49 protein-coding genes, 2 tRNA genes and 1 pseudogene (1 of these 52 only partly in view) are annotated in these 56570 nt (G+C 63.3%); 22 read left to right on the top strand and 30 right to left on the bottom strand.

All coding sequences use genetic code 11. The features are described from left to right. The 3 genes and pseudogenes from LU671_RS19740 to LU671_RS19730 all read left to right on the top strand — a co-directional run. Nucleotides 1-1013 (top strand): annotated as a pseudogene (locus tag LU671_RS19740) (hypothetical protein); the annotation flags it as partial. After that, nucleotides 1010-1828 carry a DUF6708 domain-containing protein gene (locus LU671_RS29530; protein ID WP_326491843.1) on the top strand — a complete coding sequence of 273 codons (819 nt, stop codon included), beginning with the start codon at nucleotides 1010-1012 and terminating at the stop codon, nucleotides 1826-1828. The pseudogene LU671_RS19740 and the gene LU671_RS29530, both read left to right, overlap by 4 nt. A 331-nt stretch (nucleotides 1829-2159) precedes the next feature. Beyond that, entirely contained in the window at nucleotides 2160-2438 is a 279-nt protein-coding gene (locus tag LU671_RS19730) for a TfoX/Sxy family protein (RefSeq protein ID WP_203648064.1), read from the top strand. 170 nt (nucleotides 2439-2608) lie between these two features. Here LU671_RS19730 and LU671_RS19725 read toward each other — a convergent pair whose 3' ends face one another. From LU671_RS19725 to LU671_RS19710, 4 genes are read right to left on the bottom strand one after another with little or no spacing between them, the layout of a single operon-like run. After that, entirely contained in the window at nucleotides 2609-3502 is an 894-nt protein-coding gene (locus LU671_RS19725) for a ChaN family lipoprotein (RefSeq protein ID WP_232856617.1), read from the bottom strand. A gap of 12 nt (nucleotides 3503-3514) precedes the next feature. Further along, the gene (locus LU671_RS19720) at nucleotides 3515-4282 is read right to left on the bottom strand and encodes a heme ABC transporter ATP-binding protein (RefSeq protein ID WP_232856616.1); all 768 of its coding nucleotides are present in this window, start codon (nucleotides 4280-4282) and stop codon (nucleotides 3515-3517) included. After that, on the bottom strand, nucleotides 4282-5265 hold the full coding sequence (locus LU671_RS19715) for a FecCD family ABC transporter permease (RefSeq protein ID WP_232856618.1): 984 nt from the start codon (nucleotides 5263-5265) through the stop codon (nucleotides 4282-4284). Before LU671_RS19715 ends, LU671_RS19720 begins: the two co-directional genes overlap by 1 nt. Nucleotides 5266-5315: 50 nt before the next feature. Then, the gene (locus LU671_RS19710) at nucleotides 5316-6200 is read right to left on the bottom strand and encodes a heme/hemin ABC transporter substrate-binding protein (protein ID WP_203648067.1); all 885 of its coding nucleotides are present in this window, start codon (nucleotides 6198-6200) and stop codon (nucleotides 5316-5318) included. A 161-nt stretch (nucleotides 6201-6361) separates the two neighbouring features. On the opposite strand from LU671_RS19710, the gene LU671_RS19705 reads away from it, so the two are divergent. Continuing rightward, nucleotides 6362-6679, top strand: a complete 318-nt coding sequence (locus tag LU671_RS19705; RefSeq protein ID WP_203648068.1) for a Rieske (2Fe-2S) protein — start codon at nucleotides 6362-6364, stop codon at nucleotides 6677-6679. Here the strand turns inward: LU671_RS19705 and sfsA are convergent. Together sfsA and LU671_RS19695 are read right to left on the bottom strand one after the other, a co-directional pair. Continuing rightward, nucleotides 6669-7382 carry a DNA/RNA nuclease SfsA gene (gene sfsA, locus LU671_RS19700; protein ID WP_232856615.1) on the bottom strand — a complete coding sequence of 238 codons (714 nt, stop codon included), beginning with the start codon at nucleotides 7380-7382 and terminating at the stop codon, nucleotides 6669-6671. The genes LU671_RS19705 and sfsA overlap by 11 nt on opposite strands. A 3-nt stretch (nucleotides 7383-7385) precedes the next feature. Further along, the gene (locus LU671_RS19695; protein ID WP_203648070.1) at nucleotides 7386-8558 is read right to left on the bottom strand and encodes a pyridoxal phosphate-dependent aminotransferase; all 1173 of its coding nucleotides are present in this window, start codon (nucleotides 8556-8558) and stop codon (nucleotides 7386-7388) included. Nucleotides 8559-8771: 213 nt separating this feature from the next. Between LU671_RS19695 and dksA the strand changes: the two genes are divergently transcribed. The 16 genes from dksA to LU671_RS19615 all read left to right on the top strand — a co-directional run bounded on the left by dksA (nucleotide 8772) and on the right by LU671_RS19615 (nucleotide 29551). Continuing rightward, a complete protein-coding gene (gene dksA, locus LU671_RS19690) occupies nucleotides 8772-9215 on the top strand; it encodes an RNA polymerase-binding protein DksA (RefSeq protein WP_203648071.1) in 444 nt (147 codons plus the stop codon). A 100-nt stretch (nucleotides 9216-9315) separates the two neighbouring features. Beyond that, nucleotides 9316-10203, top strand: a complete 888-nt coding sequence (gluQRS, locus tag LU671_RS19685; RefSeq protein WP_203648072.1) for a tRNA glutamyl-Q(34) synthetase GluQRS — start codon at nucleotides 9316-9318, stop codon at nucleotides 10201-10203. Between the two features lie 302 nt (nucleotides 10204-10505). Next, a complete protein-coding gene (locus LU671_RS19680) occupies nucleotides 10506-10682 on the top strand; it encodes a hypothetical protein (protein ID WP_003250005.1) in 177 nt (58 codons plus the stop codon). After that, nucleotides 10666-13641 (top strand): sensor histidine kinase, encoded by a 2976-nt coding sequence (locus LU671_RS19675; protein WP_232856614.1) that lies wholly within the window; start codon nucleotides 10666-10668, stop codon nucleotides 13639-13641. Before LU671_RS19680 ends, LU671_RS19675 begins: the two co-directional genes overlap by 17 nt. Before the next feature lie 4 nt (nucleotides 13642-13645). Further along, nucleotides 13646-15088: a sigma-54-dependent transcriptional regulator gene (locus LU671_RS19670; protein WP_203648074.1), complete on the top strand. Its 1443-nt coding sequence runs from the start codon at nucleotides 13646-13648 to the stop codon at nucleotides 15086-15088. A 762-nt stretch (nucleotides 15089-15850) separates the two neighbouring features. Then, nucleotides 15851-17239 carry a polynucleotide adenylyltransferase PcnB gene (locus tag LU671_RS19665; protein ID WP_203648075.1) on the top strand — a complete coding sequence of 463 codons (1389 nt, stop codon included), beginning with the start codon at nucleotides 15851-15853 and terminating at the stop codon, nucleotides 17237-17239. 2 nt (nucleotides 17240-17241) lie between these two features. Continuing rightward, nucleotides 17242-17721 (top strand): 2-amino-4-hydroxy-6-hydroxymethyldihydropteridine diphosphokinase, encoded by a 480-nt coding sequence (gene folK, locus LU671_RS19660; RefSeq protein WP_232856613.1) that lies wholly within the window; start codon nucleotides 17242-17244, stop codon nucleotides 17719-17721. A gap of 250 nt (nucleotides 17722-17971) precedes the next feature. Then, complete coding sequence (gene panB, locus LU671_RS19655; RefSeq protein ID WP_110735118.1) at nucleotides 17972-18772, top strand: 3-methyl-2-oxobutanoate hydroxymethyltransferase; 801 nt, start codon at nucleotides 17972-17974, stop codon at nucleotides 18770-18772. Next, on the top strand, nucleotides 18769-19632 hold the full coding sequence (gene panC, locus LU671_RS19650; RefSeq protein WP_232856612.1) for a pantoate--beta-alanine ligase: 864 nt from the start codon (nucleotides 18769-18771) through the stop codon (nucleotides 19630-19632). The genes panB and panC overlap by 4 nt, the downstream gene beginning before the upstream one ends. A 264-nt stretch (nucleotides 19633-19896) precedes the next feature. Further along, complete coding sequence (gene pgi, locus LU671_RS19645) at nucleotides 19897-21561, top strand: glucose-6-phosphate isomerase (protein WP_232856611.1); 1665 nt, start codon at nucleotides 19897-19899, stop codon at nucleotides 21559-21561. Between the two features lie 218 nt (nucleotides 21562-21779). Next, a complete protein-coding gene (gene acs, locus LU671_RS19640; protein ID WP_232856610.1) occupies nucleotides 21780-23714 on the top strand; it encodes an acetate--CoA ligase in 1935 nt (644 codons plus the stop codon). 76 nt (nucleotides 23715-23790) lie between these two features. Continuing rightward, nucleotides 23791-24093 carry an ArsR/SmtB family transcription factor gene (locus LU671_RS19635; protein ID WP_203648080.1) on the top strand — a complete coding sequence of 101 codons (303 nt, stop codon included), beginning with the start codon at nucleotides 23791-23793 and terminating at the stop codon, nucleotides 24091-24093. 169 nt (nucleotides 24094-24262) lie between these two features. Then, complete coding sequence (locus tag LU671_RS19630) at nucleotides 24263-25246, top strand: zinc-dependent alcohol dehydrogenase family protein (RefSeq protein WP_203648081.1); 984 nt, start codon at nucleotides 24263-24265, stop codon at nucleotides 25244-25246. Between the two features lie 34 nt (nucleotides 25247-25280). Next, on the top strand, nucleotides 25281-25634 hold the full coding sequence (locus LU671_RS19625) for an antibiotic biosynthesis monooxygenase family protein (protein ID WP_203648082.1): 354 nt from the start codon (nucleotides 25281-25283) through the stop codon (nucleotides 25632-25634). Between the two features lie 31 nt (nucleotides 25635-25665). Beyond that, entirely contained in the window at nucleotides 25666-26535 is an 870-nt protein-coding gene (locus LU671_RS19620; RefSeq protein WP_232856609.1) for an oxygenase MpaB family protein, read from the top strand. A gap of 79 nt (nucleotides 26536-26614) precedes the next feature. Further along, the gene (locus LU671_RS19615) at nucleotides 26615-29551 is read left to right on the top strand and encodes a DUF748 domain-containing protein (RefSeq protein ID WP_232856608.1); all 2937 of its coding nucleotides are present in this window, start codon (nucleotides 26615-26617) and stop codon (nucleotides 29549-29551) included. A 69-nt stretch (nucleotides 29552-29620) separates the two neighbouring features. Here LU671_RS19615 and LU671_RS19610 read toward each other — a convergent pair whose 3' ends face one another. Beyond that, nucleotides 29621-30034 carry a VOC family protein gene (locus tag LU671_RS19610; RefSeq protein WP_010955354.1) on the bottom strand — a complete coding sequence of 138 codons (414 nt, stop codon included), beginning with the start codon at nucleotides 30032-30034 and terminating at the stop codon, nucleotides 29621-29623. A 60-nt stretch (nucleotides 30035-30094) separates the two neighbouring features. On the opposite strand from LU671_RS19610, the gene LU671_RS19605 reads away from it, so the two are divergent. Further along, nucleotides 30095-30397 (top strand): putative quinol monooxygenase, encoded by a 303-nt coding sequence (locus LU671_RS19605; RefSeq protein WP_232856607.1) that lies wholly within the window; start codon nucleotides 30095-30097, stop codon nucleotides 30395-30397. 205 nt (nucleotides 30398-30602) lie between these two features. Here the strand turns inward: LU671_RS19605 and LU671_RS19600 are convergent, their stop codons facing one another. The 16 genes from LU671_RS19600 to rlmE all read right to left on the bottom strand — a co-directional run bounded on the left by LU671_RS19600 (nucleotide 30603) and on the right by rlmE (nucleotide 46572). Then, nucleotides 30603-30953, bottom strand: coding sequence for a BON domain-containing protein (locus LU671_RS19600; protein WP_050706982.1), 351 nt, complete (start codon nucleotides 30951-30953; stop codon nucleotides 30603-30605). Nucleotides 30954-31212: 259 nt separating this feature from the next. After that, on the bottom strand, nucleotides 31213-33318 hold the full coding sequence (gene pnp / locus LU671_RS19595) for a polyribonucleotide nucleotidyltransferase (protein ID WP_232856606.1): 2106 nt from the start codon (nucleotides 33316-33318) through the stop codon (nucleotides 31213-31215). A 248-nt stretch (nucleotides 33319-33566) separates the two neighbouring features. Beyond that, entirely contained in the window at nucleotides 33567-33836 is a 270-nt protein-coding gene (gene rpsO / locus LU671_RS19590) for a 30S ribosomal protein S15 (protein WP_203648087.1), read from the bottom strand. A gap of 149 nt (nucleotides 33837-33985) precedes the next feature. Further along, nucleotides 33986-34903: a tRNA pseudouridine(55) synthase TruB gene (truB, locus tag LU671_RS19585; RefSeq protein ID WP_203648088.1), complete on the bottom strand. Its 918-nt coding sequence runs from the start codon at nucleotides 34901-34903 to the stop codon at nucleotides 33986-33988. 3 nt (nucleotides 34904-34906) lie between these two features. Further along, nucleotides 34907-35305 carry a 30S ribosome-binding factor RbfA gene (rbfA, locus tag LU671_RS19580; RefSeq protein WP_028691251.1) on the bottom strand — a complete coding sequence of 133 codons (399 nt, stop codon included), beginning with the start codon at nucleotides 35303-35305 and terminating at the stop codon, nucleotides 34907-34909. A gap of 116 nt (nucleotides 35306-35421) precedes the next feature. Further along, nucleotides 35422-37962 carry a translation initiation factor IF-2 gene (infB, locus tag LU671_RS19575; protein WP_110735084.1) on the bottom strand — a complete coding sequence of 847 codons (2541 nt, stop codon included), beginning with the start codon at nucleotides 37960-37962 and terminating at the stop codon, nucleotides 35422-35424. A gap of 27 nt (nucleotides 37963-37989) precedes the next feature. Continuing rightward, on the bottom strand, nucleotides 37990-39471 hold the full coding sequence (gene nusA / locus LU671_RS19570; RefSeq protein WP_050706987.1) for a transcription termination factor NusA: 1482 nt from the start codon (nucleotides 39469-39471) through the stop codon (nucleotides 37990-37992). Between the two features lie 59 nt (nucleotides 39472-39530). Beyond that, complete coding sequence (gene rimP, locus LU671_RS19565) at nucleotides 39531-39989, bottom strand: ribosome maturation factor RimP (RefSeq protein ID WP_036986186.1); 459 nt, start codon at nucleotides 39987-39989, stop codon at nucleotides 39531-39533. A 130-nt stretch (nucleotides 39990-40119) separates the two neighbouring features. Then, nucleotides 40120-40196 (bottom strand) — tRNA-Met (locus tag LU671_RS19560). Between the two features lie 98 nt (nucleotides 40197-40294). After that, nucleotides 40295-40380, bottom strand: a tRNA-Leu gene (locus LU671_RS19555). An 18-nt stretch (nucleotides 40381-40398) separates the two neighbouring features. Then, nucleotides 40399-40791 carry a preprotein translocase subunit SecG gene (gene secG / locus LU671_RS19550; RefSeq protein ID WP_203648089.1) on the bottom strand — a complete coding sequence of 131 codons (393 nt, stop codon included), beginning with the start codon at nucleotides 40789-40791 and terminating at the stop codon, nucleotides 40399-40401. Nucleotides 40792-40795: 4 nt separating this feature from the next. Next, nucleotides 40796-41551, bottom strand: coding sequence for a triose-phosphate isomerase (gene tpiA, locus LU671_RS19545; RefSeq protein ID WP_203648090.1), 756 nt, complete (start codon nucleotides 41549-41551; stop codon nucleotides 40796-40798). 66 nt (nucleotides 41552-41617) lie between these two features. Beyond that, nucleotides 41618-42958 (bottom strand): phosphoglucosamine mutase, encoded by a 1341-nt coding sequence (glmM, locus tag LU671_RS19540; protein WP_203648091.1) that lies wholly within the window; start codon nucleotides 42956-42958, stop codon nucleotides 41618-41620. Nucleotides 42959-42974: 16 nt separating this feature from the next. Next, nucleotides 42975-43826, bottom strand: a complete 852-nt coding sequence (folP, locus tag LU671_RS19535) for a dihydropteroate synthase (protein WP_232856605.1) — start codon at nucleotides 43824-43826, stop codon at nucleotides 42975-42977. An 8-nt stretch (nucleotides 43827-43834) separates the two neighbouring features. After that, nucleotides 43835-45742, bottom strand: a complete 1908-nt coding sequence (gene ftsH / locus LU671_RS19530; protein WP_203648093.1) for an ATP-dependent zinc metalloprotease FtsH — start codon at nucleotides 45740-45742, stop codon at nucleotides 43835-43837. Between the two features lie 203 nt (nucleotides 45743-45945). Further along, nucleotides 45946-46572, bottom strand: a complete 627-nt coding sequence (rlmE, locus tag LU671_RS19525) for a 23S rRNA (uridine(2552)-2'-O)-methyltransferase RlmE (protein ID WP_011532133.1) — start codon at nucleotides 46570-46572, stop codon at nucleotides 45946-45948. A 102-nt stretch (nucleotides 46573-46674) separates the two neighbouring features. Here rlmE and yhbY point away from each other — a divergent pair, with 102 nt between their 5' ends. Beyond that, entirely contained in the window at nucleotides 46675-46983 is a 309-nt protein-coding gene (gene yhbY, locus LU671_RS19520) for a ribosome assembly RNA-binding protein YhbY (protein WP_050706991.1), read from the top strand. Between the two features lie 160 nt (nucleotides 46984-47143). Here yhbY and LU671_RS19515 read toward each other — a convergent pair whose 3' ends face one another. The 7 genes from LU671_RS19515 to dnaK all read right to left on the bottom strand — a co-directional run. Then, nucleotides 47144-47584, bottom strand: coding sequence for an MFS transporter (locus LU671_RS19515; RefSeq protein ID WP_232856604.1), 441 nt, complete (start codon nucleotides 47582-47584; stop codon nucleotides 47144-47146). Continuing rightward, on the bottom strand, nucleotides 47562-48044 hold the full coding sequence (greA, locus tag LU671_RS19510) for a transcription elongation factor GreA (RefSeq protein WP_082120346.1): 483 nt from the start codon (nucleotides 48042-48044) through the stop codon (nucleotides 47562-47564). The genes LU671_RS19515 and greA overlap by 23 nt, the downstream gene beginning before the upstream one ends. Beyond that, nucleotides 48041-51262 (bottom strand): carbamoyl-phosphate synthase large subunit, encoded by a 3222-nt coding sequence (gene carB, locus LU671_RS19505; protein WP_232856603.1) that lies wholly within the window; start codon nucleotides 51260-51262, stop codon nucleotides 48041-48043. Before carB ends, greA begins: the two co-directional genes overlap by 4 nt. A 105-nt stretch (nucleotides 51263-51367) precedes the next feature. Beyond that, nucleotides 51368-52504: a glutamine-hydrolyzing carbamoyl-phosphate synthase small subunit gene (gene carA, locus LU671_RS19500; protein WP_232856602.1), complete on the bottom strand. Its 1137-nt coding sequence runs from the start codon at nucleotides 52502-52504 to the stop codon at nucleotides 51368-51370. Nucleotides 52505-52850: 346 nt separating this feature from the next. After that, nucleotides 52851-53657 (bottom strand): 4-hydroxy-tetrahydrodipicolinate reductase, encoded by an 807-nt coding sequence (gene dapB, locus LU671_RS19495; protein WP_203648096.1) that lies wholly within the window; start codon nucleotides 53655-53657, stop codon nucleotides 52851-52853. A 13-nt stretch (nucleotides 53658-53670) separates the two neighbouring features. Then, nucleotides 53671-54795: a molecular chaperone DnaJ gene (gene dnaJ, locus LU671_RS19490; RefSeq protein WP_203648097.1), complete on the bottom strand. Its 1125-nt coding sequence runs from the start codon at nucleotides 54793-54795 to the stop codon at nucleotides 53671-53673. Nucleotides 54796-55006: 211 nt separating this feature from the next. Further along, nucleotides 55007-56570, bottom strand: partial view of a molecular chaperone DnaK gene (gene dnaK, locus LU671_RS19485; RefSeq protein ID WP_102683185.1) — the 3' portion only. Its footprint extends 362 nt past the window's final position; the window shows 1564 of its 1926 coding nt (coding positions 363-1926); the start codon falls outside the window, past its right edge — the gene reads right to left on this strand; its stop codon occupies nucleotides 55007-55009.

Below are 56570 nucleotides of genomic sequence, written 5' to 3'. Positions count from 1 at the left end.
CGCTGGGCTTGATCATCAGGACCGGCGCCACGCAGATCAACACCAGGATACCCATGACACCTGCGGGGACGGCACGGATGGCCACAGTCATAGAAATGGGGCGGGCAACGGTCAGGGTAGGTGCCGTCATGGGGGCCGTGGCCGGGATTTACGATACGGCACAGGCAGTGTTTGCCTTGAAGCGAACATGGAAAGGCGGGGATAAAACAGCCGCATCAGCTTACACCTTTGCAGCAGCCACATCAGGTGTAGGAGTAATTTATTCAACAATAGCAGTTTTCAATGCTTCATTAATGGGCCCTTTAGGGATAGCGATTATCCTCGCTGCAGCCTCCTATGGCATGATCAAACTGGCGGAAAGCAAGGAGTCGAGCTCTATAGAGCGTTGGGCAATACGTTGTCATTTCGGCAAAGCCAATGAAAGCCCTGCCATTCACTGGGAATATCCCGAACATGCGGATATCGCCTTTGCAGAGTTAAACGCCGCTACATTAGGTGTTGAAGCTGGCGTAAAATTCGAAACCCAAAGAGCCGACCCCACGCTCACGGCTAAAATCGGATGGATTGCCCAAGCGGCCACCGAGCAAAAGCTGACATTCAAGATCCTCCTCCCCAACATTGATGCCTCCAGCTACAGCTATCACTGGTCCCTGACCGCTCACCGACATGGCGATGGGGTTCCGTCCAACTACACAAGCGGCGAGATCATCGCGACAGGGTCCCATGAGGTTTTACATCCATTGCCAACCTCGCAGAAAAAACCCTCGTCGCGCCCCTCTCGCAAAGTGAAAGACTACAGAACAGATACCCTCAGCCAAAAAACCAGCAAAAAATCTGCCGTGTTGCACTCCGGTGGATCCACTACCACCGAGTTCATAACCGGCCACATAGAACTCACTCCAAGCCTTGGCAGGCACAGCATACAGGCTGTAACTTTAAACGTGACTTACTGGCCAGACCGAAACTCTCCTGAGGCCTATGCACACTTAGAAATCCAGGCGATCAACGAATGACTAAAACCAATGAATACCTACCTCGCCATCCTCTGGGCTGGAAATGCGACCTGCCTCTCCCCAATGAAAAGCCCATACAAAAGACTAACGCAGCCTTACTACCACCCACACCAAACAAAATAAATGACACCTACATAGAAATCCCTAGATCCACTCACAAAATAAGAGGAGTATTTATCATTGGAGGCACACTATGCTTCCTAATTACGCTATTACCAATCGCAGTTCTTGCAGCAACGATAATAGCCGGAAGCATAAAAGCCGCAGCAGACATAATCACAATAGCAATTGTCACACTAGCAGGCATATATTGGGCAACTATATTCTTTGTCCGCATGGATATCGAACTTCCACGCGACGAACCAATCCGCTTCAACCGACTCAGGCAAAAAGTCTATTTTTATGAATTTCGATTTGATCGCATCCACATATTCAGCAGAAAGAAATGGGGGGTGCGACCCGTAGCCTACGACTGGCAAGACCTCATCGCCGAAGCCTGTAGTGTCTACGCCCCCATGGGCAATGGTGGAGTCGTCGAGAAAGTCCTTATCGCAGTCCGCAAGCCAGGTACCGATGAAATCATCGACCGTCTTTTCTTCACCCATAACATCGAGGATGGAAAGCGATACTGGGAGATCATCAGACTGTTCATGCAACAGGGCCCCGACGCCCTTCCCACCTTTGTCCGCCCGCCCCGCGATTGGGACAATGACTTCGAACTCACCCCCATTCGCCGATTGGCCCCCAGGGTGCAATGGCCGGAAGCGATAGACCGTGAGTCCCGTACCGGTCCAACTCCTGAAGAACCAACATGAAGCCGGTCGCAGACCGCACAGTGCAGGATCGACAAGAAACTGAACGCACGCGATACCTGCCTGCTGGGGCATGGATGGCGCGACAACTTCTGCAAGCTAACTGTTAGGCTCTGAGCGGCTTACCATCAAATTCACTGCGATGCGTCCGCAAGTAGGCTCGCGCTTTACGCCCCATCAATACGCTCAGTAAGCCCAGGTTTGCAGATGCAAAAGGGCATCCCGTCGCCGACAGATGGCAAAAGGCCGCGCATTTTCCAACCCCCGCTACACTCCTCATTGACCTGCTCGCGATTTATCCCCACGACCCGTTCAGCCATCGCAAGGAGGCTCGATGAACGATGAATTGCAGCATCTGAAAAACCTTGGCAAGACCTCCGCGCAATGGCTGCACGCCGTCGGTATCCACAGTGCTTCGGACCTGCGCCGGCTCGGCGCGGTGGGTGCCTATCAAGCCGTGAGAACGCGAGGATTCCGGGCTTCGAAGGTGTTGTTGTACGCCATCGAGGGGGCCCTGCTGGACATGCACTGGAACGACCTGCCGGCCGAACGCAAGCAAGCGCTGAACCAACAGCTCGACGCGAAATGCCCGTCACAGAAAAACGAAAAATAATTGGAAAAGGCATTGACTCCGAAATGAGAATCGTTATGATTATCACAGCTGGTCGCGAGACCGGTTGGGTAACCTGAATGCTCCCTGGTTCGGACGCTCAGATTATCTCCTCATCAGGCTAATCACGGTTATTGACCCGGCACTTTGCCGGGTCTTTTTTTGCCCGCGATTCAGTGCGCCTTGCGCAGTTGGGCGCAGTAGTCCTGCTCCGGCGTCGCCGGGGTGTACCAGACGAAGTCGGCCATGCCCGGCTCGACCGTCTCCCCCACTTCCGTCAGCAACAGCACCTTGCCCTCGGCCTTGGCGTCGAGGTCGGCCAGATGCAGGGGCACGCCCAGGTCCTTGCGCGCATGGTAGCTGCCGGTGAACAGCAGCGCCGGTTGCGGCGCGGCCAGCAGCCGCTCGGCGATGCGTCGGTCGCGCTGCTGCTGCACCGCCAGCATCGCCGGCAGTTGGTTTTCCGGCAGCAGGTTGCAGTGGCCGGCGCGCACCTGTGCCAGCAGCGCCTGTACCACGGCCGGCGCATTGGAGCGTTCACCCGGTGGTGTCACGGGCTGACGATAGGCCTGGCGGACTTCCTCCGGCGACAGGTTCGCGGCCAGCAACGGGTAAGGTTGGCCCAGGGCCTCGCGGATGATCGGCCCGTACAGCGCCCAGTCCCAGCCAGGTTGCCAGTCGAGGGCCTTGGGCAGGTCGGCTGCCGGCAACACCTTGCCCTTCTGCGCATCGACCAGGGCCTGCTGCCATGGCTCGAGCATTTCCAGTAGCAGGCTGCCCTGGGGGCGGCGGCTCTCCAGGGCGCGCAGCAACCAGAGCTGCAGGCGATGGTGGTCGGGGTTGTCGTGCTTTTCACCCACCAGTACCCGTGGCGCATCGGCCAGGCGCTGGACCAGCTGCCCGGGGCTCAAGGCCTGGCCGCTGGACAACTCGATGATCTGCCCCAATTGGGCGCTGTCGCGGCCCTCGATACCCTGCCAGGCCGGCACGGGTGGCAGGCTCGCCTGGCAACCTCCCAGCGCCAGCGCCAGGCAGATGGACAGGCCGGACAGCACAGGATGGCGCATGGTGAAAGGCTCCTAGCGAGTGATGATCAGCGGGTGGCCGCGCTCCGGGTGAGGCTGGACCAGGACATCGATACCAAATACCGCCCGCAGCGCCGCCGGTGTCAGCACCTGCTGCGGGGTGTCCAGGGCGTGGCAGCGGCCCTGCTCCAGCAGCAGGATATGGTCACAGTAGCGCGCCGCCAGGTTCAGGTCATGCAGGATCACCAGCACCGCCGCGCCACGGTCGGCGAAGCTGCGCACCGCCTGCAGCGTGGTGTGCTGGTGCAGCGGGTCGAGCGCGGAGGTGGGCTCGTCGAGCAGCAGCGTGGTACCCGGCTCGCCGGGCCACAACTGGGCCAGCACCCGCGCCAGGTGCACGCGCTGGCGTTCGCCGCCGGACAGCGCCAGGTAGCTGCGCTCGACCAGGTGCCCCGCATCCGCCGCCGCCAGCGCCGCCTCGACGATCTCCTGGTCACGCTGGCGGCCGCTGGCGTGAGGCAGGCGACCGAGGCCGACCACCTCCTCGACACTGAACGCGAAGCCCAGGCTGGACACCTGCGGCAACACCGCCAGCCGGCGGGCCCGTTCCTGCCCCGACCAGCCCTCCAGACCGCGACCATCGAGGTGGACCTGCCCGGCGCTGGGCGCCAGTTCGCCACACAGGGCACCGAGCAGGCTGCTCTTGCCAGCGCCGTTGGGCCCGAGCACGCCGAGAACCTGCCCGGGCCGCAGCGTCAGGTTGATGTCGTGCAGCACCTGGCTACCACCGCGCTTGAGGGACAGCCCTTGGACGTCGAGCATCAGCTACGTACCTTCACCAGCAGGAACAGGAAGAATGGCGCCCCGATGAAGGCGGTGACGATGCCGATCGGCAATTCCGCCGGGGCCAGGGCCAGACGCGCAATCAGGTCGGCGAACAGCAGCAGGGTACCGCCCGCCAGCAGCGACGCCGGCAACAGCACCCGGTGATCCGGCCCCGCCACCAGGCGCACCAGGTGCGGCACCACCAGGCCGATAAAGCCGATCAGGCCGGCAGCGGCAACCGCCGCCCCCACGCCCAGCGCGGTGCAGAACACCAGTTCGCGCTTGAGCGCTTCGACCTCGATGCCCAGGTGTCGGGCTTCCGACTCGCCCAGCAGCAAGGCGTTGAGCGCCTGCGCCCGGCGCGGCAGCCACAGGGCCACGGCCGCCGCCACCAGCAGCAAGGGCCATAGCCGCTCGTAGCTGGCACCGTTTAGGCTGCCCAGGTTCCAGAACGTCAGGGTGCGCAGGGTGGCGTCGTCGGCCAGGTAGGTGAACAGCCCCACCGCCGAGCCGCCCAGCGCGGTCATGGCGATACCGGCCAGGAGCATGGTGGCCACGTTGGTCTGGCCGTCACGCCGCCCCAGGCGGTAGACCATCGCCGTCACGCCCAGGCCACCGACGAAGGCGCAGAGCGACAGCAGGTAAGGCGCGAACCAGTCGGGAATACCCCCCAGCCAACTACCGCCGACAATCGCCACCGCCGCGCCCAGAGCGGCGCCGCTGGCGACGCCGACCAGCCCCGGGTCGGCCAGCGGGTTGCGGAACAGCCCCTGCATCGCCACGCCGGACAGTGCCAGCACGGCACCGACCGCCAGCCCCAACAGAGTGCGCGGCAAGCGGATCTGGCCGAGGATCATCTCGGCCTGCTCCAGGCCCTCGCCGGATACCGGCAAGCCGATCAGGCGCAAACCGGCGCGCAGGGTGTCGAGCAGCGGCAGGCTGACCGGGCCCAGCGCCAGCGATAGCCAGACCGCGAGCAGGCACAGCAGCGCCAGGGTAATGAACAAGGTACGTGGTCGAATCCGCTGCCTCATGGGTTGAAACTGGCCTTGGCGGCAGGGTAGAAGCTGGCGGCCAGCTCATGCAGGGTGGCGGGCAGGCGCGGGCCCAGGCCGCCGACCAGCAGCGTCGGGTCGAGCGACAGCAGGCGTTTGTCGCGCACCGCGCGCGAAGTCGCCAGGGCCGGGTTTTCCTTGATCAGCGCCTGCAGGGCCTGCTCGCCGCTGAGGGCCCGGTCGGAGAACACCACCACGTCCGGATTCAGCGCGGCGAGGGCCTCCACCGAGAAGTTCTTGTAGCCCTGGTGATCGGCGAGGTTGCGCCCTCCCGCCTGGCGCAGCACCCAGTCCCCGGCGGTGCCCTGCCCGGCGATCATCGGCTTGGCGCCGGCATGGCCGACCAGCAGCAGGACACCGGGCGCCTTGTGCCCGGCCTGGGCCTGCTCGACCTGCTTGTGCAGCGCCTCCAGTTGCCGGCGATAGTCCGCCGCCAGCGCCTCGGCCTTCTGCTCGTCACCCAGCAACGCTCCCAAATGCTTGAGGTTCTCGTCCACCGCGCCGACCTCGGCCTTGCTGGAGAACAGCTCGACCCGCACCCCGGCCTTGCGGATCTGCGCCAGCACCGGCGGTGGTCCCATCTCCTCGGTACCCACCAGCACATCGGGGCGCAGGCTGAGGATGCCCTCGGCCGACAACTGGCGCTGGTAACCGATGCTGGGCAGCGCCTTGAGCGACTCGGGGTGCTGGCTGGTGGTGTCGACACCGACCAGCCGCTGCTCGCCGCCCAGGGCGCTGATCCACTCGCTCAGGGCGCCACCGGCGCTGACCCAGCGCTGCGGCAGCTCGGCGGCCATGGTTTGGGCGGACAGGGCAAGACCGGCGCACAGGGCAATCAAGGCAGCGGGACGGCGCATCATCGGATTCCTTTGCAGAGGGCGGGCAGCACACCTTGTGGCGGGCGGCACAAGTGCGCACCATAGACAGCCTGGCGCGACGAATGCGGGCAATTTGATAATTATTCGCATTGAAGCGTCAAGCCATCCCTTTGTCACACGGCTTAACCGGAAACTCCGCTGCAATGCATTTTCTCTGCGCCTCCAACGACCTCGCCGAGGGCCACAGCCGCGCCTTCAGCGTAGCCGGCGTGCCGCTGTTCGGCGTGCGCCGCCAGGGCAAGGTCCACCTCTACCGCAACCGCTGCCCGCACCGGGGCATCCCGCTGAACTGGGCAGCGGACAACTTTCTCGACGACAGCGCGAGCCTGATCCAGTGCGCCCATCACGGGGCCCAGTTCCTGATAGAAAGCGGCGAATGCATCACTGGCCCCTGCGCGGGCGAATGGCTGGAGGCCCTGGACTGCCGGGAAGACAGCCAGGGCATCTGGCTCACGGAGTGAGCAGCACCGGCAGCGGACGGTCGATGACCAGTTGCTGCGCATCCAGCCGGGTGCCGTAGGCCAGTACCTCGACCCCTTGCGCCACGGCGGCGCGCAGGGCCTGGGCATAGGCGGCGTCGATCTCCTCGGCAGGGCGAACGGCCTCGATATCGGTCAGGTTCACGCAATACAGCTGCACCGCGCGGATACCCTGGCACGCCAGAGTGGCCAGCTCGCGCAGGTGCTTGGCGCCGCGCTGGGTGACAGCGTCGGGGAAGGCCGCCACCGGCGTGTCGGGGTAACCCAGGGTTACGCTCTTGACCTCGACATAGGCGTGGGTGCCGTCGGCATACTCCAGATAAAAGTCGATCCGGCTGCGCTCCTCGCCATAGGCCACCTCACGCTTGAGCGTGGTGAAGCCAGTCAGTTCGCTGATCACCCCGGCGCGCAGCGCCTCTTCCACCAAGGCGTTGGCACGCCCGGTATTGACGCAGGCCAGGCGGCCCTGGGGCGTTTCGCTGATCTCCCAGGTACCGGGCAACTTGCGCTTGGGGTCGTTGGAGCGGCTGAACCACACTTGTCCGCCCTCGCGCATGCAGTTGAGCATTGAGCCGGTGTTGGGGCAATGAATGGTGATCTGCTCACCACTGGCCAGCTCGATGTCGGCCAGGAAGCGTTTATAGCGGCGCAGCAGGCGCGCCTGTTCCAGGGGCGGAAACTGCATCGGTCAGCCCTGCCAGCTCTGCAGGCCACGGGCGATGCGCTGTACCGCCTCTTCCAGGCGCGGCAGGCTCTGGGTATAGGCGAAACGCACATGGTGACTGGCCTGGTGCCGGCCGAAGTCCAGACCCGGGGTGAATGCCAGGTGCTCGGTTTCCAGGAAGTGCCGGCAGAACGCGAAGGCATCGCCGCCGAACGCGCTGATATCGGCATACAGATAGAAGGCCCCCTGCGGCTCCACGGCGATGCCGAAGCCCAGCCCGCGCAATGCCGGCAGCAGATAGTCGCGGCGACGGGCGAACTCGGCGCGGCGCTCTTCGAGGATGGCCAGGGTTTGCGGCTCGAAGCACGCCAGCGCGGCGTGCTGGGCCATGCTCGGGGCACTGATGTAGAGGTTCTGCGCCAGCTTTTCCAGGTCTGCCACCGCCGACGGCGGGGCCACCAGCCAGCCCAGGCGCCAGCCGGTCATGCCGAAATATTTGGAAAAACTGTTCAGGACGAATGCCTCATCGTCCACTTCCAGCACGCTCGGCGCATCCATGCCGTAGGTGAGGCCGTGGTAGATCTCGTCCACCACCAGATGCCCGTGACGCTCGCGGGTGGCCCTGGAAAGGCTGGCCAGCTCGTCGCGGTCGAGCACGGTGCCGGTCGGGTTGGCCGGTGAGGCGACCAGGGCGCCGACAGTGTCCTTGTCCCAATGACGCTCGACCAGATCAGCGGTCAGCTGATAATTGACGTCCGGGCCCACCGGCACCAGCTGCGCGCCACCTTCGACCAGGCGCAGGAAATGCCGGTTGCACGGATACCCCGGGTCGGCCAGCAGCCAATGCTTGCCCGGATCGACCAGCAGGCTGCTGGCCAGCAGCAGGGCGCCGGAGCCGCCAGGGGTGATGAGCACGCGCTCCGGATCGAGGTCCACACCGTAACGCTGGCCATAGAACCCGGCAATCGCCTCGCGCAGTTGCGGCAGGCCACGGGCCGCCGTGTAGCGGGTGTGCCCGGCGGCCAGGGCGGCCTGGCCTGCGGCGACGATCGGCGCGGCGGTGGTGAAGTCCGGCTCGCCGATCTCGAGGTGGATCACGTCGTGGCCCGCGGCCTGCAGCTCGTTGGCACGGGCCAGCAGGGCCATGACGTGGAAGGGTTCGATGGCGCGACTGCGCGCACTGTGTGGCTGAGCCATGGGCCTTCTCTCAATTGGGTCTAAACTGGTGATTCTACCTGTGCACGCCAACGAACGCGCCGGTCAAGCCGCTGTCAAAAGCAGGCATAGGGCGGGGTAGCGCACCCCGGATCTATCTGGTAAGTTCGGCGGCTCGCAGTCGCAGGGCCGGCGGGCGCCGGAGATGGAAGCAAGCCTGCGCATTGGATCAGATGAGTGAGAGGCGGTCTATTCATGTCCACCGTAGAAAAGCAAAAAGTCCAGACCATGTACGGTGTCGAGCCCTACGTAGAGGCCAAAGGTGAAGAGTACATGGGCGAGCCCATGAAGAAGCACTTCATCAAGCTGCTCAGCGCCTGGAAAGGCGAGCTGATGGTCAGCGTGGATCGCACCGTGGACCACATGAAGGACGAAGCAGCCAACTTCCCCGACCCGGCGGACCGTGCCAGCCAGGAAGAAGAATTCGCCCTGGAGCTGCGCAACCGCGATCGCGAGCGCAAGCTGATCAAGAAGATCGACAAGACCCTCGACAAGATCAAGGCCGACGAGTACGGCTGGTGCGACTCCTGCGGCATCGAGATCGGCCTGCGCCGCCTCGAGGCCCGTCCGACCGCCGACCTGTGCTTCGACTGCAAGGAAATTGCAGAGAAGAAGGAAAAGACTGTCGGTAAAGGCTGATCCCGGACCCTCGCAGACGGGGCGTATCGGTTGTGGAAGCGGGCTTGCCCGCTTTCTACGACGGGTACGCCCCGTCTTCATTTATATAGCTGTGCAATCCATGAACGACTCCCGCTACATCGGCCGCTTCGCCCCCACCCCCAGTGGCTTCCTGCACTTCGGCTCGCTGGTCGCCGCCCTCGCCTCCTGGCTTGACGCCCGCGCCGTGAACGGCCGCTGGCTGCTGCGCATGGAAGATACCGACCCGCCCCGGGAGATGCCCGGCGCCCGTGACGCGATCCTGCAGACGCTGGAGCGCTACGGGCTGGAGTGGGACGGCGAGGTGGTGTTCCAGAGCCAGCGCCACGATGCCTATGCCGCGGTGGTCGACCGCCTGTTCAACATGGGCCTGGCCTATGCCTGCAGCTGCTCGCGCAAGCAGCTGGAAGGGCACAACGGCATCTACCCAGGCTTTTGCCGCAACGCCGGGCACGCCCGCGAAGGCGCGGCGATCCGCCTGCGGGTGCCGGAGCTGATCTATCGATTCAGCGATCGGGTCCAGGGCACGTTCGAGCAGCACCTGGGCCGCGAGGTGGGCGACTTCGTCATCCAGCGTCGCGACGGGCTGTATGCCTACCAGCTGGCGGTGGTGCTGGACGATGCCTGGCAGGGGGTTACCGATATCGTGCGCGGCGCCGACCTGCTGGACAACACGCCGCGCCAGCTGTACCTGCAGGAGTTGCTGGGGTTCTCGCAGCCGCGTTACCTGCACATTCCATTGATCGTGCAGCCGGACGGGCACAAGCTGGGCAAGTCGTACCGCTCGCCACCGCTGGAGGCGGACCAGGCGACGCCGTTGCTGCTGCGTGCCCTGCGGGCATTGGGGCAGCAGGCCGATCCGGCACTGGCGGGGGCCAGCCCGGCCGAGGTGCTGGCGGTGGCGCGGCAGCAGTGGCGGCCGGAGAATATTGCCCGGCAAATGACAGTGCCCGAAGCTGAATTGCGCTGATGCCCTGGTTCGACCGGCCAACGCGATCCCTGTAGGAGCGGCCTTGTGCCGCGATGGGCTGCAAAGCAGCCCCGGCAATATCTGAGGCAACACTGAAAACCTGGGGCCGCTACGCGCCCCATCGCGGCACAAGGCCGCTCCTACAGGGACCGCGCAAGACAGCAAGCCCTGCGTTTCAGCAAAATCAAAAGCCCAACAAATTCAACCCCTTGGCGAACCGCACCGATTCCCGCTAGCATCGCCCCAGCCATTTGCGCCAATAATAAGTCCAAGCCCGCAGCGCCCAACCCATCGAGGCCAGCATGTACATCTATCGTTTGGTCCTGCTTCTGGTCGTGGGGATCTACCTGTTCTCCCCGGCCATCATGGACTGGTGGATCGAACCGACCGGAGCCTGGTACCGCCCCTACCTGCTCTGGCTGATCCTGATCGTCGTCACCTTCATCCTGCAGAGCCAACGAGATGCCGATGAGCTTTAGCCTGACCCAGATGATCCTGATCAGCGCCGCCTACCTGCTGGTGCTGTTCGGCGTGGCCTGGATCAGCGAACGCGGGCTGATCCCGCGCGCGGTCATCCGCCACCCCCTGACCTACACCCTGTCGCTGGGCGTCTACGCCAGTGCCTGGGCCTTCTATGGCTCGGTCGGCCTGGCCTACCAGTACGGCTACGGCTTCCTCGCCTGCTACCTGGGGGTGTCCGGGGCCTTCCTGCTGGCGCCGGTGCTGCTCTACCCGATCCTCAAGATCACCCGCACCTACCAGCTGTCGTCGCTGGCCGACCTGCTGGCGTTTCGCTTTCGCAGCACCTGGGCCGGCGCGCTGACCACCATCTTCATGCTGATTGGCGTGCTGCCGCTGCTGGCCCTGCAGATCCAGGCGGTGGCCGACTCGATCAGCATCCTCACCGGCGAACCGGTCAAGGCGCGGGTGGCGTTCGCCTTCTGCGTGCTGATCGTGCTGTTCACCATCTTCTTCGGCTCGCGCCATATCGCCACCCGCGAGAAGCATGAAGGCCTGGTGTTCGCCATCGCCTTCGAATCGGTGATCAAGCTACTGGCCCTCGGCGGCGTCGGCCTCTACGCGCTGTACGGCGTGTTCGGCGGCCCCCACAGCCTGGAAGTCTGGCTGCTGCAGAACCAGACCGCCCTCGCCGCCCTGCACACCCCACTGCAGGAGGGGCCGTGGCGCACCCTGCTGCTGGTGTTCTTCGCCTCGGCGATCGTCATGCCGCACATGTACCACATGGCCTTCACCGAGAACTTGAGCCCACGCTCGCTGGTCAGCGCCAGCTGGGGCCTGCCACTGTTCCTGCTGCTGATGAGCCTGGCCGTGCCACTGGTGCTGTGGGCCGGCCTGCGCCTGGGCGCCAGCACCAACCCCGAGTACTTCACCCTGGGCCTGGGCATTGCCGCCAACAACGAAGCGCTGGCGCTGCTGGCGTATGTCGGCGGGCTGTCGGCCGCCAGCGGGCTGATCATCGTCACCACCCTGGCGCTGTCGGGCATGGCCCTGAACCACCTGGTACTGCCGCTGTACCAGCCGCCGGCCGAAGGCAACATCTACCGCTGGCTGAAATGGACCCGCCGGGCGCTGATCGTCGCCATCATCACCGCCGGCTTCATTTTCTACCTGACCCAGAACACCCACCAGAGCCTGGCCAACCTGGGCATCGTCGCCTTCGTCGCCACCCTGCAGTTCCTGCCCGGCGTGCTTTCGGTGCTGTACTGGCCGACCGCCAACCGCCGCGGTTTCATCGCCGGGCTGCTGGCCGGCATGCTGGTGTGGATGGTGACCATGCTGCTGCCGCTGCTGGGCAACCTGCAGGGCTTCTATATCCCGCTACTGGACATGATCTACGTGCTGGACGACACCAGCTGGCACATGGCGGCCATCGCCTCGCTGGCAGCCAACGTCCTGCTGTTCACCCTGATCTCGCTGTTCACCAACGCCAGCAGCGAAGAGGTCAGCGCCGCCGAGGCCTGCGCAGTGGATAACGTGCGTCGCCCGCAGCGCCGCGAGCTGCATGCCGCCTCGCCCCAGGAGTTCGCCACCCAACTGGCCAAGCCGCTGGGCGCCAAGGCCGCACAGAAAGAGGTGGAACAGGCCCTGCGCGACCTCTACCTGCCCTTCGACGAGCGCCGTCCCTACGCCCTGCGCCGCCTGCGCGACCGCATCGAGGCCAACCTCTCCGGCCTGATGGGCCCGAGCGTGGCCCAGGACATGGTCGAGACCTTCCTGCCCTACAAGTCCGGCAACGAGAACTACGTCACCGAGGACATCCACTTCATCGAGAGCCGACTCGAGGATTACCACTCACGCCTGACCGGCCTTGCCGCCGAGCTCGACGCCCTGCGCCGCTACCACCGCCAGACCCTGCAGGAACTGCCCATGGGCGTGTGCTCGCTGGCCAAGGACCAGGAGATCCTGATGTGGAACAAGGCCATGGAGGAGCTCACCGGGATCGCCGCCAAGCACGTGGTCGGTTCGCGCCTGGTGACCATCGGCGAACCCTGGCGCGGCCTGCTGCAAGGTTTCATCAACGTGCCCGACGAGCACCTGCACAAGCAGCGCCTGGCCCTCGATGGCCAGCCACGCTGGCTCAACTTGCACAAGGCGGCCATCGACGAACCGCTGGCCCCGGGCAACAGCGGCCTGGTGCTGCTGGTCGAGGACCTCACCGAGACCCAGGCGCTGGAAGACAAGCTGGTGCACTCCGAACGCCTGGCCAGCATCGGTCGCCTGGCGGCGGGCGTGGCCCACGAGATCGGCAACCCGATCACCGGCATCGCTTGCCTGGCGCAGAACCTGCGCGAGGAACGCGAGGACGACGGCGAGATCATCGAGCTGTCCAGCCAGATCCTCGAGCAGACCAAGCGCGTGTCGCGCATCGTCCAGTCGCTGATGAGCTTCGCCCATGCCGGCGGTAGCCAGCAGAACAGCGAAGAGCCGGTGTGCCTGGCCGAAGTCGCGCAGGACGCCATTGGTCTGCTGGCATTGAACCGGCGCAATTTCGAAGTACAGTTCTTCAACCTCTGCGACCCGCAACACTGGGTCGAGGGCGACCCGCAGCGCCTGGCCCAGGTGCTGATCAACCTGCTTTCCAACGCCCGCGACGCCTCCCCGCCCGGCAGCGCCGTGCGCGTGCGCAGTGAAGTGAACGAACACACCGTCGACCTGATCGTCGAGGACGAAGGCAGCGGCATCCCGAAAAGCATCATGGACCGCCTCTTCGAACCCTTCTTCACCACCAAGGACCCGGGCGAAGGAACCGGACTGGGGCTCGCTCTGGTCTATTCCATCGTGGAAGAGCATTATGGGCAAATCACCATCGACAGCCCGGCCGACATCGAGCGCCAACGTGGTACCCGGATCCGCGTGACCCTGCCCCGGCATGTCGTAGCGACGTCCCCTGAAATTCGAGACCGTCGAGAGAATTGAATCAATGCCGCATATTCTGATCGTCGAAGACGAAACCATCATCCGTTCGGCCCTGCGTCGCCTGCTCGAACGGAACCAGTACCAGGTCAGCGAAGCCGGCTCGGTGCAGGAAGCCCAGGAACGCTTCAGCATTGCCACCTTCGACCTGATCGTCAGCGACCTACGCCTGCCGGGCGCCCCGGGCACCGAGCTGATCAAGCTCGGCCAGGGCACCCCGGTGCTGATCATGACCAGCTACGCCAGCCTGCGCTCGGCGGTGGACTCGATGAAGATGGGCGCGGTGGACTACATCGCCAAGCCCTTCGACCACGACGAGATGCTCCAGGCCGTGGCCCGCATCCTGCGCGACCGGCAGAACGCTCCAGCCGCCGCGCCTGCCGCCGAGCCACGCGCCGGTAACGGCAAGGCCGCCAGCGACAAGGCAGGTAGCGCGGCCGCCAACGGCGAGATTGGCATCATCGGCTCCTGCCCGCCCATGCAGGACATGTACGTCAAGATTCGCAAGGTCGCCCCGACCGACTCCAATGTGCTGATCCAGGGCGAGTCGGGCACCGGCAAGGAGCTGGTCGCCCGAGCCCTGCACAACCTCTCGCGCCGGGCCAAGGCACCGATGATCTCGGTGAACTGCGCGGCGATCCCCGAAACCCTGATCGAGTCGGAACTGTTCGGCCACGAGAAGGGCGCGTTCACCGGCGCCAGCGCCGGGCGCGCGGGCCTGGTCGAGGCCGCCGACGGCGGCACGCTGTTCCTCGACGAGATCGGCGAACTGCCCCTGGAAGCCCAGGCCCGCCTGCTGCGCGTACTGCAGGAAGGCGAGATCCGCCGGGTCGGTTCGGTGCAGTCGCAGAAGGTCGATGTGCGCCTGATCGCCGCGACCCACCGCGACCTGAAGAACCTGGCCAAGGCCGGGCAGTTCCGTGAAGACCTGTACTACCGCCTGCACGTGATCGCCCTGAAACTGCCAGCCCTGCGCGAGCGCGGCAGCGACGTCAACGAGATCGCCAATGCCTTCCTTGCCCGCCAGAGCGCACGCATCGGCCGCGACGACCTGCACTTCTCCCACGAGGCCGAGCAGGCCATCCGTCACTACAGCTGGCCGGGCAACGTGCGCGAACTGGAAAACGCCGTGGAGCGCGCAGTGATTCTCAGCGAGAGCGCGGAAATTTCCGCCGACCTGCTGGGCATCGATATCGAGCTGAGCGACCTGGAAGACGATGACGTGCTGGACAGCCTGCCAAGCCTGGCCAGCGCCAACAACGCCAGCCACGAGCCGACCGAGGACCTGTCGTTGGAGGACTACTTCCAGCATTTCGTCCTCGAGCACCAGGACCACATGACCGAGACCGAGCTGGCGCGCAAGCTGGGCGTCAGCCGCAAATGCCTGTGGGAACGCCGCCAGCGCCTGGGTATCCCGCGACGCAAGAGCAACGCCACCAGCGACAATTGATTCTATGTAATCCGATCGCGGGGCCAGCCCGCTCCCACGCCAGCCTTGCCTGGTCCGTGGGAGCGGGCTAGCTCCGCGATGCGTTTGTGCGGTAACACATCAGTTCCCGCAAAAATCTGTTACCCACCCTGTCAGCCGTAACATCCCCCGAGGCGTAAGGTAACGAAATTTCTACATTTGCCCCGCCCAAAAACCTGTCTGAACCGCTGAAACCCCCGATTTCATTGGGTTTTCAAAAGTTGGCACGGCACCTGCTATATGTCTGGTACAAGAACAATAACAAGCACTGCAACTCAGAATAAGAACAAGACGAAACGGCTCACGCACAATAAGAACAAGACGGCGGAGGCGCAGCTAACTGATTCTTTTGGAGAGGCGTTGTGTTTGGGGCTTGCCCCACGATCAGGCAGAGAACAACAAAAACTGCACTAAAAAGCAGCACCTGAACTGATTGGATCGACAGATCAGCATCAACTCGGCGACCAAAGCAATCCGTTTGCTCTTCACCCCCGGTTTGGGGGTCGTCCACAAGCTTCGAGATTTGTGGACAGGGCATTCAACAAAAACAAGAAGCCCGGCAAAAAAACAATAAGAGCACGCAACGACTTTGATGGGGAGCTTCGGCTCCCCATGTCGTTTCTCCCTTTCGCATCGCCCTTGCCACACCGCCTACACCATTCCCCCAGTAAATGCTAGAATCCCCGCCCATCATGCGGCCATTCTCCTATCCTTGGCCGATCATTCCTTCAAACAGTGCATCCCATGCTGAAGAAGCTGTTCCAGTCGTTCCGCCCGCCCGTCCGTGGCCAGCACCACAGGCGCACCACGCCTGAAGTGATCAACAAGAGCCAGCACTCGCTGCAGCGCAGCCAGTTCAGCCGCCATGCCGTGGGCATCGTCGAGCGTCTGCAGGCAGCCGGTTACCAGGCCTACCTGGTCGGTGGCTGCGTGCGCGACCTGCTGCTGGGCATCACGCCCAAGGACTTCGACGTCGCTACCAGCGCCACCCCCGAGCAGATCCGCGCGGAGTTCCGCAACGCCCGCATCATCGGCCGGCGTTTCAAGCTGGTGCACGTGCATTTCGGCCGTGACATCATCGAGGTCGCGACCTTCCGTGCCCCGCACTCGGATGAAGACCAGTCCGATAGCCACCGCTCGTCGCACAATGCCAGCGGCCGCATCCTGCGCGACAACGTGTACGGCACCCTGGAAGAAGACGCGCAACGCCGCGACTTCACCATTAACGCCCTGTACTACGACCCGGTCAGCGAGCGCATCCTCGACTACGCCAACGGTGTCCACGACATCCGTAACCGCCTGCTGCGCCTGATCGGCGACCCGACGCACCGCTACCAGGAAGACCCGGTACGCATGCTGCGCGCCGTGCGCTTCGCCGCCAAGCTGGACTTCGGCATCGAGAAGCACACTGTGCAACCGATCCGCGAACTGGCGCCCATGCTGCGTGACATTCCGCCGGCACGCCTGTTCGAGGAGTGCCTCAAGCTGTTCCTCAACGGCCAAGGCGCGATCACCTTCGAGATGCTGGTCGACCTGCAACTGTTCGAGCCGCTGTTCCCGGCCAGCAGCCAGGCCCTGGAAGAACGCCCGACCTACACCCACACCCTGATCAGCCAGGCCCTGAGCAACACCGACCTGCGCGTCAAGCAGGGCAAACCGGTGACCCCGGCATTCCTCTTCGCCGCCCTGCTCTGGCCGGCCCTGCCGGGCCGCGTGCTGTACCTGCAGAGCCAAGGCGTGCCGCCGATCCCTGCCATGAACGGCGCGGCCCACGACCTGATCGCCGAACAATGCGCACGCATTGCCATCCCCAAGCGATTCACCCTGCCGATCCGCGAGATCTGGGACATGCAGGAGCGCCTGCCACGACGCAGTGGCAAACGCGCCGACATGCTGCTGGACAACCCGCGCTTCCGCGCCGGCTACGACTTCCTCCTGCTGCGTGAAAGCGCCGGCGAGGAAACCGACGGCCTGGGCGAGTGGTGGACCGACTACCAGGACGCCAACGACAGCCAGCGCCGCGACATGATCCGCGAGCTCGGCAGCCGTGACGACGGCGGCACTGCCGGCCCACGCAAGCGCAAGCGCAGCGGCGGCAAACGCAAGCGTGATGACGAGCAGGCCTGGGACTGAGCATGAACACCCGTGCGTTCATCGGCCTGGGCAGCAACCTGGATGAACCCGCCGAGCAGCTGCGCAGCGCCCTGCAGGCGCTGGACCTGATCGCCGATACCCGCCTGGCGGCGGCCTCGGCGCTCTACACCAGCGACTCCCTGCTGCCCGGCCAGCCGCGCTACACCAACGCAGTGGCGGCCATCGACACGGCCTTGGCGCCGCTGGACCTGCTCGACGCGCTGCAAGCCATCGAGAACGACCAGGGCCGCGTGCGCCAGGAGCGCTGGGGCCCACGCACCCTCGACCTCGACGTGCTGTTGTTCGGTGACCGGGTCATTGACGTGCCGCGCCTGCAGGTGCCGCACTACCACATGCACGCACGCCCCTTCGTGCTCTACCCGCTCGCCGAGCTGGTGCCCGCCGAATTCCGCCTCGCCGACGGCCGCGCCCTGGCGCAGTTGCTCGAAGACTGTCCGTTCGTCGGCCTGGAACGCCTGTAATTCGGGCGTTTCCGACGGCGGTAACGCCAGTAACACCGGTACCGTAACAATGCGGTAACACGGCTGGTTGACTTCCCCCACCTCGCTCACGACTATAGGCGTCCCGCGGCGCCACTCTGCCGCAATCACCCATTTAGGCCCGGACGGACCTGTGCCCGAACATCACAGACGATGATGTGCCGCTCCGGAAGATGAATACACGCGTTGTACGCAGTTGTTGTTCACAGCGCCTGAACGAGGATTCCCCTACATGCCTGAAGTAACCCTGACCACCCTGCATGGCCTGAAGGCCAAGGGCGAAAAAATCACCATGCTGACCTGCTATGACGCGACCTTCGCCAAGGCCGCCAGCCAAGCCGGCGTGGAAGTCCTGCTGGTGGGCGACTCCCTGGGGATGGTCCTGCAGGGCCATGACAGCACCCTGCCGGTCACCAACCGCGACATGGCCTACCATACCGCCTGCGTCAAGCGCGGCAACGATGGCGCGCTGATCCTCGCCGACCTGCCGTTCATGGCCCACGCCACCCCCGAACAGGCCTTCGCCAACGCCGCCGAACTGATGCGCGCCGGCGCCCACATGCTCAAGATCGAGGGCGCCGCCTGGCTGGGCGAGACCATCCGCCTGCTGGCCGAGCGCGGTGTGCCGGTGTGTGCGCACATGGGACTGACCCCGCAGACGGTCAACGTGCTGGGTGGCTACAAGGTCCAGGGCCGCCAGGAAGCCCAGGCCCGCCAGATGCGCGCCGACGCCATCGCCCTGGAGCAGGCCGGCGCGGCCATGCTGCTGCTCGAGTGCGTGCCCAGCGAGCTGGCGGCGGAGATTACCCAGGCGGTGGGCATTCCGGTGATCGGCATCGGCGCCGGCAGCGCCACCGATGGCCAGGTGCTGGTCCTGCATGACATGCTCGGACTGTCGCTCAGCGGCCGCGTGCCGAAGTTCGTGAAGAACTTCATGGCCGGCCAGCCGGACATCCAGAGTGCCCTGGCCGCCTATGTCCGTGCGGTCAAGGACGTCAGCTTCCCTGGCAGCGAGCATGGGTTCAGCGCATGAATACCGTCAAGACCGTCCGTGAACTGCGTGCCGCCGTGGCCCGCGCCCGTGGCGAAGGCAAGCGCATCGCCTTCGTGCCGACCATGGGCAACCTGCACAGCGGCCACGCCGCCCTGGTGACCAAGGCCGCCCAGCGCGCCGACTTCGTGGTCGCCAGCATCTTCGTCAACCCGCTGCAGTTCGGCGCGGGCGAGGACCTGGACAAGTATCCCCGCACCCTCGCCGCCGACCAGGAAACACTGCTGCAGGCCGGCTGCCACCTGCTGTTCGCCCCCACCGTCGAGGAGATGTACCCCGACGGCATGGCGGTGCAGACCCGGGTGAGCGTGCCGCAACTGTCCGAAGGCCTGTGCGGCGCCAGCCGCCCCGGACACTTCGAAGGCGTGGCGACGGTGGTCAGCAAGCTGTTCAACATGGTCCAGCCAGACCTGGCCGTGTTCGGCGAAAAGGACTTCCAGCAACTGGCGGTGATCCGCGCCATGGTGCGCGACCTGAACATGCCGATCCAGATCATCGGCGAGCCGACCGTGCGCGCCGAGGACGGCCTGGCGCTGTCGTCGCGCAATGGCTACCTGACGCCGGAGCAGCGAGCCACCGCCCCGGTGCTGTATCGCACCCTGAGCGGCATCGCCGACGCCCTGCGCCGTGGCCAACGCGACTTCGCGGCGCTGATCGCCGAGGGCCAGGCGCAACTGGAAGCGGCAGGCCTGCGCAAGGACTACCTGGAAGTGCGCCACGCCCTGACGCTGCGTCCGGCGCTGATCGACGACCGTGACCTGGTGGTGATCGCCGCGGCGTACCTGGGTAACACCCGGCTGATCGACAACATCTACCTGCACCTGGAAGAGCAGAGCGCCTGATATGACCCGTGGGAGCGGGCTTGCCCCGCGATAGCGCCTGCCCAGGCAACCGCAATCGCGGGGCAAGCCCGCTCCCACGACGCTCAACCTCACGAAGTCTGCTGTCACAAAGCCAGCTCTCACGATCACCCTCGTGACAATTTTCATCCTCCTCGCTTGCCTCACCCATTCCCGGTTTCCTGCCAATGCCTATAATGTCCAGCTTGCAACCGGCAACGAATGCCGCTGTCCAAGCCTGACCATGCACCAAGGAAACCACCCGCAATGGCGTATTACCGTACCCCCCACGATGTGACGGCGCTGCCCGCCTGGCAGGCGCTTCAGCAACACCGCGACGCCATGCAGGGCTTCAGCATGCGCGAAGCCTTCGCCGCCGACGGCAAGCGCTTCGAGCAGTTCTCCTTGAGCAGCTGCGGCCTGTTCCTCGACTACTCGAAGAACCTGATCACCGAGCAGACCCGTGACCTGCTGGTGAACCTGGCCAAGGACGTCGACCTGGAAGCGGCCATCAAGTCGATGTTCAGCGGCGAGATCATCAACGCCTCCGAAGGCCGTCCGGTGCTGCACACCGCCCTGCGCCGCCCGGTCGGCGACAAGCTCAGCGTGAACGGCGTCAACGTGATGCCGGAAGTGCACAAGGTGCTGAACCAGATCACCGAACTGGTCGGCCGCATCCACGACGGCCTGTGGCGCGGCTACAGCGAAAAACCGATCACCGACGTGGTCAACATCGGCATCGGCGGCTCGTTCCTCGGCCCCGAGCTGGTCTCCGAGGCGCTGCTGCCCTACGCCCAGCGCGGCGTGCGCTGCCACTACCTGGCGAACATCGACGGCAGCGAGTTCCATGAGCTGTCGGCCAACCTGCGCGCCGAGACCACCCTGTTCATCGTCTCGTCGAAGTCGTTCAACACCCTGGAAACCCTGAAGAACGCCCAGGCCGCGCGCACCTGGTACCTGGCCCAGGGCGGTTCGGAAGCCGAGCTGTACCGCCACTTCATCGCCGTCTCGAGCAACAAGGCTGCGGCCGTGGCCTTCGGCATCCGCGAAGAGAACATCTTCCCGATGTGGGACTGGGTCGGCGGGCGCTACTCGCTATGGTCGGCCATCGGCCTGCCGATCGCCCTGGCCATCGGCACCGCCAACTTCAAGGAACTGCTGTCCGGCGCCTACACCATGGACCAGCACTTCCAGACCGCGCCGTTCGAGAAGAACATGCCGGTGCTGCTGGCCCTGCTCGGCGTGTGGTACGGCAACTTCTGGGGCGCCCAGGCCCATGCGATCCTGCCGTACGACCACTACCTGCGCAACATCACCAAGCACCTGCAGCAACTGGACATGGAATCCAACGGCAAGAGCGTGCTGCAGGATGGCACCCCGGTGAAGACCGAAACCGGCCCGGTGATCTGGGGCGGCGTCGGCTGCAACGGCCAGCACGCCTACCACCAGTTGCTGCACCAGGGCACCCAGCTGATCCCGGCCGACTTCATCGTCCCGGTGGTGAGCTTCAACCCGGTGGCGGACCACCATCAGTGGCTGTACGCCAACTGCCTGTCGCAGAGCCAGGCGCTGATGCTCGGCAAGACCCGCGAGGAAGCCGAGGCAGAACTGCGCGCCAAGGGCCTGAACGAGGCCGATATCGCCAAGCTGGCGCCGCACAAGGTGATCCCGGGCAACCGCCCGAGCAACACCCTGGTGGTCGAGCGCATCAGCCCGCGCCGCCTCGGTGCGCTGGTGGCGATGTACGAGCACAAGGTGTTCGTGCAGAGCGTGGTCTGGGGCATCAACGCCTTCGACCAGTGGGGCGTGGAGCTGGGCAAGGAACTGGGCAAGGGCGTGTACCAGCGCCTGGTGGGCGCCCAGGAGGACAACGCCGAGGACGGCTCCACCCAGGGCCTGATCAACTACTTCCGCGGCCGTCACCGCGGCTGACGCTACACAGCCGCTCTTTGTGTAGGAGCGGCCTTGTGCCGCGAAAGGGCCGCACAGCGGCCCCGGCAATCATCATGGGGCCGCTTCGCGGCCCTTTCGCGGCGCAAGGCCGCTCCTACACGGACACCATGATCCTCAAGGAACATCACCTCTAGCTACACTGTCCATCGAATAGCCGTTGCAGTCCCTCGCCCCTAACAAGAGCAGGACCACCCGCCATGTTCGATATCCGCGACTATCCCCAGGCCCTGGCCGTGAGCCAGTCCGCCACCCTCAGCGACGACGAATACCGCCGCCTCTACCGCCAGTCGGTGGATGATCCCGACGCCTTCTGGGCCGAACAGGCCAAGCGCCTGGACTGGATCAAGCCCTGGTCAAGCGTGCAGCAATGCGACCTGAACACCGGCAGCGCCCGCTGGTTCGACGGCGCCCAGCTCAACGTCAGCCATAACTGCATCGATCGCCACCTGGCCCAGCGCGGCGAGCAAACCGCCCTGCTCTGGGAAGGCGACGATCCCGCGGACAGCAAGGCCATCAGCTACCGCGAACTGCACCGCCAGGTCTGCCGCCTGGCCAACGCCCTGAAAGCCCGTGGTGTGAACAAAGGCGACCGGGTGTGCATCTATATGCCGATGATCCCCGAGGCCGCCTACGCCATGCTCGCCTGCACGCGCATCGGCGCCATCCACTCGGTGGTGTTCGGCGGCTTCTCCCCCGACGCCCTGCGCGACCGCATCCTCGACGCCGACTGCCGCACCGTGATCACCGCTGACGAAGGCGTGCGTGGCGGCAAGCGCGTTCCGCTCAAGCAGAACGTCGACAAGGCCCTCGCCAGTTGCCCGGCGGTGAGCAGCGTATTCGTGATCAAGCGTACCGGCGCTGAGGTGGCCTGGAGCGAAGGGCGTGATCTCTGGTATCACGAGGTGACGGAAAAGGCCGCTGACGACTGCCCGGCCGAGCCGATGAACGCCGAGGATCCGCTGTTCATCCTCTACACCTCGGGCAGCACCGGCAAGCCCAAGGGCGTGCTGCACACCACCGCCGGCTACCTGCTGCAGGCGACCATGACCTTCAAGACCGTGTTCGACTACCGCGACGGCGAGGTGTTCTGGTGCACCGCCGACGTCGGCTGGGTCACCGGCCACAGCTATATCGTCTATGGCCCACTGGCCAACGGCGCGATTTCGCTGATGTTCGAGGGCGTGCCCAACTACCCCGACACCTCGCGCTTCTGGCAAGTGGTCGACAAACACCGGGTGAACATCTTCTACACCGCGCCCACCGCCCTGCGCGCGCTGATGCGCGAAGGTGCCGGCCCCTTGCAGGGCACCTCACGCGAGACCCTGCGCCTGCTCGGCAGCGTCGGCGAGCCGATCAACCCGGAAGCCTGGGAATGGTATTTCGAAGAGGTCGGCAAGAAACGCTGCCCCATCGTCGACACCTGGTGGCAGACCGAGACCGGCGGCATCATGCTCACCCCCCTCCCCGGCACGCCACGGCTCAAGCCGGGCTGCGCCACCCAGCCGATGTTCGGCGTGCAACCGGTACTGCTGGACGACAAAGGCAAGCTGATCGAAGGCCCCGGCGCCGGGCTGCTGGCGATCAAGGCCAGCTGGCCCGGGCAGATCCGCAGCGTCTACGGCGACCACCAGCGCATGGTCGACACCTACTTCAAGCCGATGCCCCGCTACTACTTCACCGGCGACGGCGCCCGCCGCGATGCCGATGGCGACTACTGGATCACCGGGCGCATCGACGATGTGATCAATGTTTCCGGCCACCGTATCGGCACCGCCGAGGTGGAGAGCGCCCTGGTGCTGCACGACAGCGTCGCCGAGGCCGCCGTGGTGGGTTATCCCCACGACCTCAAGGGCCAGGGTGTGTATGCCTTCGTCACTCCCATGAACGGCGTGACGCCGGACGACGCGCTCAAGGCCGAACTGCTGGCCCTGGTCAGCAAGGAGATCGGCAGCTTCGCCAAACCCGAGCTGATCCAGTGGGCCCCTGCCCTGCCCAAGACCCGCTCGGGCAAGATCATGCGGCGCATCCTGCGCAAGATCGCCTGCAATGAACTGGACAACCTGGGCGACACCTCCACCCTCGCCGACCCGAGCGTGGTCCAGGGCCTGATCGACAAACGCCTGAACCAATAGGCCGCTTCGCAGGGCGGCCGCTGCCGGCCGTCCTGCGGTGAATTGACATATCGGTAAATACCGATATTATCGCGTCATGGAACTGCTCGACGTATTCAAGGCACTCTCGAACCGCACACGCCTCGAGATCCTCAAAGGCTTGAAAGACCCGGTGAATCACTTTCCTCCACAGGACGAAGGTGACGTTCACACCGTGGGTGTCTGTGTGAGCAGTATCCAGGAAGGCGTGGGGCTGTCGCAGTCAACGGTGTCCGACTACCTGGCCACCCTGCAGCGTGCAGGCCTGGTCGAGGTCCGCCGCATTGGCCAGTGGACCTACTACAAGCGCAACGAAGCAGCCATCAGCGCGCTCGCCGAGCTGATCGGGAGCGACCTGTAGGGTTTGCTTTTACCTCACTATATCGATATTTCTCGATATCCCGTTTTAACGAAATCAAGGAGCAATCCCCGAGGTGCCTGCCAGGCGCCCAGAAACAGAAAAGCAGCTTGATCTCACTTTATATATCGACATTTCTCGATATCCCTTTTTATAGAAGCGAGGAAACACCATGAAAGCGTTGATACTGGATGCCTTCGGCGGCCCGGATGCATTCGTCTATCGTGACATCGCCAAGCCGGTGCCAAAGGCCGGGCAGGTACTGGTCAGGGTGCATGCCACCTCCGTCAATCCGCTGGACTACCAGGTGCGTCGCGGCGACTATCCCGACCTGGTGCCGCTGCCGGCCATCACCGGGCACGACGTCTCCGGCGTCGTCGAGGCCGTCGGGCCTGGGGTGACGGCGTTCAGCCCCGGTGACGAGGTGTGGTACACCCCGCAGATCTTCGAGGGCGCGGGCAGCTATGCCGAATACCACGTCGCCGCCGAAGGCATCGTCGGCCGGAAGCCGCCGTCGCTGAGCCATCTCGAGGCGGCAAGCCTGAGCCTGGTCGGCGGCACGGCCTGGGAGGCGCTGGTGGTCCGCGCGGCGCTCAGGGTGGGCGAGAGCATCCTGGTGCATGGCGGTGCCGGCGGCGTCGGCCATGTGGCGATCCAGCTGGCCAAGGCCATGGGCGCCAGGGTCTTCACCACGGTACGCGAAGCGAATGCCGAATTCGCGCGACGCATGGGCGCCGATGTGGTCATCGACTACGAGCGCCAGGACTATGTCGATGTCATCCTCAAGGAAACCGCAGGCCATGGCGTCGACGTGGTATTCGACACCATTGGCGGCGATACCCTGTCTCGCAGCCCGGACGCCCTGGCCCAGTTGGGGCGCGTGGTGTCGATCGTGGACATCGCGCAACCACAGAACCTCATTCAGGCCTGGGGCAAGAACGCGAGCTATCACTTCGTCTTCACCCGGCAGCAGCGCGGCAAGCTCGATGAGCTGAGCGCGCTGGTCGAGCGCGGACAACTGCGGCCACATGTGGGCGCCATCTATCCCCTGGCCGACGTTGCGCTCGCCCATGCCCGGCTGCAAAGCCCCAACAATGGCCTGCAAGGAAAGATCGCCATTGCGGTCGTGCCTGCGGCCGAACCCAGCAACGCTTGACGCCCCCTCGCCCAACCCAATCATGAGGACCGCCATGATCTACGAAATCGCCATTCTTCCCATCCAGCAGGCGCGCATCGACAGTTTCAGGCACGCCTTCGCCGAAGTCGCCCCTCTGCTCAGTCGGGCCAAAGGGTACCTCAGCCACCTGCTCGCGCAAGGGATCGAAACACCCCATCACTTCAACCTGATCGTACAGTGGCAATCCCTCGAGGATCACACGCCTGGCTTCGAGACCAGCGAAGACCACCAGGTCTTCATGGCCCACCTCACACCGTATTTTTCCGAGGAGCCCACGGTTTATCATATCCACGGAGGCGCGCTCGAGACGCACGCCCCCGCCGGCCCGGGAGACGCCAGGCCAATGGACATACGCCTCAATTCATAGACGGCCGCCATGGCGGCCAGCACAGGTCGCCATGGAAGTCCTACGTCGTCGCATCGAAACCCAGGTCATGAGCCTCACCGGGCTGGCCCTCGGCCAGCTCGACCTGGAATCGCCCAAGGGTGATCCCGGCCTGTTCGGCCCAAAGAGCATCAGCTGGCAGGTACATGGCGACTTCCCCAGCATGCTGGTGGGCGGTATCAGCGCGTTGATGCTGCAACTGCTGCACCCGCTGGCACTGGCCGGGGTGTGGGACCATTCGAACTTCCGCCAGGATCTGCTCGGACGCCTGCGCCGTACCAGCCAGTTCATCTCCGGCACCACCTTCGGCTCGACCCGCGACGCCGAGTGGCTGATCGACAAGGTTCGCACCATCCACCTCAAGGTGACCGGCACCGCGCCCGATGGCCGTCCCTATGCGGCGAGCGACCCCGACCTGCTGACCTGGGTGCATGTGGCCGAAGTCAGCAGCTTCCTCGCCGCCCACCTGCGTTATCGCAATCCTCGCCTGCCACGCGCCGAGCAGGACGCCTACTACGACGAGATCGCGCTGATCGCCGAGCGCCTCGGCGCACGTGACGTGCCACGCTCCTGCGCCGAGGTCGACGAGTACCTGCGGCGCATGCGCCCGCAACTGCAGTGCGACGCGCGCAGCCTGGAGGTGATGGACATCCTGCTCAAGGCCCCGGCGCCCAGCCGGATGGCCGAGCCGGTGGGCAAGCTGATGCTCAACGCCGGCATCGACCTGCTGCCCGAATGGGCCAGCGAAATGCTCGGCCTGCACCAGGGCGCGTTCGAGCGGCGCATGATCCGCCTGGGCCTTAACAACACCGCCCCGGTGCTGCGCTGGGCCATGCGCGACGGTTCGGCGCACCGCGCACGGCGGCGCATGGGCATCGAATGAGGTATTTTGCTCCGTTCATCGGAACCGATTTAACGTGCCATACTCCAAGCACTCCAGCCTGATACAGACGATGCGACACATGCCCAAAGGATTGACCCGCGCTATCGGCGCACTGCTGGCCCTCGTGGCCCTGTACGGCCTGCTCGGCTTTTTCATTCTCCCCGGTGTCGCCCTGCGCATCGCCAACCAGCAACTGGCGCAATACGCCACGGTGCCGGCGCACCTGCAGCGCATCGAGCTCAACCCGTTCAGCCTTGAACTGACCCTCTGGGGCCTGCAGATTGGCGAGCCCGGCAAGGAGCAGGTCGGCTTCGAGCGCCTGTATGCCAACCTGTCCCTCGACAGCCTGTGGACCAAGGCCCTGCGCCTGGACGCCGTGGAGCTGGACAAGCCGCGCACCGAGCTGCTGTTCGCCAAGGACGGCAGCCTCAACCTGGCCCAGTTGTTCAAGATCCCGCCCAGCGAGCCCAAGCCGGAGGAGCCGCCAAGCGACCCATTCCCGCTGCGCATCGCCAGCATCAAGCTCAGCGAAGGCTACCTGCATTTCCAGGACCTGCGCCCGAGCGAGCCAATCGAGTTCCTTTACGACTCGATGAACCTGGAGCTGAAGAACCTCAGTACCCTGCCCGACGACAACGCCGACATGACCCTGGTGGCCAACGGCCCGGCTGGTGGGCGCATCGACTGGAGCGGCACCCTGAGCCTGTCGCCGATCGCCTCCGAAGGCACCCTCAAGGTCACCGACGGCAAGATGAAGCTGTTCTGGCCTTATGTGCGCGACGCCGTGCCGCTGGTGCTGGAAGACGGCATGGTCAGCCTCGACACCCACTACAAGCTCAACCTCGCCAAGGAAACCGAGCTGCTGCTCGACAACACCTCGGTGCGGGTCGCGCCCTTCGCCATCCAGGCCCCGGACGGGCGCCCGCTGGCCCGCCTGGCCAGCCTGGAGGTGAGCGAGACCTCCATCGACCTGGCCAAACAGCTGGTCACCGTCGGCAAGATCCGCAGTGAGAAGCTGGAGACCTGGGCGGCCCTGGAGAAGGACGGCCAGCTCGATTGGCAGAAGCTGTTCGCCAGCCAGCCGGCCAAGCCCACGCCCAAGGAAAAGGCAGAACCCGCAGCCGCCGAACCGACTCCGGAACAACAGGCCGCCAAGGAGCCGAGCAAACCCTGGCAGGTGCTGCTCAAGGACGTGCAGGCGCGCAACTACCTCATTCACCTGGCTGACCGTAGCCAGAAAGAGCCCGTGGCCCTGGATGTCGGCCCACTCAACCTCGACCTGCAGAACTTCGACAGCCTCAACCAGTCACCCTTCACCCTCAAGCTCGACACCGGCGTGGGCAAGCAAGGCAAGTTGCAGGCCGCGGGTCAGGTCAACCTGGCGCCAGTCAGCGCGAAACTCGACGTCGCCACCCGCGACATCGACCTGCGGGTGGCCCAGGCCTACATCAGCCCGTTCATCCGCCTGGAACTGCGCAGCGGCATGCTCTCCAGCGACCTCAAGGTCGACCTCAAGAGCACCGAGCCACTGGCCTTCAGCATCACCGGCAAGGCCCAGGCCAACCAGCTGCACACCCTGGACACCATCAAGAACCGCGATTTCGTCAAATGGCAGCAGGTCAACGTCGACGGCCTGTCCTATGTGCACGGCGATGCCCTGTCGATCGACAAGGTTACCCTGCTGCAACCCTATGCGCGCTTCATCATCAACGAAGACCGCACCACCAACGTCGACGACCTGCTGATCCCGCAACCCGCGGACAAGCCAGCCGCGGCGCCGAGCAAGCCGGCCGCGTCCAGCGGCGGCAAGGAACTGGGCATCCGTATCGGCCAGATCAGTATCAACGATGGTTCGGCCAACTTCGCGGACCTGACCCTGACCCCCAACTTCGCCACTGCCGTACAGCAGCTCAACGGCCAGATCGGTACCATCGACAACCGCAAGCCGTTGCCGGCCAAGGTGGATATCAAGGGCAAGGTGGACCGCTACGCACCGGTCACCATCAAAGGTGCGCTCAACCCGTTCAACCCGCTGGCCAGCCTGGACATCGCCACCAGCTTCAAGCGTGTCGAGCTGACCACGCTCACCCCCTACTCCGGCAAGTTCGCGGGCATGCGCATCCGCAAGGGCCGGCTGAACCTCGACCTGCACTACCTGATCACCAACGGCCAGCTCAAGGCCGAGAACAAGGTGGTGATCGAACAGCTGCAACTGGGCGAGAAGGTCGACAGCCCGGACGCCGTGGACCTGCCGATCCGCCTGGCCGTCGCCCTGCTCAAGGACACCGAAGGCAGGATCTCCATCGAGTTGCCGGTATCGGGCGACCTCAACAACCCGCAGTTCAGCGTGATGCCGATCGTCTGGCAGACCCTGCGCAACCTGGTGCTGCGCGCGGCCCAGGCGCCGTTCAAGCTGCTCGGCGGGCTGGTCGCCGGCGGCGGTTCGGAAGATTTGGGCAACGTCTCGTTCGCGGCAGGCTCCAGCGACCTTACCCCTGAAGTGCAGGCGTCCCTGGACAAGCTCGCTTCGGCCCTGAAAGAGCGCCCTGAGCTGCGCCTGGAGATCGAGGGCACCGCCGCCCAGAGCAGTGACGGCCCGCTGATCGCCCAGCAGCGCCTGGAGCGCGAGTACCAGGCCACCTGGTACAAGATCCTCCAGCGCCGCGGCGACAAGGTACCGGCCAACGCCTCGCTGCTGGTGGTGGACGATAGCGACAAGCCGGCGATGCTCGAAGGCATCTACCGTACCCGTCTCAAGCAGCAGCCACCGGCCGAGTGGGAGAAGCTGGGGCGTGACGAACGCAGCGCCAAGCTGCGCGAGGCGGTTATCAAGTCCTGGGCGGAAAGCGCCGCGCTGCTGCGCACACTCGGCCAGGAACGCGCCAGCAGCATCAAGGACTACCTGGTGGACAAGGGCCAGCTGGAGGATGACCGGGTGTACTTCATCGACACCAATCTCGGCCAGGCAGAGAGCGATGGCCGAGTGGTGACACCGATGCATCTGGATGCCGAGTAACCCTTCATTACCGAGTCACCCTCATCACCGGCTTGCCGGCGATGAGGGCAGCACAGGCAATCGATACCATCAGACCAGCCGCTGCCCCGATACCGCCGGGTGATACAACGGCTGCACCTTGTTCCCCGCAGGGTCCAGCAAATGGAAGCTGCGGGCACCATCGCCATGATTGAAGGGGCGATCCAGCAGCGTCACGCCGTGGGCCTTGAAGTACTGATACCAGGCTTCGAGTTCCTCCACGCTGTCGACGATGAATCCATAGTGATCCAGGGTCTGCAGCCCGTTGGCCGCTCCGGCGCCACGTCCCAGCGACAGGTTATCGTTACCGCAGGTGAGGTAGACCAGGTCTTCGTTGGCGCGGTTCAGCACCTCCATGCCCAGCACATCCACGTAGAAGCGCTCGCATTCCTCCAGGTTGGGGACCAGCAAGGCAATATGACGCAGGCCATTCAGGCGACCTGGGCGGGCAGGTAGTTCGGACATGAGCAAGGCTCCTTTTTTGTATACAATTCAAAACAGAATCTAAAACAAAAGGAGCTTCCTGTGTACTGCCTGTTTATCAAGACACGTGTGAAACCCGGTACTGACGAAGCTTTCCTGACGGCGATCAAGGCCAATGCCGCCGCTTCGGTGGCCACCGAGCCGGGCTGCCTGGTGTTCGATGTGGCCCAGGATCGGGAGAGTCCGGATGTGATCTACCTGTACGAGATCTACCAGGACGACGCTGCATATGAGGCCCATACCCAGACGGCGCATTTCCGGGACAGCAGGCCTTTGGTGGAGCCTTTGATCGTGGAACAGGTGTGCTTCGAGAGCGATGTGATCGCACGTAATCCGGCGCTATAACGCCTTGTGTAGGAGCGGCCTTGTGCCGCGAAAGGGCTGCACAGCAGCCCCGGCAATTCGATGGTGGCTCAGAACCTGGGGCCGCTGTGCGCCCCTTTCGCGGCACAAGGCCGCTCCTACAGGGAAGCGCAAGTAAAAGCCCCGGCAGATGCCGGGGCTTGTGCTTGAAGGGGTGGCCAAATCCTTTTGGCCGACGGGACATTCCTTACTCGGACTTCAGGCCATCAGCCGAGACGGCTTGGACGCCCTTGATCTTCTTGGCGATGGCGACTGCCATATCCTTCTGCGCGTCGGTAATGGCCACGTCCGAGGACAGGGACACTACGCCTTTGTTGGTTTCGACCTTGATGTCACTGCCTGGCACGCCTTTCTCGGTCATCAGGTCAGCCTTCACCTTGGTGGTGATCCAGGTGTCGGAAGTAGCTTCCTTGGCTTTGGTCACCTCACCGGCCGCCAGCGTCATCGGGGCCTGGGTGGACTGGGCAGCGAACGCCGCGTTAGCCATGGTCAGGGTCAGAGCGGTGGCAGTAGCGGCAGCAATGGCGAACTTCTTCATGTGGGTCACTCCTGTTTTTCGAAAGGTCTGCGCCGTAGTTCCTGGCGTCAGGTAGAAGTGATGTTGCAGGGCGTGTGCCAGCTTTCCTAATAAATATTAATTCTTATAAATCAACAGCTTATCAATTCTAACCGACAGCGATGATCGTGCAATTTGCAAGCCCGGGCAAAATCCTGCATGCAAGATGCAAGTCCACAAGACAAAGCCACAGGCATAAAAAAAGGACCCCGAAGGGTCCTTCCTGTCAGCCTGGTGAGGCTTAGACGCCCGATGCCTTGGCAGCGGCAACGTCCTTGATCGACAGTTTGATACGGCCGCGGTTGTCCACGTCCAGTACCAGCACTTCGACTTCCTGGCCTTCCTTCAGCACGTCGGTGACCTTCTCGACGCGAGCATCGCTCAGCATGGAGATGTGCACCAGGCCGTCCTTGCCCGGCAGGATGTTGACGAAGGCGCCGAAGTCGACGATGCGCTCGACCTTGCCGACGTAGATCTTGCCGATCTCGGCCTCGGCGGTGATGCCCAGGATGCGCTGCTTGGCAGCGTCCGCGGCTTCCTTGGTCTCGCCGAAGATCTTGATCGAGCCGTCGTCTTCGATATCGATCGAAGCCTTGGTCTCTTCGCAGATGGCGCGGATGGTGGCGCCACCCTTGCCGATGACGTCACGGATCTTGTCGGTGTCGATCTTCATCGCGATCATGGTCGGGGCGTTGGCCGACAGCTCGGTACGCGACTCGCCGATGATCTGGTTCATCTGGCCGAGGATGTTCAGGCGCGCTTCCAGGGCCTGGCCCAGGGCGATCTCCATGATCTCTTCGGTGATGCCGTTGATCTTGATGTCCATCTGCAGCGCGGTGACGCCCTTGGCGGTACCGGCTACCTTGAAGTCCATGTCGCCCAGGTGGTCTTCGTCACCGAGGATGTCGGTCAGGACGGCAAACTTCTCGCCTTCCTTGACCAGACCCATGGCGATACCGGCAACCGGGGCTTTCATCGGCACGCCGGCATCCATCAGGGCCAGCGAGGCGCCGCAGACCGAAGCCATGGAGCTGGAACCGTTGGACTCGGTGATTTCCGACACCACGCGGATGGTGTACGGGAACACGTCGGCGGCCGGCAGCATGGCCTGGACCGAACGACGGGCCAGACGGCCGTGGCCGATTTCGCGACGGCCGGCACCGCCCATGCGACCACACTCGCCCACCGAGAACGGCGGGAAGTTGTAGTGCAGCATGAAGGGGTCTTTCTTCTCGCCTTCGAGGGTGTCCAGCAGCTGGGCGTCACGGGCAGTACCCAGGGTCGCGACGACCAGGGCCTGGGTTTCGCCGCGGGTGAACAGCGCCGAACCATGGGTCTTCGGCAGAACGCCGACTTCGATGTTCAGCGGACGCACGGTCTTGGTGTCGCGACCGTCGATACGCGGCTTGCCGTTGACGATGTTTTCGCGAACGGTGCGGTATTCGATTTCGCCGAAGATGTCTTTGACTTCACCAGCCGAAGGCTGGCCTTCTTCACCGGAGAACTTGGCGATCGCCTGATCGCGCAGCTCGCCCAGGCGGGCGTAACGGTCAGCCTTGACGGTGATGGTGTAGCCCTGGGAAACGGCTTCGCCGAACTCGGCACGGATGGCGTTGAACAGCTCGGTGTTGGCCGCAGCAGGTTTCCAGTCCCAGGTCGGCTTGGCCGCTTCGGCAGCCAGCTCTTTGACAGCCTGGATGACAGCCTGGAATTCGTCGTGGGCGAACAGTACGGCACCCAGCATCTGGTCTTCGGTCAGCTCTTTGGCTTCCGACTCAACCATCAGTACCGCATCGGAGGTACCGGCAACGACCATGTCCAGGCTCGAGGCAGCCAGTTGCTCGTAGGTCGGGTTCAGCAGGTAGCCGGTGCTTTCATGGAAGGCCACGCGGGCGGCGCCGATCGGGCCTTCGAACGGAATGCCGGAGATAGCCAGGGCAGCCGAGGTACCGATCATCGCGGCGATGTCCGGATCGGTCTTCTTGCTGGTGGAAACCACGGTGCAGACGACCTGGACTTCGTTCATGAAGCCTTCAGGGAACAGCGGGCGGATCGGACGGTCGATCAGGCGCGAGGTCAGGGTTTCCTTCTCGGAAGGACGGCCTTCACGCTTGAAGAAACCGCCTGGGATCTTGCCGGCGGCGTAGGTCTTTTCCTGGTAGTGCACGGACAGCGGGAAGAAGCCCTTGCCCGGATCAGCCTGCTTGGCGCCAACCACGGTCACCAGCACGGTGACATCGTTGTCGACGGTGACCAGCACGGCGCCGGTGGCCTGACGGGCGATGCGGCCCGTTTCGAGGGTTACGGTCGATTGACCGAACTGGAATTTCTTGATTACCGGGTTCACGGTTTCCTACCTTCTTCAGTGGCTCTTGGGGGAACTGGTTCTTGCGAATTCTTGGGCAGAACGGGGAATCGGCCCCATTGACCGTCCAGATACAACACGAGGCTGGGAGCCTGGCGCCGGGCGGATAAACCGCACGACGGACCAGGCTGCCAACCTCGCTGATCGCGTGGCGTGTCCAACGCCAGGGTTGCCGGGCAACCCTGCCGATGCATGCGACACGCCATGCAACACCACTGGCCAGACCGCTATTAGCGACGCAGGCCCAGGCGACCGATCAGGGCGCTGTAACGAGTGGTGTCTTTGCCCTTCAGGTAATCCAGCAGCTTACGACGCTGGTTGACCATACGGATCAGACCACGACGGGAGTGGTGGTCTTTATCGTTGGCCTTGAAGTGGCCTTGCAGCTTGTTGATGTTGAAGGTCAGCAGAGCAACCTGCACTTCCGGGCTACCGGTATCGCCGGCGGCTTGCTGGTAATCGGCAACAATTTGAGCTTTTTCTTCGACGCTGAGGGCCATTTGGCTTCTCCTGATAAACGGATCCCGCGAGCGGGGTCCAATAGGCCAGGGACAAGTCCCCGTATTAAAAAGAAGAGGTGTGACCGTGCCTAATAACAGCCAACCTCGTATCCACCGGTTTCAGCATAAGCCTCTACCCGTGGTTCCGGTCATTCCGACCGAATCAGTCGACGCGGCGCAACGCGCCCGTCTTCGCTCACTTCACCGATACCGATGAAGCGACCATTGTGATCCTGTACCCGGACCATGCCGAACTGCGGCGCGTCCGGCGCACGTACTGCCTGACCATGCAGCCAGTAGAACGCGCTGTGCTCGGACAGCAGCACCAGTGGCCAGTCCTGCAGCCCGCTGTCAGAAGGCATCAGGAAGCGATCGAGCGCTTCGTTGCCGCCTTCGGCGTGGGCTTGTTCGAGTTCCTCGAGCGTCACGGTCTGTGCCAGCTCGAAGGGGCCCGCCTGGGTACGACGCAGTTCGGCGACGTAGGCACCACAGCCCAGCGCCTCACCGATATCCTCCACCAGGGTGCGGATATAGGTGCCTTTGCTGCATCCAACCGAAAGGCGCGCACGGGTGCCTTCGCACTCGAGCAACTCCAAGCGGCTAATAGTAACAGAACGCGCCTCGCGCTCCACTACCTCTCCTGCACGAGCCAGCTTGTACAGCGGCTGGCCATCACGCTTGAGGGCCGAGTACATCGGCGGCACCTGGAGGATTCCACCCTTGAAACGCGGGATCACGGCCTCGATGTCGGCGCGACCAACGGTCACTTCGCGGGTCTGCAGGACTTCGCCTTCGGCATCTGCGGTGCTGGTAGTCTGCCCCATCTGCATGACCGTCTCGTAGCCCTTGTCGGAATCGAGCAGGTACTGCGAGAACTTGGTCGCCTCGCCGAAGCACAGCGGCAGCACGCCGGTGGCCAGCGGGTCGAGGCTGCCGGTGTGGCCGGCCTTTTCCGCGTTGAGCAACCAGCGAACCTTCTGCAGCGCGGCGTTGGAGGTGAACCCCAGCGGCTTGTCGAGCAGGATGATGCCGCTGACGTTGCGGCGAATACGTTTGACCTGGGCCACCGCTTACTCCTTGGCGTCCAGCTCGTCGGCATCCTTGTGCAGGCGGTCTTCGGCCACCGCACGTTCGATCAGTGCCGACAGGTGGACACCACGGCTGACGCTCTCATCGAAGTGGAAGTGCAACTGCGGCACGCTGCGCAGCTGCATCGAGCGACCCAAGTGCAGGCGCAGGAAGCTGGCGGCACTGTTCAGCGCCTTGAGCGACTGCTTCACGGCGTCGGGCGTTTCTTCGCCCATGACGGTGATGAAAACCTTGGCATGGCCCAGGTCGCGGCTGACGTCCACGGCGGTGATGGTCACCAGGCCGACACGCGGGTCTTTGACTTCACGGCGGATCAGCTCTGCCAGCTCACGCTGCATCTGATCGCCGATACGTTGGGTACGGCTGTATTCTTTTGCCATTCTTGCTACCTGTAACGTAAAGCGGCAAACGCCCGGTCAGGCTGAAGCCTGACCGGGCGCTACCTTGTGAGGCGCCGCCAGCCGCCTTACGACGGGGCCTGCGCCACGCTCGCCCCTTACAGGGTACGAGCCACCTGGACTTTCTCGAAGACTTCGATCTTGTCGCCGACCTTGACGTCGTTGTAGCTCTTGACGCCAATACCACACTCCATGCCGTTACGCACTTCGGAGGCATCGTCCTTGAAGCGACGCAGCGATTCCAGCTCGCCTTCGAAGATCACCACGTCATCGCGCAGTACGCGGATCGGACGGTTGCGGTACACGGTACCCTCGATGACCATACAGCCAGCGATGGCGCCGAACTTCGGCGAACGGAACACGTCGCGCACTTCGGCCACACCCAGGATGTTCTCGCGAACATCGCTGCCGAGCATGCCGGTCAGGGCCTTCTTGACGTCTTCGATGATGTCGTAGATCACGTTGTAGTAACGCATATCCAGACCTTCCTGCTCGACGATCTTGCGCGCGCCGGCATCGGCACGCACGTTGAAGCCGAACAGCACCGCGTTCGAGGCCAGTGCCAGGTTGGCGTCGCTCTCGGTGATACCACCGACGCCGCCACCAATGACGCGTACCTGAACTTCGTCGTTGCCCAGGCTGCCGAGCGAACCCTGCAGCGCTTCGAGGGAACCACGCACATCGGTCTTGAGGACGATGTTGAGGGTCTTCTTCTCTTCCTGACCCATGGTCTCGAAGATGTTTTCCAGCTTGCCGGCGTGCGCACGGGCCAGCTTGACCTCGCGGAACTTGCCTTGACGGAACAGCGCAACTTCACGCGCTTTCTTCTCGTCGGCAACCACCGACATCTCTTCGCCAGCGTCGGGCGTGCCGTCCAGGCCAAGGATCTCGACCGGGATCGACGGGCCGGCTTCCTTCACAGGCTTGCCGTTCTCGTCGAGCATGGCACGTACGCGGCCATAGTTCGAGCCGACCAGGACCATGTCGCCCTGACGCAGGGTACCGTCCTGAACCAGGATGGTGGCCACCGGGCCGCGACCCTTGTCCAAACGCGACTCGACCACGACACCGCGACCAGGAGCGGTCGGAGTGGCCTTGAGTTCGAGGATCTCGGCCTGCAGCAGGACAGCTTCGAGCAGTTCGTCGACGCCGGTACCCATCTTCGCCGAAACCTTGACGAACGGCGTGTCACCACCCCAGTCCTCGGAGGTCACGCCTTCGACCGACAGCTCGTTACGGATGCGATCGAGGTCGGCACCCGGCTTGTCGATCTTGTTCACCGCGACAACCAGCGGAACGCCAGCAGCTTTCGCGTGCTGAACGGCTTCGCGGGTCTGTGGCATCACACCGTCGTCCGCCGCCACCACCAGGATGACGATGTCGGTCGCCTTGGCACCACGGGCACGCATCTGGGTAAACGCAGCGTGGCCGGGGGTGTCGAGGAAGGTGACCATGCCGCGGTCGGTTTCGACGTGGTAGGCACCGATGTGCTGGGTGATACCACCGGCTTCGCCAGCGGCCACCTTGGCACGACGGATGTAGTCGAGCAGCGAGGTCTTGCCGTGGTCGACGTGGCCCATGACGGTCACGACCGGAGCACGCGAGGTGGTCTCACCTTCGAACTTCAGCGATTCGGCCAGGGAGTCTTCCAGGGCAGTGTCGCTGACCAGGGTGACCTTGTGGCCCAGCTCTTCGGCAACCAGCTGAGCGGTTTCCTGGTCGAGCACCTGGTTGATGGTGACCGGGGTGCCCAGCTTGAACATGAACTTGACGACTTCAGCGGCCTTGACCGACATCTGTTGCGCCAGTTCCGAGACGGTGATGGTCTCGCCGATGGTCACGTCACGAATGACCGGACCAGTCGGGCTCTGGAAGCCGTGCGCATTGCGCTTCTTGCCCTTGCCCTTGCCACCGCGGCCACGACGGAAGCCATCGCTTTCTTCGTCGGTGGTGCGAGGTGCGGCGCGCGGAGTCGGAGCCTTTTCCTTTTCCTTGACCTTGACCTTGACCGACATGCGCGGCGCTTCGCCACGACCGGCCGCAGCCGGGCCACCACCGCGACGATCATCATCACGGGTACGGCTTTCGTTGCGACGGGTCTCGTCTTTCTTGCGCTCGGCGGCACGGGCGGCGGCGTCTTCGGACACCGGCGCGTTGGCCACTACCGGGGCAGCAGCCGGGGCAGGCTCGGCCTTGGGCGCTGGCGCCGCGGCCGGGGCCTCGGCAGCCTGACGGCGTGCCTGCTCCTCGTTGCGCTGGCGAACTTCGGCGTCAACCTTCTCGCGCGCTGCATTTTCGGCGGCGCGGCGCTCTTCCTGCTCGCGTTTCTGCTCAGCCTGGATCTCTTCCGGGCTGCGCTGCACGAATACTTTCTTCTTGCGTACTTCTACGCTGATGCTCTTGCTACCGGCGACACGCAGAGTGCTGGTGGTCTTGCGCTGCAAGGTGATCTTGCGCGGCTCTTCCGCCTTGCTCTTGTGGCTGCTCTTCAAATGAGTCAGCAGGGTCTGCTTCTCATTGTCGGTCACTACCTGACCGGCGTCGGTGTGCGGCAGACCTGCCTCACGCATCTGCTGCAGCAGGCGCTCTACCGGTGCCTCGACCTCTTGGGCCAGTTCTTTCACCGTGACTTGCGTCATGCACTTCTCTCCTCAGGCCGCGCCTAATTACTCGAACCAGTGGGCTCGGGCGGCCATGATCAACTTGCCGGCACGCTCTTCGTCGATGCCGTCGATGTCGAGCAGGTCGTCAATCGACTGCTCGGCCAGGTCTTCGCGGTTAACCACGCCGCGCACCGCCAGTTCCGCCGCCAGGTCCTTGTCCATGCCCTCGAGGGAGAGCAGGTCTTCAGCCGGATGGGCGTCTGCCAGTTTTTCTTCGGTAGCGATGGCCTTGGTCAACAAACGGTCCTTGGCTCGAGCGCGGAGCTCATTGACGATGTCCTCGTCAAAGCCATCGATGTTGAGCATTTCTTCCAACGGTACGTAGGCAATTTCTTCAAGGCTGGTGAAGCCTTCGTCGACCAGCACTTGTGCCAGCTCCTCGTCGACTTCCAGTTCCTCGATGAAGTTGCGCAGGATGTCGCCTGTCTCAGCCTGTTGCTTGGCCTGGATGTCCTTCTCGGTCATCACGTTCAGGGTCCAGGCAGTCAGCTGGCTGGCCAGGCGGACGTTCTGGCCGCCACGTCCGATGGCCTGTGCCAGGTTGTCCTCGGCCACGGCGATGTCCATCGCATGGGCATCTTCATCAACGATGATCGCGGCAACCTCTGCCGGCGACATGGCGTTGATAACGAACTGCGCCGGGTTCTCGTCCCACAGGACGATATCCACACGCTCGCCACCCAACTCGCCGGATACGGCCTGGACGCGCGAACCACGCATGCCGATACAGGCGCCTTGCGGGTCGATGCGCTTGTCCTTGGAGCGGACGGCGATCTTGGCGCGCGACCCCGGATCACGGGAGGCGGCCATGACTTCGATGAGGCCTTCGGCGATTTCCGGCACTTCGATGCGGAACAGCTCGATCAGCATCTGCGGCGCGGTGCGCGACAGGATCAGCTGAGGACCGCGGTTCTCGGTGCGGATTTCCTTGAGCAGCGCACGCAGGCGCACGCCGACACGGAAGGTCTCACGGGGAATGATGTCTTCGCGGGCCAGCAGCGCCTCGGCGTTGTTGCCCAGGTCGACGATGACGTTGTCGCGGGTGACCTTCTTCACGGTACCGGAGATGATCTCGCCCACGCGCTCGCGGTAAGCATCGACCACCTGGGCGCGCTCAGCTTCGCGAACCTTCTGCACGATGACTTGCTTGGCGGTTTGCGCAGCGATGCGACCGAACTCGATAGACTCGATCTTCTCTTCGATCACGTCGCCAACTTTGGCTTCAGGATGACTTTCCTGAATCTTTGCTGGCCAGACCTCGATTGCCGGATCATCCAGATCCGCTTCTTCGACGACCGTCCAGCGACGGAAGGTCTCGTAGCTACCGGTGTGGCGGTTGATTTCCACACGCAGGTCGACTTCGTCTTCAAAACGCTTTTTGGTTGCAGTGGCCAGGGCCACTTCCAGCGCTTCGAAAATGACGCCGGGCGGTACACCCTTTTCGTTGGATACCGATTCAACAACCAGCAGTACTTCTTTGCTCATCGTACGCCTCGCCTTGCGCAAGCCATTGGCCCCGGATCTTTCACCGGGCCCGGCACGTCTCAGTCAAAACTGGGAATAATATTGGCCTTGTCGATCGAGTCGATCGGCAACAGGAACTCGTGCTGGTCCACCTGCACCACCACATCCTGCTCCTCCACACCGCGGAGAAGGCCCTGGAAGTTACGACGGCCCTCGAAGGGCGTACGCAGCTTGATCTTCACCTGCTCGCCGGCATGCGCAGCAAACTGTTCTAAGGTGAACAGCGGGCGGTCCATGCCTGGAGAGGACACCTCGAGGGTATATTCAGAGCTGATCGGATCTTCCACATCGAGAATGGCGCTTGCCTGACGGCTGACGGCTTCGCAGTCGTCCACCAGGATCCCGTCTTCCTTGTCGATGTAGATACGCAGTACCGAATGCTTGCCTTGGGAGACGTATTCGATCCCCCAGCATTGGTAGCCCAGGCCCTCGACCACCGGGGCCAACAAGGCCTGCAACTGTTCTAGCTTGCTCGACACCTGAACCCCCTCGTGCATGCTGTGCAAATAAAAAATGGGCGAAGCGCCCATCCCTGAAAGCGCCGTTGGACAACGACGCCGAAAACTGTTCGGCTAGCAAAAAGCCCCTGAAAAGGGGCTCTGCTGAAGCTGGTTGCGGGGGCTGGATTTGAACCAACGACCTTCGGGTTATGAGCCCGACGAGCTACCAAGCTGCTCCACCCCGCGACAAAGCTGGGGCGAAAGTATAAGACTGAACCCTTTGCCGGGTCAATCCGACCTCCACCTGCAAGAAAGCCCGCTAAAGCGGGCTCTCATGCTTCAATTGGTACCGAGAAGGGGACTCGAACCCCTACACCCTATGGGCACAACCACCTCAAGGTTGCGTGTCTACCAATTCCACCACCTCGGCAATACTACTTGAAACCCGTTACTGCTGCTCTTTGGCTGGAGGAGGTACGTCACCAGTATTGGTGGTTTCACTCTTCTGCTGCTGGAGCACCGGTACATCATCATTGACTGCCGGCTTTGGCTCTTTGACTTCCAGCACTGCTGGATCTGGCAGACCAACTTGAGTCAGCTGGTGAGCCTGCTGCTTGGCGAAGTATCCTAACCCAAGTGCAGTCAAAAAGAAAGTGGCAGCAAGTATAGCAGTAACTTTACTCAAAAAGGTAGCGGAACCTTGGCTTCCGAACACAGTATTTGAAGCACCTGCGCCGAAAGATGCACCGGCTTCCGCACCTTTACCCTGTTGCAGCAGCACCATTACAACCAGTGCCAACGCTGCCAACAGATGAAAAACAACTACGACTGTTTCCAGCATTTGTTCAGTTTCCTGCGGCGCGACAAATTGCACCGAATTCGTCTGCGTTCAGGGACGCTCCACCAATGAGCCCCCCATCGATATCCGGCATGCCGAACAGTTCAGCCGCATTGGCCGCCTTCACGCTGCCGCCGTAGAGAAGTTGCACTTTTTCGGCAACTTCGGCGTCCTTCGCCGCCAACTGCTTGCGGATGGCTGCATGCACATCCTGGGCTTGCTGTGGCGAGGCCGTCAAACCAGTACCAATGGCCCAAACAGGCTCATAGGCAATAACCGCATTGGCGAAAGCCTTGATACCGAACGCGTCGATAACACTGCTTAGTTGACGCCCTACAACTTCGAGCGTCTCGCCTGCCTCACGCTCTGCAAGAGTTTCCCCTATACACAGCACTGGCGTCAAACCACTTTTCTGTGCGGCTGCAAACTTTTGATTCAGCACTTCGTCTTTTTCACCAATAATCTGGCGACGTTCGGAATGCCCAATCAAGACATATTTGCAACCGACTTCAGCCAACTGACTCGGAGCAACTTCGCCGGTCAGAGCGCCTTGTTCAGGCTGTACTGCAGAATTCTGTGCGCCTACGTTGATTCCCTTACCCTCCAAGCCATCAATCACTTGATTGATGAACAGGGATGGTGGAAACACCGCGACTTCCACTCCGCTCGGCAGGGACAATTTGCCCAAGCCCTGGGTCAGCTCTACGACGCTGGCGCGGGTACCGTGCATCTTCCAGTTACCAGCTACCATGGGGCGACGCATGCTTTACCTCGTCGGTCAAAGTGGGCGCAGATCTTACCCAACAAGATCTGCGCTGGCAAGCCTCTTTCAGGCACAAACTTCTTCGACCAGCTTGGCCAGAGCTTCGGCATGGCCACGCACCTGGTTTTCATCATCGCCTTCGACCATCACCCGCACCAGCGGCTCGGTACCGGACTTGCGCAACAGCACCCGCCCACGACCGGCCATCGCCTCGGTGGCCTTGGCGCTGGCTTCCTTGACCAGGGGGTTCTCCAGCGGGTCGTTCTTGCCGGCCGCGAAGCGCACGTTGATCAGCACCTGCGGGCATTTGCGCACGGCCTGGCGGGCCTGGGCGAGGTTTTCGCCACGGCGTTTGAGCGCCATCAGCACCTGCAGCGCGGCGATGATCGCATCACCAGTGGTGGTGTGACTGCCACAAACGACATGACCGGAATTTTCACCACCCAGCAGCCATTCGCGCTCAAGCAGTTCGGCCATGACATAGCGATCGCCCACCTTGGCCCGCACGAACGGGATATCCAGTTCCTTGAACGCCAGCTCCAGGCCCAGGTTGCTCATCAAGGTACCGACCACGCCGCCCTGCAGCTTGCCACGCTCCTGCATGTCGCGACCGATGATGAACAGCAGCTCGTCCCCGTCGACGATGGCACCGGTGTGATCGACCATCAGCACGCGGTCGCCGTCGCCGTCGAAGGCGATGCCGAGATCCGCATGACCGACCAGGACCGCCGCCTGCAGCGATTCGATATGGGTCGAACCGCAGCCCTCGTTGATGTTCAGACCATCCGGGGCGGCGTGCAGCACGGTGACATCGGCACCCAACTCACGAAACACGCTCGGCGCGACCTTGTAGGTGGCACCATGAGCGCAGTCCACGACGATCTTCAGGCCTTCGAAGCTGGTGCTGCTGGGCACGCTGCTCTTGCAGAACTCGATGTAGCGCCCCGCCGCGTCATTGATGCGCGAGACCTTGCCCAGCTTGCTGGACTCGACGACATTCATCGGCTGGTCGAGCAGTTCCTCGATCATCAGCTCGACTTCGTCCGGCAGCTTGGTGCCAGCACCGGAGAAGAACTTGATGCCATTGTCGTCATGGGGGTTGTGCGAGGCGCTGATGACGATACCGGCCTCGGCATGGAAGGTGCGGGTCAGGTAGGCGATGGCCGGCGTCGGCATCGGGCCGAGCAGCATCACGTCGGCACCGGCCGCGGACAGGCCTGCCTCGAGCGCGGATTCGAACATGTAGCCGGAGATCCGCGTGTCCTTGCCCACCAATACGCGGCAGGTGCCCTGCTTGCGGAAGGCCATGCCGGCGGCCCAGCCGAGTTTCAGCATGAAGTCCGGGGTGATCGGGAATTGGCCTACGCGACCACGGATACCATCGGTACCAAAGTATTTTCTGCTCATAGTGACTCCAATGTTCTTATTCGGCGTTCTGGACCGCGGCGATCATGCGCACGACATCGACGGTTTCGGCGACATCGTGTACCCGCAGAATACTCGCGCCCTTGGTCATGGCCAGGGCGGCCAGGGCCAGACTGCCGTAGAGCCGCTCGCCGACCGGACGGTCCAGCGCGAGGCCGATCATGCTCTTGCGCGAGACACCCACCAAGAGTGGCCGCCCCAGGCGATAGAGCGCTTCCATGTGTTTGAAAAGGCTGAGGTTATGCTCAAGGGTCTTGGCAAAGCCGAACCCTGGGTCGAGGATGATGCGCTCAGCCCCGATGCCGGCCGCCGCGCAGGCGGCCATACGCTGTTCAAGATAGCGCGTTACATCGGCTGTCACATCCTCGTACTGCGGATTGTCCTGCATGGTGCCCGGCTCGCCACGCATGTGCATCAGGCACACCGGCAGGCCGGTATCGGCCGCCGCATCGAGGGCGCCATCGCGCTCCAGGGCGCGCACATCGTTGATCAGCCCCGCACCAAGGCGGGCCGTCTCGCGCATGACCGAAGGCGTGGAGGTGTCGACCGAGATGATCACATCGAGCCGACTGCTGATCGCTTCGACGATCGGCGCTACACGCTCCAGCTCCTCGATGGGCGATACCGCACGCGCCCCCGGACGGGTGGACTCGCCACCTACGTCGATCAGGGTCGCACCGGACGCTACCATCTCCTCGGCATGGCGCAAGGCCACATCGCGCTGGCTGAAGCGCCCACCATCGGAGAACGAGTCTGGGGTGACGTTGAGGATACCCATGACATGGGTACGGGACAAATCAAGAACCCGGTTGCCGCAAGGCAACCGGGTCGGGTACTGCGTCAAGCTCATAGATACCCTTAGTGTTGAGCCGCTGGACCGCCGATCGGCGACTCCGGACGATCATCCTGGGAAGCCTGGTTGCCGGAGGTACCGGAATCATTGTCCCAGTCACGCGGCTCGCGCGGGGTACGACCTGCCATGATGTCGTCGATCTGGTCGGCATCGATGGTTTCGTACTTCATCAAGGCCTCGGCCATGGCGTCGAGCTTGTCACGGTTGTCGGTGAGGATCTGCTTGGCCGTGGCGTAGCACTGATCGATGATGCTGCGCACCTCGGAATCGATCATCTTGGCAGTCTCGCCCGAGACGCTGGCATGCTGGCTCCCCGCGCTGCGACCGAGGAACACCTCGCCCTCTTCTTCGGCGTACATCAGCGGGCCGAGTTTCTCGGACAGGCCCCACTTGGTGACCATGTTCCGGGCGATCTGGCTGGCGCGCATGATGTCGTTGGAGGCCCCGGTGGTGACACCGTCGAAGCCCAGGGTCATCTCTTCGGCGATACGGCCACCGTACAGCGAGCAGATCTGGCTGATCAGCGCGCGCTTGGACAGGCTGTAGCGATCCTCTTCCGGCAGGAACATGGTCACGCCCAGGGCACGGCCACGGGGAATGATCGACACCTTGTAGACCGGGTCGTGCTCGGGAACGACGCGACCGACGATGGCGTGGCCCGCCTCGTGGTACGCGGTGTTCTGCTTCTCTTTCTCGGACATGACCATGGTCTTGCGCTCGGCGCCCATCATGATCTTGTCTTTGGCCAGTTCGAATTCCTTCATTTCGACCACGCGCTTGCTGGACCGCGCGGCGAACAACGACGCCTCGTTGACCAGGTTGGCCAGGTCGGCACCGGAGAAGCCTGGCGTACCACGGGCGATGACCGCCGCGTTGACGTTCTCGCCGATCGGCACCTTGCGCATGTGCACCTTGAGGATCTGTTCGCGACCGCGGATGTCCGGCAGGCCGACCACCACCTGGCGGTCGAAGCGACCGGGACGCAGCAGCGCCGGGTCGAGCACGTCGGGACGGTTGGTCGCGGCGATGACGATGATGCCATCGTTCATTTCGAAGCCGTCCATCTCGACCAGCAACTGGTTCAGGGTCTGTTCGCGCTCGTCGTGACCGCCGCCCATGCCGGCGCCACGGTGGCGACCGACGGCGTCGATCTCGTCAATGAAGATGATGCACGGCGCGTGCTTCTTGGCCTGCTCGAACATGTCGCGAACACGGCTGGCACCCACGCCGACGAACATCTCGACGAAGTCGGAACCGGAAATGGTGAAGAACGGTACCTTGGCCTCACCGGCAATGGCCTTGGCCAGCAGGGTCTTACCAGTACCGGGCGGACCGACCATCAGCACGCCGCGAGGGATGCGGCCGCCCAGGCGCTGGAACTTGCCCGGGTCGCGCAGGAACTCGACCAGCTCGCCAACCTCTTCCTTGGCCTCGTCGCAACCCGCGACGTCAGCCAGGGTGGTTTTCACCTGGTCTTCGGACAACAGACGCGCCTTGCTCTTGCCGAAGCTCATCGGCCCGCCCTTGCCACCAGCGCCGCCCTGCATCTGGCGCATGAAGAACATGAACACGGCGATGATCACCAGGATCGGGAAGCTCGCCACCAGCAACTGGGTCCAGATGCTCTGCTGCTCAGGCTGCTTGCCTTCGACGGTGACGTGGTTGTCCACCAGGTCGCCGATCAGGCCGTTATCCGTGATGGCTGGGCGGACGGTCTTGAAGTTGTCGCCGTCAGTGCGCTTGCCGGTAATGATGTAGCCGTCGACGGTCACGCGCTCGACCTTGCCATCCTTGACCTGCTGGATGAAGTCGGAATAGTTGAGGGTCTGCGGCTCGTTAGGGCTCGAGAAGTTGTTCATCACCGTCACCAGGACGGCGGCGATGATCAACCAGAGGATCAGATTCTTTGCCATGTCGTTCAATTCGCTACCCTCTGAGGCCGGCGCACGACGCAGCCGTGCCTCGCATGATATTCATCGCCCTAACTTACTACATTACCCACGCATCCGCAGGCACCGTCTGTAACCCTTTGTGAAAGCTAGACTACACGAAGTTCGGACGATCCAGACGGAGCCGCCGATTGGAAATAACTATCAGCAACCCCGCAATACGCCTTTCATGCGCCCTTGAAACCCTTGCCCAGCAGGTACTGTTCGCGGGAGCGATCCCGCGAGGACGACGGCTTGCGCATCTGCACCTTGTCGAACTTGCTGCGCACGTCCTTCAGGTACATGTCGAAACCCTCGCCCTGGAAGATCTTGATCAGGAAATCCCCGCCGGGCTTGAGCACGCGGGTCGCCAGATCCAGGGCCAGTTCGCAGAGGAACATGGCGCGCGGCATGTCCACCGCGGGCGTACCACTCATATTGGGGGCCATATCGGAAATCACAAGGTCTACATGCGAATCACCGACCGCCTGCAGGATCTGCTGCAGCACTTCGTCCTGGGTAAAGTCGCCCTGGATGAAGGTAACGTCCGGGATCGAGTCCATTTCCAGGATGTCCGAGGCGATCAACCGCCCTTGGCCACCAATCAGACGACTGGTCACCTGCGACCAGCCACCGGGTGCTGCGCCGAGGTCGATCACGCTCATGCCGGGGCGGATCAGGCGGTCTTTTTCCTGGATCTCCAGCAGTTTGTAGCTCGCACGCGAGCGGTAGCCATCCTTCTGCGCCTGTTTCACAAAAGGATCGTTGAAATGCTCTCGCAGCCAGTTTGCGCTGCTTTTGGAACGTTGTACCACGGGGCACCTCGATGATATGCGTCGTGTTTGACTGGGCGGAGCCAGGGGCCCTCGGGTAAAATGCCCGTCAATTTTACAGAATCAGACGAAAAGGGTCAGATTATGCCGCTCAATAACGAGCAGAAGAAGCAATACAAGTCCATTGGTCATGACCTGAAGCCGGTCCTGATCGTTGCTGGCAACGGTTTGAATGAAGGCGTGATCGCCGAACTGGAACGCGCCCTGGTCGATCACGAGCTGATCAAGGTCGAGATTCGCTCGGAAGATCGCGAGGAACGCGCCGAGACCATCGCCGCACTGTGCAAGGCCGGCCGCGCCGAACTGGTGCAGACCATCGGCAAGAAAGCGCTGATCTACCGCAAGAACCCACAGCCGAACAAGCAGCTGTCCAACATTCACCGTTACAAGTAACGCCCAGGACAGCGCAATACCCATGTAGGAGCGGCCTTGTGCCGCGAAAGGGCTGCGAAGCGGCCCCAGGTATCAGCTTCGTTGCAGATAATACTGGGGCCGCTTTGCGGCCCCTTTCGCGGCACAAAGCCGCTCCTACAAAGGCCGCGTCACACTTCGGCTACCGCCGTGCCCTGACCGGGACCGGCTGGGCCACCAGCACGATGCCGGAGAAGCCCAGCACCAGGAAGCAGAACATCTGCCAACGCTCGCCCACGGAAATCCCGTAGCGCAGCGTGTAGTAGCTGACGCAGGCGCCGAAGCCGAGCAGCAGCATCTGACCGCGGAATTGCCGCCACCAGGCCGCCAGGCCATCCACCCTCGCCAGCACCGCCAACTGGGTCAACAACCCGAGCATGGCCACACCAATCAACCAGCGGTCGATCTGCGCAGCCACGTCGTGCACCAGCAACGGCGCCAGGCCGCTGACCTTGAGCGCAGGCACCAGCCCCACGTGGAACACCCACAGGCCGCCGACCCAGAACACCTGGGCCAGCTGCCAGAGGATCCCCTCGAGGGATGGCGCCCGCAGGCGCCGGTCAGATGTGTTTGACTTCGACAATCTCGTACTCGACCGTACCGTTCGGCGTCTTCACGACCACCGTGTCACCTTCTTCCTTGCCAATGATGGCACGGGCGATAGGTGCACCGCTGGAAAGCTTGCCTTTCTTCACGTCGGCTTCATCTTCGCCAACGATCTGGTAAGTCACCTGATCGCCGGTTTCAGTATTCTCAAGATCGACGGTGGTGCCGAAGATAACCTTGCCGGTGTGGGCGATGGTGGTGACGTCGATCACCACCGAGTTCTGCAGACGGCCTTCGATATCGCGGATACGCGCCTCGACCATGCCCTGCTCCTCGCGGGCGGCGTGGTACTCGGCGTTTTCCTTGAGGTCGCCCAGCTCGCGAGCCTCGCCGATCGCCTGGCTCAGGCGCGGACGCTCGGTCTTGCTCAGGAACAGATGCTCTTCCTCCAGGGCGCGAGCGCCCTGGACGGTCATCGGGTACTTGGTAATGCTCATGCTTTAAGTCCTGCATGCAGATCCTGCAGGCGACGAACGGTCTTTTCCGGACCGAATTTCAGCGCCTCGCAGATGGCTTCACCGGCCGCAATGGTGGTGGTGCAGTAGATCTTGTGCTGCAACGCATTGCGACGAATCGAGTAGGAGTCGGCGATCGACTGGCGGCCTTCGGTGGTGTTGATGATCAGCGACACTTCGTCGTTCTTGATCATGTCGACCACGTGCGGACGACCTTCGGTCACCTTGTTCACGCGACGCACTTTCAGGCCGGCCGCCTCGATCACCTTGGCGGTGCCGACAGTGGCGACCACTTCGAAGCCCAGGGCGATCAGGTCGCGGGCGACGCCAGCCACCTGCGGCTTGTCGTCGTCACGCACGCTGATGAACGCGGTACCGCCGGTCGGCAGCACTTCGCTGGCACCCATCTGGGCCTTGGCGAAGGCTTCGCCGAAGCTGTCGCCGACACCCATGACTTCACCAGTCGATTTCATCTCAGGGCCGAGGATCGGGTCAACCCCCGGGAACTTGGCGAACGGGAAGACGGCTTCCTTGACGCTGTAGAAGTTCGGGATGATTTCCTCGGTGAAGCCCAGCTCTTTCAGGGTTTTACCGGCCATGACACGGGCCGCGATCATCGCCAGGGAGGTGCCGATGCACTTGGAGACGAACGGCACGGTACGCGAGGCGCGCGGGTTGACCTCGATCACGTAGATCTTGTCGCCCTGCAGGGCCAGCTGCACGTTCATCAGGCCGACCACGCCCAGTTCCAGGGCCATTTTCTTGACCTGGACGCGGACTTCGTCCTGCACTTCCTTGCTCAGCGAGTAAGGTGGCAGCGAGCACGCCGAGTCACCGGAGTGAACACCGGCCTGCTCGATGTGCTGCATGATCGCGCCAATCACCACGTCGGTGCCGTCGCAGACCGCATCCACGTCCATTTCGATGGCGCAGTTGAGGAAGTGGTCGAGCAGCACCGGGCTGTCGTTGGACACCTGGACCGCTTCGCGCAGGTAGCGCTTGAGCTCGTCCAGCTCGTAGACGATCTCCATGGCGCGGCCGCCCAGCACGTAGGACGGACGAACCACCAGCGGGTAGCCGATCTTGCCAGCGGCAGCGATGGCTTCGTCTTCGCTGCGCACGGTAGCGTTTGGCGGCTGCAGCAGGTTCAGGCGCTGAACCATCTGCTGGAAGCGCTCACGGTCTTCGGCGCGGTCGATGGCGTCCGGGCTGGTACCGATGATCGGTACGCCGGCTTCTTCCAGGGCACGGGCCAGTTTCAGCGGGGTCTGGCCGCCGTAGTGGACGATGACGCCCTTCGGCTTCTCGACGCGGCAGACTTCCAGCACGTCTTCCAGGGTCAGCGGCTCGAAGTACAGACGGTCGGAGGTGTCGTAGTCGGTGGAGACGGTTTCCGGGTTGCAGTTGACCATGATGGTCTCGTAACCGTCTTCACGCAGCGCCAGTGCGGCGTGCACGCAGCAATAGTCGAACTCGATGCCTTGGCCGATACGGTTCGGGCCGCCACCCAGGATCATGATCTTGTCGCGGGTCGACGGGTTGGCCTCGCACTCTTCCTCATAGGTCGAGTACAGGTAGGCGGTGTCGGTGGCGAACTCGGCGGCGCAGGTGTCGACGCGCTTGTACACCGGGAACACTTCCAGCTTGTGGCGGTGACGGCGCAGGTTCTTGTCGGTGATGCCGAGCAGCTTGGCCAGGCGCTGGTCCGAGAAGCCCTTGCGCTTGAGGCGCAGCATGTAGTCCTTGTCGATCGACGACAGGGCCAGGGTCTTGACCTTCTCTTCTTCCTTGATCAGGTCTTCCATCTGCACCAGGAACCACAGGTCGATGCCGGTCAGGGCAAAGATTTCCTCGATGGTCATGCCCGAACGCATGGCGTCGGCAACGTACCAGATGCGCTCGGCGCCTGGCACGGTCAGCTCGCGCTTGAGGATGCCGGCAGCCTCAGGGCTGGCCAGGTCGACTTTCGGGTCGAGGCCGCAGGCGCCGACTTCCAGGCCGCGCAGGGCTTTCTGCAGGGACTCCTGGAAGGTGCGGCCGATGGCCATGACTTCACCCACGGATTTCATCTGGGTGGTCAGGCGGGCGTCGGCTTTCGGGAATTTCTCGAAGGCGAAGCGCGGCAGCTTGGTGACGACGTAGTCGATCGACGGCTCGAAGGACGCTGGGGTACGGCCGCCGGTGATGTCGTTCTGCAGCTCGTCGAGGGTGTAACCGATGGCCAGCTTGGCAGCGATCTTGGCGATCGGGAAACCGGTAGCTTTCGATGCCAGGGCCGAGGAACGCGAAACGCGCGGGTTCATCTCGATCACGACCATGCGGCCGGTATTCGGGCAGATACCGAACTGCACGTTGGAACCGCCGGTCTCGACACCGATTTCACGCAGCACCGCCAGCGAGGCGTTGCGCATGATCTGGTATTCCTTGTCGGTCAGGGTCTGTGCCGGGGCAACGGTGATCGAGTCACCGGTGTGCACGCCCATCGGGTCGAAGTTCTCGATCGAGCAGACGATGATGCAGTTGTCCTTCTTGTCGCGGACCACCTCCATCTCGTATTCCTTCCAGCCGATCAGCGATTCGTCGATCAGCAGTTCCTTGGTTGGCGACAGGTCCAGACCACGGGTGCAGATTTCTTCGAACTCTTCACGGTTGTAGGCGATACCACCGCCAGTGCCGCCCATGGTGAACGACGGACGGATGATGCATGGGAAGCCGAGCTTCTCGAGAACCGCATTGGCCTCTTCCATGCTGTGGGCGATACCGGAGCGCGGGCACTCCAGGCCGATGTCCTTCATCGCCTTGTCGAAGCGCGAACGGTCTTCGGCCTTGTCGATGGTGTCGGCGTTGGCACCGATCATCTCGACGCCGAACTTTTCCAGGACGCCGTGACGCTCCAGGTCCAGGGCGCAGTTCAGTGCGGTCTGGCCACCCATGGTCGGCAGCACTGCGTCCGGGCGCTCTTTCTCGATGATCTTGGCCACCGACTGCCATTTGATCGGCTCGATGTAGGTGGCGTCGGCCATGGCCGGATCGGTCATGATGGTGGCCGGGTTGGAGTTCACCAGGATGACGCGAAAACCTTCCTCGCGCAGGGCTTTGCAGGCCTGGGCGCCGGAGTAGTCGAATTCGCAGGCCTGGCCGATCACGATCGGGCCAGCGCCGAGAATCAGGATGCTTTTGATGTCTGTACGTTTTGGCATGGTTGTCACTCAAATCCGGGGTCAGTCGGCAAGCCGCTTTGAACAATCTGGGTCAGGCGCTTCCGGGCGCGGCGCGAGCCGGCCCGGGGCCTTGAAGCAGGATGCTCAGCGGCGCTTGGCCATGGCATCGGTGAAACGATCGAACAGTGGCGCGACGTCGGTCGGGCCTGGGCTCGCTTCAGGGTGACCCTGGAAGCTGAACGCGCTCTTGTCGGTACGCTCGATACCCTGCAGGGTACCGTCGAACAGCGACTTGTGGATGGCGCGCACGTTGCCCGGCAGGGTGGCTTCGTCGACGGCGAAACCGTGGTTCTGGCTGGTGATCATGACCACGCCGGTGTCCAGGTCCTGGACCGGGTGGTTGGCACCGTGGTGGCCGTGGCCCATCTTCACGGTCTTGGCGCCGGAGGCCAGGGCCAGCAGCTGGTGGCCCAGGCAGATACCGAACACCGGGATCTCGGTCTCGAGGATTTCCTTGATCGCCTGGATCGCGTAGTCGCACGGCTCGGGATCGCCAGGGCCGTTGGACAGGAACACGCCATCAGGATTGAGCGCCAGGACTTCGCTGGCCGGGGTCTGGGCGGGCACCACGGTGACGCGGCAGCCACGGGCGACCAGCATGCGCAGGATGTTCAGCTTGACGCCGTAGTCGAAGGCGACGACGTGGTACGGCAGGTCGGCGGCGTCAATGGTCGGGTGGCTGTCGGTCTTCAGCTCCCAGACGCTGGAGCGCCACTCGTAGCGCTCCTTGGTCGAGACCACCTTGGCCAGGTCCATGCCCTTCAGGCCCGGGAAGGCGCGGGCAGCGGCGATGGCGGCTTCTTCGCTGATGTTGTCGCCAGCCAGGATGCAGCCGTTCTGGGCGCCTTTCTCACGCAGGATGCGGGTCAGGCGACGGGTGTCGATACCGGCAATGGCGACGACGTTGTTGGCTTTCAGGTATTCAGGCAGGGACTGGGTGTTGCGCCAGTTGCTGGCCAGCAGCGGCAGATCGCGAATCACCAGGCCCGCGGACCAGACGCGATTCGATTCGGCGTCTTCGGCGGTGGTGCCGGTGTTGCCGATGTGCGGGTAAGTCAGGGTAACGATTTGCTGGGCGTAGGAAGGGTCTGTGAGGATTTCCTGGTAGCCGGTCATTGCAGTATTGAACACGACCTCACCAACGGTCTGACCGTCGGCTCCAATGGCTTCACCGCGAAAAATGCTGCCATCGGCAAGGGCGAGTATGGCTGGCTTAGTCAAGAAGACCTCCCGTAAATCAAGCCTGAAAGGGCGATCGCAGGTTGCAAAAAAGCGGAATGACGTATGGACACGTCACCCCGCTTTTATGCTGAATTAGTCTGCGCGCTTTTAGTGGACACACTAAAGCTGTAGCTTACAGAAAAATGCGTTTTGGGTCTACCGGGAATGTGTCTCTAAAACGCAGGATTGCGACAGAGGGGACATTGCAGCAGCCCCGAGCGTGTAGGAGCGGCCTTGTGCCGCGAAAGGGGCGCGCAGCGGCCCCGGCAATTCTGAGTGGTTCAGAGATCCTGGGGCCGCTGCGCGCCCCTTTCGCGGCACAAGGCCGCTCCTACAGGGGACGGTGTCAATGCAGCTCGAGCACATCCTGCATGTCATACAGCGCAGGCTCACGCCCATCCAGCCACAGCGCCGCGCGCACCGCACCCTTGGCGAAGGTCATGCGGCTCGAGGCCTTGTGGGTGATTTCCAGGCGCTCGCCTTCAGCGGCGAACAGCACGGTGTGATCACCGACCACATCACCGGCACGCACAGTGGCGAAGCCGATAGTCTTGCGGTCACGGGCGCCTGTCTGGCCTTCACGGCCATATACCGCCACTTCCCGCAGGTCACGCCCCAGCGCATTGGCAACCACTTCACCCATGCGCAGCGCGGTCCCCGACGGCGCATCGACCTTGTGCCGATGGTGGGCCTCGATGATCTCGATATCCACGTCATCACCCAGCACCCGTGCCGCCATGTCCAGCAACTTGAGACTGAGATTGACGCCCACGCTGAAGTTGGCGGCGAAGACGATCGGGATCTCCTTGCCTGCCTCGACCAGCAACGCCTTCTCCTCGGCGCTGAAGCCGGTGGTACCGATGACCATGGCCTTGCCCGCCTTGCGGCAGAACGCCAGGTTCTTCAGGGTCACCGACGGATGGGTGAAGTCGATCAGCACATCGAACTCATCGACGACCTTGGCCAGGTCGTCAGAGATGGTCACGCCGATGCGCCCCAGGCCCGCCAGCTCGCCCGCGTCGGCACCGACCAGGGAGCTGTCCGGACGATGGATGGCCGCGGTCAGGCCGGCCTTCGGCGCCTGCTGCTGCACGGCCTCGACCAGCACCTTGCCCATGCGCCCGGCGGCGCCCATCACTGCAATACGTCGCATAGCCTGTTCCTTCTCAGAGATCGCCGAAGAAGCGCTTCATGCCCTCGAACCAGCCACTGGCCTTGGGCGAATGGGAGCTGTCACCTTCAAGGGAATCACGCAACTCCTCGAGCAGCTCGCGCTGACGACGACTGAGGTTGACCGGTGTCTCCACCGCCACGCGGCACAGCAGGTCGCCCGCCGCGCCACCGCGCACCGGCGCCACACCCTTGCCGCGCAGACGGAACTGCTTGCCGGTCTGGGTGCCTTCGGGAATCTTCAGCTTCACGCGACCGTCGAGGGTCGGCACTTCCAGCTCGCCACCCAGGGCGGCGTCGGTGTAGCTGATCGGCACTTCGCAGTAGAGGTGCTTGCCGTCGCGCTGGAAGATCGGGTGCTCGCGCACATTGACGACCACATAGAGGTCACCGGCAGGGCCGCCATGGGCGCCCGCCTCGCCTTCGCCAGACAGACGAATGCGATCACCGGTGTCGACACCGGCCGGCACCTTGACCGACAGCGTCTTGTATTCCTCGACACGGCCTTCGCCATGGCACGAGCCGCAAGGGTCGGTGATGATCTTGCCCTGGCCGTGGCAACGCGGACAGGTCTGCTGCACGGCGAAGAAGCCCTGCTGCATGCGCACCTGGCCGATGCCGCCACAGGTCGGACAGGTCGACGGGGTCGAGCCCTTCTTGGCGCCAGAGCCGTCGCACGGCTTGCAGTTGACCAGCGTAGGCACACGGATGTTGACCGTGGTACCGCGCACCGCCTCTTCGAGGTTGAGCTCGAGGGTGTAGCGCAGGTCGCTGCCGCGCTGGACACCGCCACGACCGCCACCGCGGCCGCCGCCGAAGAAATCGCTGAAGACATCACCGAAGATGTCGGAGAAGTTGGCGCCACCGAAACCGGCACCGCCGCCACCCATGCTCGGGTCGACGCCGGCGTGGCCATACTGGTCGTATGCCGCGCGCTTGCTGGCATCGGACAGCACTTCGTAGGCCTCGTTGGCCTCCTTGAACAGGTCTTCCGATTCCTTGTCGCCCGGGTTGCGGTCCGGGTGGTACTTCATCGCCAGACGGCGGTAGGCCTTCTTGAGATCACCTTCACTGGCGCCACGCTCGACACCCAGGACCTCATAAAAATCACGCTTTGCCATAGGTCATATGCACTCTTGGGGGCGTTCGGCATACCTCGGCGCATCGTGCGCCATGCCACCAGCACCTGTCGTCATAGGCGAATACGCCGCGACAGATGCCGTAAATAATTCTCGTGTTCCAGACACGCCAACGCGGGAGCAAGCTCCCGCGCGGCGACATCCTACCAGTTCACCGACAAACGACGGTGAACCGGCCGACAACATGCAGGAATTACTGCTTGTTGTTGTCTTTCACTTCTTCGAACTCGGCGTCAACCACGTCATCGTGCTTGGCTTCCGGCTCGGCCTGCTGGGCGCCGCCCTGCGGTTGCTCGGCCTGCTGCTCGGCGTACATCTTCTGAGCGACTGGCGCCGAGACCTTGGACAGCTCCTCGACCTTGGCGTCGATGGCGGCCTTGTCGTCGCCTTTGACGGCGGCTTCCAGGGCGACCACGGCGGCCTCGATGGCGGTCTTCTCTTCAGCGGTGACCTTGTCACCGGCTTCAGTGACCATCTTGCGGGTCGAGTGGACCAGCGCGTCACCCTGGTTACGGGCGGCGGCCAGCTCTTCGAACTTGCGGTCTTCCTCGGCGTTGGCCTCGGCATCACGCACCATTTTCTCGATTTCTTCGTCGGACAGGCCGGAGTTGGCCTTGATCACGATCGACTGCGCCTTGCCAGTAGCCTTGTCCTTGGCACCTACGTGCAGGATGCCGTTGGCGTCGATGTCGAAGGTCACTTCGATCTGCGGTACGCCGCGCGGTGCTGGCGGAATATCAGCCAGGTCGAACTTGCCCAGCGACTTGTTCTGCGAAGCTTGCTTGCGCTCACCCTGCAGCACGTGGATGGTCACGGCGCCCTGATTGTCGTCGGCGGTCGAGAACACCTGCGACTTCTTGGTCGGGATGGTGGTGTTCTTCTCGATCAGCGCGGTCATCACGCCACCCATGGTTTCGATACCCAGGGTCAGCGGGCTGACGTCCAGCAGCAGTACGTCCTTGACGTCACCGGCCAGAACGGCGCCCTGGATGGCAGCACCCATGGCGACGGCTTCGTCCGGGTTGACGTCTTTACGAGCTTCTTTACCGAAGAAGTCGGCAACGGCTTTCTGCACCATCGGCATACGGGTCTGGCCGCCGACCAGGATCACGTCGTCGATCTTGCTGGCGTCGATGCCGGCGTCTTTCAGGGCGATGCGGCATGGCTCGATGGTACGGTTGACCAGGTCTTCGACCAGCGACTCCAGCTTGGCGCGGGAGATCTTCACGTTCAGGTGCTTGGGACCGGTGGCATCTGCAGTGATGTACGGCAGGTTGACATCGGTCGACTGAGCGGAGGACAGCTCGATCTTGGCTTTTTCAGCAGCTTCTTTCAGACGCTGCAGGGCCAGGGGATCGTTCTTCAGGTCCATGCCGGACTCTTTCTTGAACTCGTCGACGAGGTAGTCGATCAGGCGCATGTCGAAGTCTTCGCCACCCAGGAAGGTGTCGCCGTTGGTGGCCAGTACTTCGAACTGGTGCTCACCGTCGACTTCGGCGATTTCGATGACCGATACGTCGAAGGTACCACCACCCAGGTCATAGACGATGACAGTGTGGTCGCCCTTGCCCTTGTCCATGCCGTAGGCCAGCGCGGCGGCGGTCGGTTCGTTGATGATACGTTTTACGTCCAGGCCAGCGATGCGGCCGGCGTCCTTGGTCGCCTGGCGCTGGCTGTCGTTGAAGTAGGCCGGAACGGTGATGACCGCTTCGGTGACCGGCTCGCCGAGGTAGTCTTCGGCGGTCTTCTTCATCTTT

It is taken from the genome of Pseudomonas sp. NMI760_13, assembly GCF_021283245.1.
Classification (GTDB): Bacteria; Pseudomonadota; Gammaproteobacteria; order Pseudomonadales; family Pseudomonadaceae; genus Aquipseudomonas; species Aquipseudomonas peradeniyensis.
The sequence above is the reverse complement of the archived record's forward strand: the minus strand, read 5'-3'. Positions and strand labels throughout refer to the sequence as shown.

Excerpts from the sequence above, each read along its gene's own strand:
- LU671_RS29530 (WP_326491843.1), top strand. The coding sequence starts at position 1,010 with ATGACTAAAACCAATGAATACCTACCTCGCCATCCTCTGGGCTGGAAA.
- LU671_RS19730 (WP_203648064.1), top strand. The coding sequence starts at position 2,160 with ATGAACGATGAATTGCAGCATCTGAAAAACCTTGGCAAGACCTCCGCG.
- LU671_RS19725 (WP_232856617.1), bottom strand. The coding sequence starts at position 3,502 with ATGCGCCATCCTGTGCTGTCCGGCCTGTCCATCTGCCTGGCGCTGGCG.
- LU671_RS19720 (WP_232856616.1), bottom strand. The coding sequence starts at position 4,282 with ATGCTCGACGTCCAAGGGCTGTCCCTCAAGCGCGGTGGTAGCCAGGTG.
- LU671_RS19710 (WP_203648067.1), bottom strand. The coding sequence starts at position 6,200 with ATGATGCGCCGTCCCGCTGCCTTGATTGCCCTGTGCGCCGGTCTTGCC.
- LU671_RS19705 (WP_203648068.1), top strand. The coding sequence starts at position 6,362 with ATGCATTTTCTCTGCGCCTCCAACGACCTCGCCGAGGGCCACAGCCGC.
- sfsA (WP_232856615.1), bottom strand. The coding sequence starts at position 7,382 with ATGCAGTTTCCGCCCCTGGAACAGGCGCGCCTGCTGCGCCGCTATAAA.
- LU671_RS19695 (WP_203648070.1), bottom strand. The coding sequence starts at position 8,558 with ATGGCTCAGCCACACAGTGCGCGCAGTCGCGCCATCGAACCCTTCCAC.
- dksA (WP_203648071.1), top strand. The coding sequence starts at position 8,772 with ATGTCCACCGTAGAAAAGCAAAAAGTCCAGACCATGTACGGTGTCGAG.
- gluQRS (WP_203648072.1), top strand. The coding sequence starts at position 9,316 with ATGAACGACTCCCGCTACATCGGCCGCTTCGCCCCCACCCCCAGTGGC.
- LU671_RS19680 (WP_003250005.1), top strand. The coding sequence starts at position 10,506 with ATGTACATCTATCGTTTGGTCCTGCTTCTGGTCGTGGGGATCTACCTG.
- LU671_RS19675 (WP_232856614.1), top strand. The coding sequence starts at position 10,666 with ATGCCGATGAGCTTTAGCCTGACCCAGATGATCCTGATCAGCGCCGCC.
- LU671_RS19670 (WP_203648074.1), top strand. The coding sequence starts at position 13,646 with ATGCCGCATATTCTGATCGTCGAAGACGAAACCATCATCCGTTCGGCC.
- LU671_RS19665 (WP_203648075.1), top strand. The coding sequence starts at position 15,851 with ATGCTGAAGAAGCTGTTCCAGTCGTTCCGCCCGCCCGTCCGTGGCCAG.
- folK (WP_232856613.1), top strand. The coding sequence starts at position 17,242 with ATGAACACCCGTGCGTTCATCGGCCTGGGCAGCAACCTGGATGAACCC.
- panB (WP_110735118.1), top strand. The coding sequence starts at position 17,972 with ATGCCTGAAGTAACCCTGACCACCCTGCATGGCCTGAAGGCCAAGGGC.
- panC (WP_232856612.1), top strand. The coding sequence starts at position 18,769 with ATGAATACCGTCAAGACCGTCCGTGAACTGCGTGCCGCCGTGGCCCGC.
- pgi (WP_232856611.1), top strand. The coding sequence starts at position 19,897 with ATGGCGTATTACCGTACCCCCCACGATGTGACGGCGCTGCCCGCCTGG.
- acs (WP_232856610.1), top strand. The coding sequence starts at position 21,780 with ATGTTCGATATCCGCGACTATCCCCAGGCCCTGGCCGTGAGCCAGTCC.
- LU671_RS19635 (WP_203648080.1), top strand. The coding sequence starts at position 23,791 with ATGGAACTGCTCGACGTATTCAAGGCACTCTCGAACCGCACACGCCTC.
- LU671_RS19630 (WP_203648081.1), top strand. The coding sequence starts at position 24,263 with ATGAAAGCGTTGATACTGGATGCCTTCGGCGGCCCGGATGCATTCGTC.
- LU671_RS19625 (WP_203648082.1), top strand. The coding sequence starts at position 25,281 with ATGATCTACGAAATCGCCATTCTTCCCATCCAGCAGGCGCGCATCGAC.
- LU671_RS19620 (WP_232856609.1), top strand. The coding sequence starts at position 25,666 with ATGGAAGTCCTACGTCGTCGCATCGAAACCCAGGTCATGAGCCTCACC.
- LU671_RS19615 (WP_232856608.1), top strand. The coding sequence starts at position 26,615 with ATGCCCAAAGGATTGACCCGCGCTATCGGCGCACTGCTGGCCCTCGTG.
- LU671_RS19610 (WP_010955354.1), bottom strand. The coding sequence starts at position 30,034 with ATGTCCGAACTACCTGCCCGCCCAGGTCGCCTGAATGGCCTGCGTCAT.
- LU671_RS19600 (WP_050706982.1), bottom strand. The coding sequence starts at position 30,953 with ATGAAGAAGTTCGCCATTGCTGCCGCTACTGCCACCGCTCTGACCCTG.
- rpsO (WP_203648087.1), bottom strand. The coding sequence starts at position 33,836 with ATGGCCCTCAGCGTCGAAGAAAAAGCTCAAATTGTTGCCGATTACCAG.
- rbfA (WP_028691251.1), bottom strand. The coding sequence starts at position 35,305 with ATGGCAAAAGAATACAGCCGTACCCAACGTATCGGCGATCAGATGCAG.
- infB (WP_110735084.1), bottom strand. The coding sequence starts at position 37,962 with ATGACGCAAGTCACGGTGAAAGAACTGGCCCAAGAGGTCGAGGCACCG.
- nusA (WP_050706987.1), bottom strand. The coding sequence starts at position 39,471 with ATGAGCAAAGAAGTACTGCTGGTTGTTGAATCGGTATCCAACGAAAAG.
- secG (WP_203648089.1), bottom strand. The coding sequence starts at position 40,791 with ATGCTGGAAACAGTCGTAGTTGTTTTTCATCTGTTGGCAGCGTTGGCA.
- tpiA (WP_203648090.1), bottom strand. The coding sequence starts at position 41,551 with ATGCGTCGCCCCATGGTAGCTGGTAACTGGAAGATGCACGGTACCCGC.
- glmM (WP_203648091.1), bottom strand. The coding sequence starts at position 42,958 with ATGAGCAGAAAATACTTTGGTACCGATGGTATCCGTGGTCGCGTAGGC.
- folP (WP_232856605.1), bottom strand. The coding sequence starts at position 43,826 with ATGAGCTTGACGCAGTACCCGACCCGGTTGCCTTGCGGCAACCGGGTT.
- ftsH (WP_203648093.1), bottom strand. The coding sequence starts at position 45,742 with ATGGCAAAGAATCTGATCCTCTGGTTGATCATCGCCGCCGTCCTGGTG.
- yhbY (WP_050706991.1), top strand. The coding sequence starts at position 46,675 with ATGCCGCTCAATAACGAGCAGAAGAAGCAATACAAGTCCATTGGTCAT.
- greA (WP_082120346.1), bottom strand. The coding sequence starts at position 48,044 with ATGAGCATTACCAAGTACCCGATGACCGTCCAGGGCGCTCGCGCCCTG.
- carB (WP_232856603.1), bottom strand. The coding sequence starts at position 51,262 with ATGCCAAAACGTACAGACATCAAAAGCATCCTGATTCTCGGCGCTGGC.
- dapB (WP_203648096.1), bottom strand. The coding sequence starts at position 53,657 with ATGCGACGTATTGCAGTGATGGGCGCCGCCGGGCGCATGGGCAAGGTG.
- dnaJ (WP_203648097.1), bottom strand. The coding sequence starts at position 54,795 with ATGGCAAAGCGTGATTTTTATGAGGTCCTGGGTGTCGAGCGTGGCGCC.